The sequence below is a fragment of the Streptomyces sp. NPDC045695 genome (assembly GCF_056432025.1).
In genome coordinates, this window is sequence record NZ_JBWKJU010000008.1 from 156400 (window position 1) to 214070 (window position 57671).

The window sequence follows — 57671 nt, forward strand, 5'->3', positions numbered from 1 at the left end:
GGGTCCTGCCGGTACCGGTAGGCCACGAACTGCTGGAATCCGGTGAACGGGGCGTCGACGAGCGTGATCTCGCGCAGCCATTTGACGTGCGCCATGCCGTACCAGCCGGGGACGACCAGCCGCAGCGGGTACCCGTGCTGCGGCGGCAGGGGCCGGCCGTTCATGGCGTACGCGATCAGCACCTCGGGGTCGTCGCCGGTGGCTGCCGACAGGGGCAGACTGCGCCGGTAGTCCTGCTCGACGCCGCGTTCGACCCCGTGATCGGCGCCGGTGAACACGGCCTCCACGGCGTCCGGCCGCACCCCGGCCTCCGCGAGCACCAGGCGCAGCGGCACGCCGGTCCATTCGGCGGTGCCCACCGCCTCGACCAGCCACGGCTGGCTGACCGGACGGGGGGACAGGCGCGCCCGGCCGTTGCCCGCGCACTCCATGGTGACCCGGTGGGTGACGGCGGGAAATCCGCGCAGGGCGGCGAGGTCCAGGCTCAGCGGGGTGGCGACCCGGCCGCCGACGGCCAGGCTCCAGTGGTCCGCGTCGGCGGCGGGGATGTCGTAGTGGACCAGGACGTAGTGCAGACCCGGCGGCGTGACCTCGTAGCGCAGGGCCTCCAGCGGGAGGCCGTGGTTGCGGGCCGCGAGCGCCAGCTCCTCCTGGCTGATCCCCTCGTCGGGCGCCGCGACGCGTCCCGGGGTGCTGACCTCCTGCAAAGGTGCCTGCTCCATCTCCTCATGGTCGCGCGCACCGCGCCGCGCGGCACGTCGTCGGCCCGTGCGGCCCGGCACTCCCTTCCGGTCGCAGCCCGACGCGCGTCCTAGGCCCGAAAGAGGCGACCTAGCGCGACAGGTACTCGTTGAACCAGCTCCGGGCCAGGTCGGCCACCTCGTCCAGTGCTCCCGGCTCCTCGAAGAGGTGGGTGGCGCCCGGGATGACCTCCAGCCGGTTCTCGCAGCGCAGCTCGCGCTGGGCCTGCCGGTTCAGTTCGAGCACCGTGGTGTCCCGGCCGCCCACGATCAGGAGCGTGGGCGCCCGTACGCCGGCCAGCCGCGGGCCGGCCAGGTCGGGCCGCCCGCCCCGGGACACGACGGCGCCGACGTCCGGCCCGTTCCCGGGGCCGGCGGCAGCGGCGAGGTCCGCGGCCGCCCACAGCGCGGCGGCGGCCCCGGTGCTGGCCCCGAAGTAGCCGATCGGGACGGAGGTGCGCCGGCGCAGCCAGCGGGTGGCGTCCGCGAGCCGCGCGGCCAGGGTCTCGATGTCGAAGACGTTGGCCCGGTCGGCCTCCTCGGCGGGCGTGAGCAGGTCGAAGAGCAGCGTGCCGAGGCCCGCCCGGTTCAGGTCCGCCGCCACCGCACGGTTGCGCGGGCTGTGGCGGCTGCTGCCGGAGCCGTGGGCGAACATCACGACCGCCCCGGCGGTCTCGGGGAGGGTGAGGTCGCCGGCCAGAGCGGTCCCGCCGGCGTCCACCTCGACCGCCGAGGACCCGGACGGACCGGAGGCGGTGGACTTGGAGGACTTGGAGGTCGCGGCCGCCGCCCGTGCCAGCAGGTCGACGACCTCCTCGTCCGGGGTCTGGGAGAAGTCCTCGTACCACTCGCCGACGGCGCGGAAGGCGCGGGGTGTGGACAGGCACACCACCTCGTCGGCCTCGGTGGCCAGCCACGCGATCGCGTCCGGCGGCGCCACCGGGACGGCCAGGACCACCCGCCCCGCGCCCTGCGCCCGTACGACCTCGCACGCGGCGGCTGCCGTGGACCCGGTCGCGATCCCGTCGTCCACCAGGACCACCGTGCGGCCGGCGAGGTCCAGCCGCGGCCGGTCGCCGCGGAACCTGGCCGCCTGCCGTGCGAGCTCGGCCTCCTCGGCGCGCTCGACGGCCGCGAGGTCCTGCTGCCCGACCCCGCTGCTGCGGACGATGTCCTCGCTGATGACCCGTACGCCGCCCTCGCCGATCGCGCCGAACCCCAGCTCACGGTGGTAGGGGACGCCGAGCTTGCGCACCACGATCACATCGAGGGGGGCGTCGAGGGCCCGCGCCACCTGGAAGGCGACCGGGACCCCGCCGCGGGGCAGGCCCAGGACGACGGGACGCTCCGGCGCCAGGTGGCGCAACGCCTCGGCGAGACGCGCACCCGCGTCCGCGCGATCGGTGAACTGCACGAGGGTTCACCCCCAACCCGAGGGAAACGTCAGACCACGCACCCACCTCTACGCCTACTTCGACGCAACCCCATGCCCGGCCTCGCCGCAAGTCCGCGCGGAACCGCCAGCGCGCCGTGTCTGAATTGATAGCGAAGAGTGAATTTGGGTAGCTTTGCGTGAGCTCCGGGCGGCCCGCTCGATCCAGTGGCGGGAGTCCGGACGCTTCGGACAGGAGGTGCGTGCCGGTGCCTGGTCCGAGCGAGCGGGAAACGCGGCCGGAGAAACCGGGGAGAGGGACGCGCAGCGCGGTGGTGCGGGGGGCCGAGGCCCTGGACGCACGGCTCCCGCTGTCGGAAGTGGCCCGGTCGCTGGTCCGCAAGGTCTTCCCCGACCACTGGTCCTTCCTCCTGGGCGAACTGGCGCTCTACAGCTTCGTCGTCCTGCTGCTGACCGGGGTGTTCCTCGCCTTCTTCTTCGACCCGTCCATGCGCGAGAGCGCGTACCAGGGCTCGTACGCGCCGCTGCGCGGCGTGCTCATGTCGCAGGCCTACCTCTCCACCCTGGAGATCAGCTTCGACGTGCGGGGCGGACTGCTGATCCGTCAGCTCCACCACTGGGCGGCGCTGCTCTTCCTGTCCTCCATCGGGGCGCACATGCTGCGGGTGTTCCTCACCGGCGCCTTCCGCCGCCCCCGGGAGGTCAACTGGCTGCTGGGCGTCACGCTCTTCCTGCTGTCCCTGCTGGAGGGCTTCGCGGGCTACTCGCTCCCCGACGACCTGCTGTCGGGCACCGGACTGCGGATCGCCCAGGGGATCATGCTGTCGGTCCCGCTCGTCGGCACGTACCTGAGCTTCTTCGCCTTCGGCGGCGAATACCCCGGGGACGACATCGTGCCCCGGCTCTACCCCGTGCACATCCTGCTGGTCCCCGGACTGCTGCTGGGCCTGATCACCGTGCACGTCCTGCTCGTCTTCGCCCTGAAGCACACCCAGTGGCCGGGACCCGGCAGGACCGGCCGCAACGTCGTCGGCCTGCCCTTCCACCCGCAGTACGTCGCCAAGTCCGGCGGCCTGTTCCTCATGGTGTTCGGGCTGCTCGCCGCCCTCGGAGCGCTGGCGCAGATCAACCCCATCTGGAGCTACGGCCCCTACCGCGCCGACGTGGTCTCCACCGGCGCCCAGCCCGACTGGTACGTCGGATTCCTCGAAGGGGCGCTGCGCCTGATGCCTGGCGTGGAGACACGGCTGTGGGGGCACACCGTCATGTGGAACCCCCTGCTGACCGCCGTGGTGCTGCCCGGCCTGCTCTTCGCCGTCCTGTACGCCTACCCCTTCTTCGAACGCTGGATCACCGGTGCGACGGGGGAACGGCACCTGTGCGACCGCCCGCGTGACCGGCCCGTCCGCACCGCCCTGGGCACGGCGGCCCTGTCCTGCTACGCCGTGCTCCTCCTCGCCGGGGCCCAGGACGTCCTCGCCTTCGTCTTCGACGTGCCCCTGCCGGCGCTGACCTGGACGCTGCGCGCCGCGTTCCTCGCCGTCCCGGTGGCCGTCTTCTGGCTGACCAGGCGGCTGTGCCTGGGCCTCCAGGACCGGGAGCGCCGCCTGTTGACCGACGGCGAGGCGTCCGGCCTGGTGGTCCAGGGAGCCGAGGGCGGCTTTCGGCCACAGCACCGGGCCCTCACGCCCGGCGAGCGGTACGCGGTCCTCGCGCGGGAACGGCCCCGGCCGCTGGCGCCCGACGGGGAGGCGGGCGGGGGCGGGGGACGGCTGGGGCCGCTGCTGAACAAGACGCGGTCGGCCCTCAGCCGCTGGTACTACCGGGACAGCGTCCCCTACCCCACGACCGCCGAGCAGCGCCGGAAGATCGCCGAGACCACGGCCGGACCGGACGGCCGGAGGCCGCCGGGGGAAGCGGACGGCTGACCCACTCCTGGCTGCTCCTCGCTGACTCGCTCGTCATCGCTCATCCTCGCTATTCCTCGTGGCCGAGGTTCTGGAAGGCGAAGCCCAGGACGCCCGGCAGCAGGACACCGAAGCCGATGAGGCACAGCCACAGGCCCTGTACCACCCCCAGGCCGATCAGCGCGGTGCCCACGGCCGCCAGGACGGGAAAGTAGCTGCGGGCGGGGAAGAAGGCCGTACGGCCGCCCGCCTCCCGGACCTCGGCCTCCTCGCGGTCCTCCGGCCGCGCGCCGCCCCGCCGGTACTGGCGCCAGAGGAACGCGGCGACCAGGCTCGCCATGACGAAGGAGACGCAGAGCGCGGCGCTGCCCGCCGGCTCGCGCGAGAACCAGCCGTAGACGGCGGTGGTCGCCCCGAAGAACAGGGCCGTACCGGTGAAGAGCCAGGCCTCACCTTTCACGGGGCACCTCCGGGTGGTGCAGGTCGAAGGCCGGGGATTCCGAGCGGATCCGCGGCAGCGTGTGGAAGTTGTGCCGGGGCGGCGGGCAGCTCGTCGCCCACTCCAGGGAACGCCCCCAGCCCCAGGGGTCGTCGACGGTGACCCGCACGCCGTAGCGATGGGTCTTCCAGACGTTGTAGAGGAAGAACAGCGTGGAAAGGCCCAGCAGGAAGGAGCCGAGGGTGGAGATGGTGTTGAGGAGCGTGAAGCCGTCGCTCGCCAGGTAGTTCGCGTAGCGTCGCGGCATGCCCGCCTGGCCAAGCCAGTGTTGGACCAGGAAGGTGGTCTGGAAGCCGGTGAACAGGGTCCAGAAGTGGAGCGCGCCCAGCCGTTCGTCCAGCATCCGTCCGGTCAGCTTCGGCCACCAGAAGTAGAAGCCGGCGAAGGTGGCGAAGACGATGGTGCCGAAGAGGACGTAGTGCAGGTGCGCGACGACGAAATAGCTGTCCGTCAGGTGGAAGTCCAGCGGCGGGGAGGCCACCAGCACCCCGGTCAGACCTCCCAGGAGGAAGGTGACGAGGAAGCCGATGGACCACAGCATCGGCGTCTCGAAGGAGAGCGATCCCTTCCACATCGTTCCGATCCAGTTGAAGAACTTCACCCCGGTCGGCACGGCGATCAGGAAGGACAGCAGGGAGAAGAAGGGCAGCAGCACGGCCCCCGTCGCGAACATGTGGTGCGCCCACACGGTGGCTGACAGGCCGGTGATGGCGATCGTGGCGCCGATCAGGGCCACGTAGCCGAACATCGGCTTCCGGCTGAAGACGGGGAGGATCTCGGTCACCACGCCGAAGAACGGCAGGGCGACGATGTAGACCTCCGGATGCCCGAAGAACCAGAACAGGTGCTGCCACAGCAGCGCGCCACCGTTGGCCGGGTCGAAGACGTGGGAGCCGAACCTGCGGTCCGCCTCCAGGACCAGCAGCGCGGCCGTGAGCACCGGGAAGGCCAGGAGCGCCAGGATGGAGGTGAACAGGACGTTCCACGTGAAGATCGGCATGCGGAACAAGGTCATGCCGGGCGCGCGCAGGCAGACGATGGTGGTGATGAAGTTGACCGCCCCGAGGATCGTGCTCAGACCGGAGACCGCCAGCCCCATGGCCCACAGGTCGGGGCCCGTACCGGGGGAGTACCGGGCGCCGTTCAGCGGCGCGTAGGCGAACCACCCGAAGGCGGCCGCCCCGTGCGTGGTCAGGAATCCCGAGACGACCAACAGGCCCCCGAAGAGGTACACCCAGTAGGTGAAGGCGTTGAGCCGCGGAAAGGCGACGTCGGGCGCGCCGATCTGCAACGGCATGATCGCGTTGGCGAAACCGGTGAAGGTGGGCGTCGCGAACAGCAGCATCATGATCGTGGCGTGGATGGTGAACATCTCGTTGTACTGCTGGTTCGAGACGATCTGCAGGCCGGGGCGGGCGAGTTCGGCCCGCATCAGCATGGCCAGCACGCCGGCGAAGAGGAAGAAGGCGAAGGCCGTCACCAGGTAGAGATTGCCGATGACCTTGTGATCGGTGGTCGACAGCCACCTCAGGACGGCGGAGCCCTGCCCGGCCCGCCGCTCGCTCCCACGCGCGGCCCTCGGCTGCGCCGACGCCCCGTCGGGCGCCGGGTCATCGGGCGCCGCGTCGTCGGGCGTTGCCCCTTCGGGTGAACGGTCCACCGACGTCATCCGTCCTCCAGAGAGCTTCGCCGCCGAGCCTGCACCCCTTGCCCTACAGCCTGGCCCGAGCGCCGAAGGAACGGCGCGCCGTGAGCATCGGCCATTCGGCGGGTCCGTCAACCAGCGAAAAGCCCTCCGCGAAGGGAGGGCTCACCTGCGGCCAAGCACACCGGGCGCTGCCCGTACCCCGGCTGCTCGGTCCGCATCCGGTATCGCACCGTCACACCGGACGAGGCCGAGCGGCTCGCCACCGCGGCGGTCGACCACGACCGTCACGGCAACGGCCGTCAGGCCGTCTCTTTCGGATCTTGTCGGTCAAGCCCGCGTCGTCCGGTGCCGTGCATCGCAAGGCGGAGGGGCGCCCGTGTACGGGACGTACTCGGGCGCCCCGACAACGCGGCGAGGTGCGGTGCCGGGCGGCGCGGGCCCGGCAAGATCCGGAAGAGACGGCCTAGGCCAGACACTGCACCTCAGTCGGCCAACGGGAAGCCGGCGAAGCCGTCATCGGTCTGGTAGACGAGGTACACGTTCTGCGATGCCAGCAGATCCTTCACGTCCTTGCTCGGCTCACTGGGCAGCAGCACAGCCGCCCGCAGGCCCGTCGGGTTGGGGAGGTGCCGGCGGTAGTCGGCAAGCTGACCGATCGCCATGCGGATGTTGGTGCGGGTCGTCAGTCCCTTGGCCTCGTACAGCACGTGGTCGGTGAGGTCGTACAGGTCGGGCGTGAGAGCCCCCACCTCACCGGCGATGGTGATCTGGAACGACTTGTGCACGTGGCCGGCGGCCTCAAGGTCCTTCTTGAACGCCTCCATCAGCAGGCCCTCACGACGCAGAACCGTACGAGGCCCTCCAGGAACATCAGCGATCGTCTCCGAGGTGATGTGCTGCTCGGACTTCTTGTCCTTCACGCTGGTCTGGGCGGGAATCACCGGGACGGTGTCTACGTCCTCCACGTCGTTGCCGGCCGCCGGCTTGAGCCAGTCTTCGTCCTTCCAGGCCGGCGTCGACCCCGGAGCGGGCCTCAGCCGAAACACGAGGGCGTTGCGCATCTTGTGGTCCTGGCCCGGTCCGCGGCGGATCTCGACGGGGTTGATCGGGTCTACGGCCATCTGCCCGATGTATCGCTGGCGCATGGCACCGCTACCACCCGGCACCTTGCCCTGCGCAACGAACAGGTGCAGCTCACGGCCGTCCTCGACGTGGTACCGCAGGGACTTGTTGCGGCTCTTCATCTCCTGGTCACCGTTCGCGCCATAGCCGGTGTACAGGTACAGCGGGCCGTACTCGTCATCCTCGGCGCGGCCATCGAAGGTGTAGCCGAACTCCTCGCCCGCGGAAGGGTCGGAGTAGATGAATACCTTCTTCGCCTCGTTGGCCGGCTCGATGCCCTGGTACTTCCCACCGCCGAACGCAGCCACGACCTCATCACGCGTCGTGATCATCCCGGGCACGAGCTCAAACGTCTTCGTCATGGTCACGACCATAAGCAGCCCCGCCCGCATCCCGGCACCCCATTTCCGGGACCACGCGAGCGGGCGGGCCCCTCTCGGTAAAGACCGGCCCGCCCTGCCCTCTCCATCCACTCAAGACCTGGAGGCAGTCCAGCATCGATAGCACCTCATGCGTGACGGCGCGCCGGAGGCTGCAAGTCGTCCCGCATCAGCCGTTGCAGCGAATCCAAGTCCCTGAAGAAGGGCTGTATGACCTGCTGATACTCAGGGGTCTCGAAGCTCACCTCATCGGAGGTAAGGATGTCGCGGGCGGTCCGAAGCTGGTAGTAGACCGGCACGGCGGCATCGTAGATGTGGTCGGGCGCCGCTATCGCCAGCTCACGTAGGACGGACTTGGCGTCCGAGTGCTGGGGATCCGTGAGGAACGCGTCGTGAATCGCCTGCGTTCGAGCGGGCCCGACTGCCTCCCGTGCGGCCGCCATCGTCATACGGCTGTGGGCCTGAGCCAGTGAAGTCAAAAACCGCACGTAGGCGACTCGCTTCGTATCTGCCCACTGCTGTTGCTGTGCCCGCCGAGAACGCAGGACGTCGGTGATCAATGTCGTCCCGATCCCGAATAAGGCACCTACCGCCGCAACTGCCAGAGTCCCCCACTCCATGCACGCAGAGTACGAGTCCCCCAACACCGGGTCTAGGTGTCCCGCCCCGTGCCCTCACCTCGGCCGCGTGGGCGGGAGCCCGGAGGCAGGCTCGGGCCGTCGCCTACGGGCCCACGTCGAGAGGGAGTAACTGGCGGGACGCACTCGCATCCGCCGAGGGGGTGAATCCTGAGATCACCCCGCCGCCGGAGCCGCCGCTGAACAGCACAAAGACCCTCCCGCGGGAGGGCCTTCAGAAGAGTGCCCCCGGCAGGACTCGAACCTGCGGCCAAGTGCTTAGAAGGCACCTGCTCTATCCACTGAGCTACGGGGGCCGGAAGGTGGCCGTGGTGGCCTGGAGCCCCTGGTGGGGGTGGGACTGCGGTCCGTGCCGGGTCAAGGATAGGGCTCCGGTTGCCTTGTCCCGGTTGCTTCACTCGCGGGCCACGATGTGGAGGTTCGGTGAAGCGGTCCCGATAATCGCAGGCAGGTGCGATTCTCGCATCGGTTTTGCGCCGCGGCGCCCCCTGGTGTTGTGCACTCGTTATGCCTGCGCCCCACTCGTCCGCCGTGACCAGAATGTCCCACTGGAGTCGCGCTCGGCGCGCAGAGGACTTATAAGCTTCAAAAATGGTCCTAAATTGGGCATTCTTCGCATGTGGTGACCTTGGATGTTCGGCCTCAGCTGCTCGATGCCCTGTCCGCCCTGCGCGACCGGGTCGCGTCCGTGCGTCTGCCGCTGCCCCTGCCCGGCGCTCCGCGCGCCCGTCAAACCAGAGCCGAGCTGCTCGCGCAGCTCGACGACTACCTCGTACCCCGGCTGAAGGCGCCCGAGGCGCCCATGCTCGCCGTCGTCGGCGGGTCCACCGGGGCCGGTAAGTCCACCCTCGTCAACTCCCTCGTCGGACGACAGGTCAGCGAAGCCGGGGTGCTGCGCCCGACCACGCGCACGCCGGTGCTCGTCTGCCATCCGGATGACCACCACTGGTTCGCCGGGATGCGGGTCCTGCCCGACCTGATGCGGGTCTGGGTGCCGCACGCGGAGGAGGGGGCGCCCCCCGCGCCCGCCTCCCGGGCCCGCGAACGCACCCGGGCCGGCGACCGCACCCGGGCCGGCGGCCACGCCACCCGCGAGATGCGGATCGAGACCGTCTCCACCCTGCCGCGCGGGCTCGCCATCCTCGACGCCCCCGACATCGACTCCCTCGTGGTCGAGAACCGGACACTCGCCGCCCAGCTCATCTGCGCCGCCGACGTCTGGGTGATGGTCACCACCGCATCGCGGTACGCCGACGCCGTCCCCTGGCACCTGCTGCGCACCGCCAAGCAGTACAAGGCCACCCTCGTCACCGTCCTCGACCGGGTCCCGCACCAGGTGCTCGCCGAGGTCTCGCGGCAGTACGGGGCCCTGCTCACCAAGGCCGGGCTCGGCGACGTACCGCGCTTCACCGTCCCCGAACTGCCCGAATCGGCCGGCGGGGGCGGGCTGCTGCCGGCCAGCGCCGTCGCCCCGCTGTGCGCCTGGCTCGCCCACCACGCCCAGGATCCCGCCGCCCGCCAGTACGCCGTCGGGCGGACCGCGCTCGGCGCGCTGGACTCCCTCGGGCGCCGGATGCCCGAGCTCGCCTCTGCCGTCGCGGCCCAGCACGCCGCCGCCGTACGGCTGACCTCGGCCGTCGAGGACGCGTACAAACGGGAGGGCAAGCGCGTGCGCGGCCGCCTCGACCACGGCGCCGTCCTGGCCGGGGACGCCCTGACCCGGTGGCGCGGCTACCCGCTCGACACGAGCGCCGACGAACTGCTCGACTCGCTCGCCGAATCCCTGGCCGCGCTCCTGCAGTGCGCCGTCGCCGCCGCCGACGAGCGGATCGCCGAAGCCTGGCGGCGGGAGCCGGCCGCGGGCGCGCTGGCGCTGCCCGCGCCCGACCGGGAGGCCGGGGAACGCATCGGCATGGCCGTACGGCGCTGGCGGCGCGTGCTGGAGGAACTCGCCGAGGAAGAGGTCGCCCGGCTCGACAAGCAGCCCGCACCCGACGCCGACGGCGTCGCGGCCCTGCTCGTCGCCGCCCTCCTCGGCGGCAAGCGGGCCCGGCCCGCCGGGGAGCGGCTCGCCGAACGGATCGGCGCCCAGGCCGCGCTGCGCCTGCGTGACCGCGGCGCCGAACTGGTCGGCGACCACCTCGACCAGGTGCTGCGCGCCGAACGCGACCGCCGGCTCGCCCCGCTGGAAGCACTCGAAGTGACCCCGGAACCGCAGGCCGAGCTGATTGCCGCGCTGTCCCTACTGCAAAAGGAGAGGTGACGCAGTGACCGCCCTGACCGACCGCACCGACGACCGCTGGGACGACGGACTCATCGCACGATCCCGGCCCCGGGTCGCCGGCCGGGAGCCGGGCGACGAGGAGGGCGACGACGGCGACGAGGGCGACGAGGCGCTCGTCCGGGCCGTCTCCGGCGCGGGCAGCGACGGCGGCAAGTCGACCGCGCCGCCGCTCAGCCCCGAGGGCTACGCCCTGCGGCTGCGCCTCGACGCGCTGCGCCAGCTCGTCGGGCTGTCCCGGACCCGGCTCGACGGCAAGACCCTCGCCGAAGCCGGGCGGGTCCTGGACGAGGCGGCCGCACGCCGCGGGCTGTCCCCCCAGCACACGGTCGTCGCCATCGCCGGCGCCACCGGAAGCGGCAAGTCCACGCTCTTCAATTCACTCGCCGGAGTGCAGATCTCCGAGACCGGACTGCGCCGTCCGACCACCGCGGCGCCCATCGCGTGCAGCTGGTCGGACGGAGCCGCCGGACTGCTGGACCGGCTGGAGATCCCCGGGCGGCTGCGGCGCCGCCCCCGGGAGACCGCGGAGGCGGAGACGCTGCGCGGCATGGTCCTCGTCGACCTGCCCGACCTGGACTCGGCGGTCGGCGCGCACCGGGACCACGTGGACCGCGTCCTGGCGCTGGTCGACGCGGTGGTGTGGGTGGTGGACCCGGAGAAGTACGCGGACGCGGTGCTGCACGAGCGGTACCTGCGGCCGCTGGCCGGGCACGCGGAGGTGACCTTCGTGGTGCTGAACCAGGTGGACCGGCTGCCCGGCGAGTCCGCCGACCTCGTACTGGACGACCTGCGGCGGCTCCTCGACGAGGACGGGATCGCGCTCGGCGAGCACGGCGAGCCGGGGGCCACCGTGCTCGGACTGTCCGCTCTTACGGGTGAAGGCGTGGGGGAACTTCGCGAGCTCCTCGCACAGTTCACCCAGGAGAAGGGCGCCGCGACCCGCCGGATCTCCGCCGACGTGGACCGCGCGGCCGTGCGCCTGCGGCCGCTCTACGTCGCCGACGGGCACCGCGGGCCCGAGATCGGGGAGGCGGCGCGCGCCGAGTTCGAGGACCGGCTCGCCGAGGCGGTCGGGGCGTTCGCGGCCGGGCTGGCGGCGGAGCGCGCCTGGCGGCGCAACGCCGGCAAGGCGTGCGGGACGCCGTGGCTGCGGCTGTGGCGGTGGTACGAAAGCCGGCGCGCGCCGCGCACCCTGGCGGGCCTGGCCGCCCTGGCGGCCATCGGCAACCGGGGTGCGCCGGCCCAGCCCGCGCCCGTGGAGGAGGAGGTGACTGCACGTCAGCGCGTGGAACAGGCCGTCCGGGCGGTCGCCGACGAGGCGGTCACCGGCCTGCCCGAACCATGGGCGCAGGCCGTACGGGAGACCGCGGTGCGCGGCGCGGAACGGCTTCCGGAGGCGCTGGACGAGATCGCGGTGACCCTGGGGGCGGCGGTCGCGGTGCCGAGCGTCAAACCGCCGCGGCCCACGTGGTGGCCGGCGGCGGTGCTCGGGCAGGCGGCCATGACGCTGCTCCAGGTCTACGGAGGGCTGTGGCTGGTCGGGCAGATCGCGGGAGTACTGGAGCCGAGGCTGCTTCCGCCCGTGCTCTTGATGGTCGCGGGCATCATCGGCGGGCCGCTCGTGGAATGGGCCTGCTCGATCGCCGCCCGCGGCCCGGCGCGCCGGTACGGGCAGGACGCCGAGCGGAGGCTGCGGCAGGCGGCGGCAGGCTGCGGGCGGGCCCGCGTACTGGAACCGGTGGCGGCGGAGCTGCTGCGCTACCGGGAGGTGCGCGAGCAGTACGCCACGGTCGCCGCAGGGGGGACGAGGTTGTCCACAACCCGCCAGTAATCCACAGGCCGGAGCGGGATCCGGCGGCCTGACCCAGCATGGTTCGTAGCCCGTACGGATGGTCCGCGCGGGCACGGAACACGGGGGAGGGCGAGCCGGATGAACGACACGCAGGTGACGCTGGTGGGTTGTGTGGCCACGCGGATCGACTACAAGGACACGGTGAACGGACCGTCGGCGCGGTTCCGGTTCGCGGTGACACCGAGGTACTTCGACAAGCGCGCGGAGGCCTGGACCGACGGGACCACCAGCTTCTACACGGTGTGGGCGCGCCGGGCGCTCGCGGTGAACCTCGCCGGTTCCGTATCGGTCGGCGAACCGCTGGTGGTCCACGGCAGGCTGCGCGTGCGGGAGGACCCGCCCGACGGCGAGGGCAAGCGCTGGATCTCCGCGGAGATCGACGCGACCGCCATCGGGCACGACCTGAACCGCGGGACGGCCGCGTTCCGGCGCGTGGTGAAGACCGACACACCGCTGATGGCCACTCAGAAGGCGGCGGTGGTCTGAGTGTTCGAGGCGGATAGGATTCCCCGGTACTCACGGGCACCTGGGTCTTTGGCCCGAAGGGGAAGACTGTGTCGATTGCCGTTCCCGCATCCTCCGCTCCTCAATCCGCTCCTGGCTCTGCTCCTGTTCCTGGGGGGCCGGCATCCGCTCCCGCTGCTGCTCCGGCGCCGGCCGCGCTCGAACCACCCGCCGCGGCCCGGGGCTCCGCGCGCCGGCCGCTGGCGGTGGCGCTGCTGGCCGCGGCCCTCACCGCCGCACCGGGAGCGATGGCGGCCGCCGACTCCGACGCGGTGGCGGCCAGGTCCCCGGAGGGCGCGAGCGCCGTGCTGGACGGGCTGAAGACGTACGGGCAGGCGGTCCTCCACGCCGGGGACGGCTCGGTGCGCACCATCCCCGCCGGGCTCTACGAGATGCGGGTCGACGGCGGCGGGATGCTCCAGACGTACGGGGTCGGGGTGGCGGGCAACGCCCAGCCGCAGGCCCGGTACACCGAGAGCGGCTGGAGCGGCAGTCCGCTCGCCGGCAACCGGGAAGCGGGCCGGATCCGCTGGGTCCTGGAGCACTCCTACCCGCAGCTGAACGATCTGGCCGGGCTCGCCAAGGCGGCCGGGGCGGGGGCGCTGACCGCGCAGAGCGCGGCGGCCGGCACCCAGGTGGCGATCTGGAGGCTCGCGGACGGCGTCAAGGTCGAAGCCGCCGACCCGGCGGCGGAGAAGCTGGCCGACTACCTCCAGCGGGAGGCGGGGCAGCTGCCGGAGCCGCCGTCCTCCCTGGGGCTGGACCCCGGCGCCGTGTCGGGGGCGGTCGGCACCCGGCTCGGCCCGGTGACCGTGCGGACCGGGGCGCGGAGCGTCTCGGTGATCCCGGACGCGGCGGCCGTCGCGATGGGGGTGCGGGTGGTGGACGCGGCGGGGCAGCCTCTGGACACCGCCGTCAACGGCACCCGGCTGTACTTCGAGGTGCCGGCCGGAACCCCCGACGGGACGGCCTCGGTCACCGTGCAGGGGGCGACCAAGGTGCCGGTCGGGCGGGTCTTCACCAGCGGGGTGCCCGCCCAGGCGCAGATCGTGGCCGGCTCCAGCGAGTCCGCGGCCGCCGCCACGGCCACGGCGGCCTGGCCACCGGCCCCGGCACCCGAGGCGGCCCCCGCCTCGGGCACGACCTCCGGGTCGGGCACGGTGGCACTGGGCGCGCAGTCCGCGACCGCCTCGCTGACCACCCCGGAGGAGGAGCGCCTGGCGACCAGCGGCAGTTCGGCGGCCACCCCGGTCATCGCCTCCCTGGCGGTGGGCCTGGTGGTCCTGGGCGGCCTGGTGGTCCTGCTGCTCCGCAAGCGCCCGCTGGAGGGTGAGGACGAGGCGTAGGCCGTAGGGCCGGAAGGCCGAGGGGCCCGCTTCGGATCCGCCAGCCGGGGTATGGGCAGAAAATGGCTGATCAAGAACTGACCCTGCCCGGCGTCCTCGCGCGATGGGACCGAGGGCTGTTCGACGCAGTGGCCCGGCGGCACTGGCCCGGGGCCGACCGGGTGCTGCCCCGGCTCGGCCGGGCCGCGAACCACGGCGTGCTGTGGGGCGGGGCCGCCGCGGCGATCACCGTCTTCGGATCGGCCCGGGCCCGCAAGGCCGCCGTGCGCGGGGTGGCCTCGCTGGCGCTGGCCTCCGCCACCATCAACACCGTCGGCAAGTGGTCAGTACGCCGGCCGCGGCCGCTGCTGGACGGCGTGCCCGCGGTGCGGCAGCTGGCCACGCAGCCTCAGACCACCTCGTTTCCGTCAGGGCACTCGGCCTCGGCCTTCGCCTTCGCCGCCGGGCTGGCGCTGGAGTCCCCGGCGCTGGGCGCCGCGCTCGCTCCGGTGGCCGCCTCGGTGGCGTTCTCCCGGGTCTACACCGGGGTCCACTACCCCTCCGACGTGCTCACGGGCGCGGCGCTGGGGGTGGCCGCCGCGTTCGTCGTACGCCGGCTCGCGCGGGACGTGCAGGAAGCCCGGGTCGTGCCGGGCGACGAGCGGGCGGCCCGGGGGGCGCCCGCGCTGCCCGACGGGGCCGGGCTCACGGTCGTGGTCAACACCGGGTCCGGGACGGCCGCGGCCGCGGGGCTCGACGTCCTGCGCGCCCGGCTCCCCAAGGCCGAGGTGATCGAGTGCGAGCCCGCGGAGGTGGCGCCCGCGCTGGCGGAGGCGGCTTCGCGGGCCACCGTGCTCGGGGTCTGCGGCGGCGACGGCACGATCAACGCGGCCGCCACCGCCGCCCTGCGGGCCGGGGTACCGCTGGCCGTGTTCCCCGGCGGCACCCTCAACCACTTCGCCATGGACCTCGGCCTCCTCGGCCCCGAGGACACCTGCCGCGCGGTGGCCGACGGGCACGCCGTCCGCGTCGGCGTGGGCCGCTTCTCCCCGGGCCCCGGGGGAGAACCCGGCTACTTCGTGAACAACTTCAGCATCGGCGCGTACCCGGAGCTGCTGGGCCACCGGCTGCGCTGGGGCCCGCGCATCGGAGGCGGCCCGGCCGCGCTGCTGGCGGCCTGGCGGGTGCTGCGGGCCGAGCGGCCCGTAAGGCTGCGGCTTGCCGGACGGCCCCGCAGCGTGTGGCTGCTCTTCGCGGGCAACGGCACCTACCACGGCACCGGCCCCACCCCCCGCCGCCGTGACGGCCTCGGCGAGGGCCTGCTGGACCTGCGGCTCGTCTACGGCGGCGGCCGGCCCGGGCCCCGCCTGCTGGCCGCAGCCCTCGCCGGCCCCCTCAGCCGCTCCCCGGTCCACACCGCCACCCACCTGCGCAGCCTGCGCCTCGCGGACATCCCGCCGGGCACCCCGCTCGCCTACGACGGGGAGTACGCCGAGGCCCCGCCCGCCCTGGTCCTCGACGAGCTCCCCGACGCCCTCACGGTCTACCGGCCCCGCTGACGCCGGGCTCCTCCGGGCGGCGACCTCTCCGCCCTGGCCGCCCGGTCCGCCCCGTCCACCCCGTCCGCCCCGTCCCCCGTGGCCGTCTCCCGGCGGTCAGGGCGCAGAGGTCGCCGCCGCCGACATGGCCGGCGCGGCCGGACGGTCCTCCACACCGAGATCAGCCCTCATCGCGCCGAGCATCTTCTCCCACTGCTCCCAGATCCGGGCGAAGTCCCCCCGTATCTCGTCGAACGATCCGTCCGGATCGGGATCGCCCTCCTCCAGGCACATGATCCGGCGGTAGGTCTCCGAGAGGGACTTCGTCATGTCGTTCAGCTCGGCCAGCACCGCTCCGGACGCCACCATCTGGGCCTCGGCCAGGACGGAGTGGTGATCGCGCCGGGCCTCCTCGACCGTCTCCCTCGCCTCCGCCGTCACCGCGCCCTTGTGCACGATCCAGAGGAAGTTCAGGAGATGGGTGCGGTAGCGGCGGATGGCCGCGTTGGCATTCGTGTAGCCCTCGCGCCGACGGGTCAGCTCGACCACCCGCTGCTCCCGGAGCCACTGAGTTTCGGCCACCTGCTGCTGGCGGGTGAACTGTTCCGCCTGCACGCGCGCCGTCAGGCGCTGCGACAGGACGGACGCGACGAGCGTGCCGGTGACTCCCACCACTGCCGCCGCCAATCCGATGAGCGCGCTTCCCACTGAACCCCCTGGCCGACCGAAACCGTCATGTCAGCGGCATCCTGCCCCGCGGTGCGCCGCCCGCGTGCGGATTTCGGACCCCTGCGCACCGCTGCGGGACGCGACCAGCGGCGACCAGCGGCGACCAGCGACGACCGGCGGTGACCCGCGCCTGCCGGGAGGCACCGGCCGCGCCCCAGCTCAACGCCTCTGACCTACCCATTCGCCCGCGGGTATGGACGTACGGCAAGATGGGGTGTTACTGGCCATCGGATGACGAAAAACCGCCCCCCACCTGCGATGGAACCCCGAGCCGGGGGGCGTCTCATGCCGCCTGGGCCGTCCGTGGGCCGTCGAGCGCCCCACCGGGCCGCTTCAGCACGCTGTTGACCGCCTTGCGGGTCCGCCCCTCGCCGCTCGGTCCGTCCAGTTACGTTCGCCGCTCTTCGGGAGCCACGTACATACGGAGCCGTGCTCGCCCTGTACCAGGTTGTTCCGTGCCGGCGCGCCCTTGTTCCTCGGAGTCCGCCGTCGCCTCACTCCGTTCGGAGCTGTCAGATCGGGCGGGCGCTGTTCCGGTGCGGGCGATGCCTGAGGCGGTGGTGTCGTCGTAATCGGACTGGGGCGCGCTGGTGTCGACGTTCTCTTTGCCGCTGCGGGCGATGCCTGAGGCGGTCGTGTCGTCGTAGCCGAGCGAGGCCTCTGCAGTGGAGGCGTCGGTGACGGCCCGGGAGTCGGTGTCGGCGCGCCCTTGTTCCTCGGAGTCTGCCGTTGCCTCACTCCGTTCGGAGCTGTCAGATTGGGCGGGCGCTGTTCCGCTGCGGGCGATGCCTGAGGCGGTGGTGTCGTCGTAATCGGACTGGGGCGCGCTGGTGTCGACGTCCTCTTTGCCGCTGCGGGCGATGCCTGAGGCGGTCGTGTCGTCGTAGCCGAGCGAGGCCTCCGCAGTGGAGGCGTCGGTGACGGCCCGGGAGTCGGTGCGGGTCCCTCTGCCCTGGCCGGGCTGGCCGCCCTGCTTCCCGCCGTCCTCCCATTTGATGCCGTAGTGCTTGTACAGGCGGTGTTCCTCGTCAGCCGAGAGGGCGCCCCCGGCGTCGACGTCGGCATTGGGGGCCTCTTTGACCGTGTCCTTGGCGTAGGGAACCTCAAGGTGGTCCTCGACCACGGTGGCCTCACGGAGGGGAACGAAAGATTCCCTGGCGCCGAACAGACCCGTCTTGACACTGACCCACTCGGGCCGGCCGGTGACGGCATCGAGGAAGACGTGTTTGGCATCGCCGATCTTGTTTCCATCGGCGTCATGGACCGAGTGGTCCAACACGGTGGCGATCTGTACCGGAGTGATCATCTCGGTGCCTCCTGCCCACGCGGTCACCGTTTCGCCGAAGCGGGAGGAATCGCGCGGAAGCACGCTTGAAGAACCTTCCTTCCCATATTGGTCGGATTTCCGGAGTCCCGCTACCGCCCCTTGCCGAGGCGGGCGCGGACGTCGTCGTGGTCGCCATGGATGCCGTCGCGGACGCGCTCGCTTCGGCGGGCGTCGTACAGCAGCGGCCGTAGGCCCCACCTGCATGAAGGCGGGTCGTGCGGTCCGAGGCTCGGCCGTCCTTGGGCCGTCAGAGGTGGCCCAGGGACGGCCGTCGACGACCAACGACGACCAGGACCGTGCGCTGTCCCTGGCGCTGGACCCCAGGTCAGGGCCTCCGGACCATACGCGTTTCCCCCGGGCTATGGACGCCTGGCAAGATGGGGTGTATCTGCCCACTCATCGATCTGCCGGACGGTTTCTCTTGGCTGAGTTCATCTACACCATGCGCAAGACGCGCAAGGCGCACGGCGACAAGGTGATTCTTGATGACGTCACCCTGAACTTCCTGCCCGGCGCGAAGATCGGTGTGGTCGGCCCGAACGGCGCCGGTAAGTCCACCGTTCTGAAGATCATGGCGGGCCTGGAGCAGCCGTCCAACGGCGATGCCTTCATCACGCCGGGCTTCACCGTCGGCATCCTCATGCAGGAGCCCAAGCTCGACGAGTCCAAGACCGTCCTGGAGAACGTCCAGGACGGCGCCGCCGAGATCATGGGCAAGCTCAAGCGCTTCAACGAGGTCGCCGAGCTGATGGCGACCGACTACACCGACGCGCTCATGGACGAGATGGGCAAGCTCCAGGAGGACCTGGACCACGCCAACGCCTGGGACCTCGACGCCCAGCTGGAGCAGGCCATGGACGCCCTGGGCTGCCCGCCCGGCGACTGGCCGGTCACCAACCTCTCCGGTGGCGAGAAGCGCCGCGTGGCGCTCTGCAAGCTGCTGATCGAGGCCCCGGACCTGCTCCTCCTCGACGAGCCCACCAACCACCTCGACGCCGAGTCGGTGAACTGGCTGGAGCAGCACCTCTCGCAGTACAAGGGCGCCGTCGTGGCCGTCACCCACGACCGCTACTTCCTGAACAACGTCGCCGAGTGGATCCTCGAGCTCGACCGCGGCCGCGCGCACCCCTACGAGGGCAACTACTCCACCTACCTGGAGAAGAAGGCCACCCGTCTCAAGGTCGAGGGCCGCAAGGACGAGAAGCGCCAGAAGCGCCTCAAGGAAGAGCTGGAGTGGGTGCGGTCCAACGCCAAGGGGCGTCAGACCAAGTCCAAGGCACGTCTGGCCCGCTACGAGGAGATGGCGGCCGAGGCGGACAAGATGCGGAAGCTGGACTTCGAGGAGATCCAGATCCCGCCGGGCCCGCGTCTGGGCTCGATCGTGGTCGAGGTCAACAACCTCTCGAAGGCCTTCGGTGACAAGGTCCTCATCGACGACCTGTCCTTCACCCTGCCCCGCAACGGCATCGTGGGCATCATCGGCCCCAACGGCGCCGGCAAGACCACGCTCTTCAAGATGATCCAGGGTCTGGAGACGCCGGACTCCGGAGCCATCAAGGTCGGCGACACCGTCAAGATCTCGTACGTCGACCAGAGCCGCGCCAACATCGACCCCAAGAAGACCCTCTGGGCGGTCGTGTCGGACGAGCTGGACTACATCAACGTCGGCCAGGTCGAGATGCCGTCGCGCGCGTACGTCAGCGCCTTCGGCTTCAAGGGCCCGGACCAGCAGAAGCCCGCCGGTGTCCTCTCCGGTGGTGAGCGCAACCGCCTCAACCTGGCGCTGACGCTGAAGGAGGGCGGCAACCTGCTGCTCCTCGACGAGCCCACCAACGACCTCGACGTCGAGACCCTGTCCTCGCTCGAGAACGCGCTGCTCGAATTCCCCGGTGCGGCCGTGGTCATCTCCCACGACCGCTGGTTCCTCGACCGGGTCGCCACGCACATCCTGGCGTACGAGGGCGAGTCCAAGTGGTACTGGTTCGAGGGCAACTTCGAGTCGTACGAGAAGAACAAGGTGGAGCGTCTCGGTGCGGACGCCACCCGCCCGCACCGTGCCACCTACAAGAAGCTCACGCGAGGCTGAGGCAGCGGTCATGGCCAGACACCACTACCGGTGCCCCCTGCGCTGGGCGGACATGGATGCCTTCGGGCACGTCAACAACGTCGTCTTCCTCCGTTATCTGGAGGAGGCGCGGATCGACTTCATGTTCCGCCTCGCGCCGGGGGAGGGCAGCGAATCGTTCACGGGCGGCTCCGTCGTGGCCCGTCACGAGATCGACTACAAGCTGCCCCTCGTGCACCGTCACGAGCCGGTCCTCATCGAGTCCTGGGTGACCCGGATCGGCGCCGCCTCGCTGACCATCCGCTACGAGGTCAAGGACGAGGCGACCGCGGACGCGCCCGAGACGGTCTACGTGCGCGCCGAGACCGTGGTCGTGCCCTACGACCTCGCCGCGGGGCGGCCCCGCCGCATCACGGCCGAGGAGAGGCGCTTCCTGGAGGAGTACCTCGACGCGCCCGAGGTCCGGCACGGCTCCGAAGGGCGCCTCGCGGCATGAACGAGCAGCTGCACTTCGCCGACTCCGGGGAGGCGGCGGACCTCGCCGCCTTCCTGGGGCGGCTGGTGCACTACGACCGCGCCGCCGCGGTCCGCCTTCAGGCGGGGGGCGGCGCGGTCGCCGTTTTCGGGAGGCCGCCGTCCTTCGACGTCCTGGCCATCCGCACGGTGCGGCTCGTCGCACCCGTCGCGGCGCCGCTGGACGTGACCGTGTCCGCCGGTGAGCTGCTGGAGTCGGTGGACGAGGCCTCGGCCGCCGTCACCGTGCCCCGGGCGGTCACCGGACCGCCCTGGACCGGGGTGCTCCCGCCCCGCGGGGGCTGGCGGCAGCTCGCGGGGCTGCCCGGCCCCGAGGCCATGGGGCGCGCGGTGGCGGCCGCCATCGCCGAGTTCCGGGCCCGTGACGAGGCTCTGCCCCCGCAGCACCGGACCCGCTCCGAACGCGACCGCATCGGCCGCGAGATCTGGTCCCGCTGCCTGGGCGACACCGAGCTCCCGCTGCGCGCCGTGCACGCGGCGCACTCCTTGGGCTTCCTGCGGCCGGTACGGGCCACCGTGGCCGCCCCCGCGTCCGCCGCGCCCGCGTCCGCCGGGCCCGAGCCCTTGGCGCTGCTCGCCGCCGGGAGCTGGCTGCGGCTGCGCACCCCGTACGGTTCGGTCGCCACCCGTCGCCCCGGCGCCACCGGCGGCCTGGGCGCCTTCCAGGTCCGGCCGGTCTGAACCGGCGGCCCCCGGCCGCCCGATCCGTCGGCCCCCCGGGCCAGTGCGGCGTCTAGGCCGTCTCTTCCGGATCTGGCCGGGCCCGCGCCGCCCGGCACCGCACCTCGCCGCGTTGTCGGGGTGCCCGAGTACGTCCCGTACACGGGCGCCCCTCCGCCTTGCGATGCACGGCACCGGACGACGCGGGCTTGACCGACAAGATCCGGAAGAGACGACCTAGTCCGCCGTGTTGATCATCGACGCGGCGGCGTACGTCAGGTACTTCCACAGCTGCGCTTCGAGCTCCGGCGCCAGGCCCAGCTCGTCCACCGCCACCCGCATGTGCTTCAGCCAGGCGTCGTGGGCCGCCGCGTCCACGCGGAACGGTGCGTGCCGCATCCGCAGGCGCGGGTGCCCGCGGTGCTGGCTGTAGGTGGTGGGACCGCCCCAGTACTGCATCAGGAACAGGGCGAACCGCTCCTCGGCGGGCCCCAGATCCTCCTCCGGGTACATCGGGCGCAGCAGCGGGTCCTGCGCGACCCCCTCGTAGAAACGCCGGACGAGACGGCGGAAGGTGTCCTCGCCGCCCACCAGCTCGTAAAAGGTCTGCTCCTGAAGCGTGCCCCGCGGAATCTCATTCACCCGACCATCGTCTCAGACGCCCGGACGGAGGACCCGAGTCCTAGGACCCCTCCCCTGCCCCGCCCGGGCTCGCATGCGGGAGCCGCCCGCAGGACAGTGGAGGCATGGGCGCACACACCTTTCGCACCACCCCCCGCACCGGGATCAGGGACCTGCGGGAGACCGCGCACGCCGCCCAGGTACGGGAGCTGGCCGCCGCCGGGGTGCTGGAGGACCCGCGCTGGCGGGCGGCCTTCGAAGCCGTGCCCCGGCACGTCTTCGTGCCCTACTTCTGGACCGGCCGCGGCGCCGGTCACGAGCGGCTCTGGGCCGAGGACCCCGACCCGGAGCGGCGGGCCCGCTGGCTGCGCGGCGTCTACGTGGACACCCCCCTCGCCACGCGGCTGCGCGACGGCCGCCTGGTCTCCTCCAGCAGCCAGCCGTCCCTGATGGCGAAGATGCTGGCGGCGCTCGACGTGCGCGACGGCGACGACGTCCTGGAGATCGGCGCGGGCACCGGGTACAACGCGGCGCTGCTCTGCCACCGGCTCGGCGACGAGCACGTCACCACCGTGGACCTGGACGAGGAGATCACCGAGTCGGCGCGGGCGCACCTGGCCCAGCTCGGCTACCACCCGGCCGTGGTCACCGGGGACGGGGCGCGCGGCTGCCCCGCGCGAGCCCCCTTCGACCGGATCCTGGTGACGTGCACGCTGCCGCTGATCCCGCACGCCTGGCTCGCCCAGTGCCGGCCGGGGGCACGGATCCTGGCTCCGCTGTCGACCGGGCTGATCGCGCTCACGGTGCGGGACGCCGACTTCGCCGAGGGCCGCTTCCTCCACACGCCGGCGTACTTCGTCCCGCTGCGCGGGGCCACGGCGCAGCCACCGCCCGATCCGGCCGACCCGGCGCACGGGCTTCCGTACGAGCTGGTGGAGAACGAGCGCTTCCAGTTCATGCTCGTGCTGACCGCGGGCGTACTGCACCCCCGCGAGGCGCTGGACCTGTGGCGCAGCGAGGGCCGGCCGGCCCGCGAGCGCTTCGGGGTGACGGTCGGCCCCGGGGGCCAGTGGGCGTGGCTCGACGACCCCCAGGGGCCCTACGTGTGGCCCCTGGGCGAGGCCTGAATCAGCCGCGGCGGATGGTGATCGTGGTCCAGGCGCCCACGTGGACGCGGTCGCCGTCGGCGAGCGGGACGGGCACGTAGGGCTGGATCGGTTCCTCGCCGCCGTTGATCGTGGTGCCGTTGGTGGAGTTCTGGTCCACCACCGCCCAGCTGAGGTCCGGCTGCTGGACCAGGACCGCGTGCTGGTGGGAGACGCCCGGGTCCTCCGGGGGCACCGACAGGTCGATGTCGGGGGACTCACCCGTGGAGGCGCGGCGGCGGCCGATGGTGATCTGGCCGCCGGACAGCGCGAGGTGCTGCTCCGGGGAGTACGCGGGCAGGTTGAGCCCGGCCGCCTCGGGGCCGCTGCGCTGCATCATCGCCATGAAGTACGAGCGGTCGGGGCCGATCGTCGCGCTCCAGGCACCGGCCTGGGGCGGGAGGGGCTGCCGCTGCGGAGGCTGCTGGTGGGACGGCTGCTGCTGCGGAGGCTGCTGCTGGTACGGGGGCTGCTGCTGGTACTGCTGCTGAGGCGGCGGCTGCTGCTGGTACTGCGGCTGGTTGTACTCGTGCGCCGGCTCGGGTGCGGGCGGCGGCAGCAGCCAGTCGTCCTCGCGCTGGAGCGGCTCGGCCGGGCGGTTGACCCGGGACGGCCGGGAGCCCTGGTACTCGAAGTGGTCCTGCGCGTAGTTCCCGGGAGCGGGCACGGGCGGCGGCGGAGGGGGCGGCGGCGGCCCGCCCGCGCCGGTCCCCTGGGGCGCGTGGTCCGGGACCGGCGGGGCGTAGGAGGTCGGCGTGCGCGTCAGGAAGTTGTACCGGCACTCCTCGCAGAACGGGGCCATGGCCTCGCGCGGGGTCCGGCACTGCGGGCAGAGCTCGGCCTGGGCGGTCGGCTCACCGGCGGCCGGGGGGTAGCCGTAGCCGTAGGAGGGCGCCGCGGGCGCGCCCGCCGGGGCGGCCATGCGGTGGCCGCAGACATCGCACCAGTCGTCGGAGGCGGACTGGTGCCCGTTCGGGCAGGTCGGCATGGCGGCGCTTCCCCCTTCTTCTCCCTGCGTCATCGCGTCAGGTCTTCTCAGGTCTTCTTCACTCGGACGGTCTGTGTCGAACGCGTTTCAAGAGTCATCTCGTCGGCATCGGCGACCTTCGCTTTCAGCCGCACAGTACCCGCAGCCGCGTCCACGACATCCACCACCTTCGCGAGGAGTTTCGCGGTGTCGGCGTTTCCGGAGGCGCTCGCCAGCTGAACGGCGCGGCCGAGCCTGGCCGTGGCCCCGTCCACATCGCCCAGTTTGCGGGCTTCGAGTCCCAGCTGGATGGCCTGCGCCAGCTCCGCCTGCCCGGTGTAGTGCGCGACCTGCGGGTTGATGGCGGTGGAGGCGGCCAGATCGTTCGTCCACACCGCACGCACCAGGCCCTGGGCGAGGACCGTCGCGGGCTCGCCCGCCGCGCCCGGCAGCACGAGCGAGGCGCGGGCGGCGAGCATCTCCTGGCCCACGGTCGCGCTCGGGACCCGTACGCACACGTGGTACTCGCGGAACTCGTCGCCCCACGACCCGGTCGGGTAGTCACCGGCCCGCGGGCCCGCCTGCGTGCGGCGCTCCGTCAGGTCCTGGACGGCCGGTGCGACCTGCTTGACGTACTGGATCTCCACGCCGACCGGGGTCCACAGGCGCAGCGCGACGTCCGCGACCTCCTTGCCCATGACGTTCTCCATCATGCGCGTGAAGTCCTCGGTGAGGTGGGCCGGGTCGGCCACGATGTCGGCGGAGCCGAGGAGCGCGCTCGCGATCCCGGTGACCTCCTTCACCTCCCAGTCGGTGCCCACGCCGCGTGCGTCGCAGGTGAAGCGGCTCGCGCAGGCGTCGAGGGTGGCCCGCAGGGCCTCCGGCTCCTCGTGCTCGTTGCGGCCGTCGGTGAGCAGGATGCCGTGACGGATGACGGCGGGGGCCCGGCGCAGCAGGCCGTCGGCGAGGCGCAGCCACGTACCGATGGCGGTGCCGCCACCGGCGCTGAGCCCACGCAGGGCCTCCTTTGCCTGGGCGCGGGTGGCCGGGTCGGCCACGGCGAGGCGGCCCTGGCCCGGGTAGACCTCCTTGGCCACGTGCGTACCGGCGATCACGGCGAAGGAGGTGCCGTCGCGCAGGGTGTCGATGGCGGCGGCCGTGGCCTCGCGCGCGCCGCGCATCTTGTCCGGCGGGTACTCCATGGACCCCGAGCAGTCGACCATGATGACGACGGCTGCGGAGCCGTCGACGGGCGTGGCACGGGTGGCGGTGGCGCCGCCGGTGGAGGTGACCGTGACGATGGCGTGGACGTCCCGCCCGCCCTCGGGGAGGAACTCGTTCTGGTACACCTCCACGCTGAAGCGCGGGGCGCTCGGCTTGGCGAAGTTCGCCATCGGTGGGACTCCTAGGGGGTGTCTGGTGGGTCAGACCTGCGGGCGCGCTTCCGGTTCCGGTTGTGCTGCCGGGCGCGGCTCCGCTTCCGGTCCCGGTTCCTGCTCGGGGTGCGCGGCGAACGGCACGATCGCCACGGTGACGTTGTCGTGTCCGCCGCCGTCGAGGGCGTGCCCCACCAGTACCTGCGCACTGTGCAGCGGGCGGGTGGCGGCGTCCACGGGCAGCACCTGGGCCATCTCCCGCGCGGACTCGGCATAGTTCCACAGGCCGTCGGTGCAGACCACGATCACGCCGGGGTGGTCCGGCTTGAAGGTCGCCGTGTGCGGTTCGAGGTCGTACGCGTCCGCCCCCAACCAGCCGGTGATCGCGTGCGCGCGGACGTCCGCGTAGGCCTCGGCCTCGCCCATCAGACCGGCGGCGACCATCTGGGCGGCCCACGAGTCGTCCTCGGTGAGGCGGCGGGGCAGGGCGGCGCGGTCGTCGGGCACCCAGTACGCACGGCTGTCGCCCACCCAGCCGATGGTCAGCAGGCCGCCGCTGACGACGGCGCCGACCAGGGTGCAGGCGGGGGCGTTCTGCGCGCCGGGGACCTGCGGGGCCAGGGCGTTGACCGCGGCGGCCGCGGCCAGGATCGCCTCGTGCATGGCCTCCTGCGGGTGCGCCCCGCGCGGAAGCGCGTCGAGCAGCGCCTCGTTGGCGGCGCCGGCCGCGGCGGCCGACGCCTCGTCGGGGCGGCTCGCGGAGGAGACGCCGTCGCAGACGATCGCCACGGTGGCGGCGGAGCCGTCGGGCAGGGCGGTGGCCGACACGGCGAACGAGTCCTCGTTGCGGTGGTGGCGCAGCCCCCGGTCGCTGACGGCCGCGACGCTCCCGAGCTCCTCCTCCAGGTGGTCGCGCTCCCGGGGCTGCGCGTGCCCGCAGTGCTCGCAGTACCCGTCGGTGTCCACGTGGCCGGCCCGGCAGGCGACGCAGGTCTTACCGCCGCCGCCCTGCGGTGCCTCGGCCGGAGCGCTGGGCCCGCCGGGAGTGACGGCGTGCCCGCCGGATGCGCTCTCGCTGCTCTCGTACAGGCCTTCGGTGGCGCCCCAGGGAGCCCCGCCCGAAGGAGCGCCCGGAGGAGTCCCGTCCGGGGGAGTCCGCCCGCCGCCGGGCAGGTCGTACCGGGCCTGCGGGCCGTCGGGAGCCGTGCCGTACGGGTGCTGCGCGGCGCCCCACGGAGTTCCTTCCGGAGGCGTTCCGGGGCCGTACGGATTCTCGTGGCCGACGGCCGCCCACGGGGCCTGGGCGACCGGGACCGGCTCCGGCTCCGCCTTCGGCGCGGGCGCAGGCGCGGGCGCGGGCGCAGGCGCGGGCGTCGGCTCCGCCTCCGGCCCGGGCTCCGGCGGGGTGGCGGCCCAGCCGCCCGGTTCGCCGACCAGCGTCGGCGCGGCCGCCGCGACGCTGCCCCAGCCGGGGGCGGGTTCGGCGCCGGCGCGGGAACCGCCCGCGGCCGGGGCCCCGTAACCGCCCGCGGCGACCGGCGACGCCGGCGGGGACGGGGGAGCCGGCGGAGCCGTCGGGAGGGGGACGGTCGGGTGGTCCCCCGACGCGGCCGGGGGAGGAGTGGTCACGGCGTAGCCGCAGACGCCGCAGAAACGGTCACCCTCCTCCAGGGGTTCCGCGCAGCTGGGGCAGCCCGACAGCCGATGCATCGACATCAATCACACCCACGTCCGGGGACGGAAACGGTTTGCCCGCTCCACCAGTTCGATCCTCTCCTCGCCACGCCGGGCCAGCCGTGCGAGCACGCGGTACGAGCGCTCCAGTCCGAAGCGCAGGCCCCGCTCGTCCAGTTGACTGCCGAGCAGCGAGGTCCGGCCGGGGTCGGAACCCCGGCTACCCGACAGTACCCAGTCCAGGGCCACGCCCAGAACCTCCGTGGCGAGACGCTCCTGGCGTTCGGGGTCCAGCCCGAACCGGCGCAGGGCCTCCACCTGGTCGGCGGCGGCCGCCAGGTCGGCCAGCAGCGGCTCCTCGGGGGACCGGTCGCGCAGACGTGCGCGTACGGCGGCCACCCGCGCGGCGGTGTAGTGGATGGACGCCTCGGGCACGGACTCCAGCGTGCGCACGGCCGCGTCCCGGTCACCGGCGGCCAGCTGGACCCGGGCCAGCCCGAAGGCCGCGCTCACGAACCCCGGGTCGGTGATCCACACCAGGCGGTAGTACTCGGCGGCGTTGTCCAGCTGGCCCAGGACCTCCGCGCACACCCCGAGGGCCAGCTTCGGCGCGGGCTCGCCCGGGAAGGCGTCGTAGATCGCGTCGAAGGACAGGGCGGCCACCTCGTCGTCCCCGGTGGCCAGCGAGGCGATGCCGCGGGCCCACACCACCCGCCAGTCGTCGGGATGGCGGGCCTCCAGCTCCGTCAGGGTCCGGGAGGCCTCGGCCAGTTCGCCCAGCTCCAGGCGGGCCCGAAGCTCCCGCAGCCGCAGCTCCGCCGAATCGGCCGGCGCCGCGCCCAGAGCGCCCAGCAGCTCGCCCGGCACTGAGGCCAGCAGGCCGGTCAGGAAACCGGCGTTCGGGTCGCCCGCGTCCACCAGCGGTACGGGCAGGGCCAGCGCGGTGTCGCGGGCGGTCGCCCCCGCGAGGGCCAGCGGAGACACGGTTGACGGTCCGTCGCCAAGGGCGGAGCCCGCTCCGGTGCCCGTGCCCGTGCCCGCACCCCTGCCCGTGGCCGGAGCCGACGGCGGCAGCGGGCCCGCGGGCGCGGCCCGCGGACCGGGCACCGGCGCGCCCGCCACGTGCGTGGCCGCGCTCCCAAGCGCGGGCAGCGGCGCCCCGGCGGGATTCCCGGGCGGGACCGGCGTCGCGGGCGCCCCGGGGACGGGCGCGCCGCCGGGTGTCCAGGGGGCGGCGGCCGCTGGCGGCAGGGCCGCGCCGCCCGGGTCCGCGGGCAGGGCCGTCCCGGCGGGCGCGGACGCCCCGGTCGCTGTCCGGCCGCGGCCCAGCGCCCCGAGGAGCCCGCCACCGCGCCGGGGGGCGGGCGCGCGGTAGCCCAGGCGGGACACGGCCGTTCCCGCCGCGTCGGCGAACAGCCGGGTGTCCGGGACGCGCAGTTCCGGACCGAACAGGGTCGACAGCTGCGGCCGCGGCCGGCCCGTCTGGAGGGCCACGACCTCCCGCAGCACGCCCGTCAGCTGGTCCGCCATCTCCTGCGCGGAGGCGAACCGCCGCCCCGGGTCCGGGTCGGTCGCCCGCACCAGCAGCCGGTAGAAGGACTCGTACCGTCTGAAGACCTCGATGTGCTCGGGGTCCGGCAGCGAATCCACGAAGACGTTGGTGTAGCCCTGGAAATCGAAGGTCAGCACGGCCAGCGTCCGCGCCACGGTGTAGAGGTCGGAGGCGACCGACGGGCCCAGCTCCGCGACCTCCGGGGCCTGGTAGCCCACCGTGCCGTAGATGGCCGACTCCACGTCGTCCATCCGCCGCACCGCGCCCATGTCGATCAGCTTGAGCTGGTCCTGCTGCTGGATCGCGTTGTCGACCTTGAAGTCGCAGTACAGAAGGTTTCTGCTGTGCAGGTGGCCGAGCGCCTCCAGCGCCTCGATGCCGTAGGCGCACGCCTGCTCCACCGGCAGCGGGTCACGCCGCCCGTCCGGCCGGCGCCGCTCGTTCGCGATCTCCTTCAGCGACTTGCCGCCGACGTACTCCATGACGATGTAGCCGTCCAGCGAACCGGTCCGCTGGTCCAGGTGCTCCACGAAGTTGTAGATCCGCACGATGTTGGAGTGCTCGATCTCCGCGAGGAAGCGCCGCTCCGAGATCGCGGCCTCCATCGCGTCCTGGTCCCCGGTGTCCAGCAGGCCCTTGAGCACCACCCACCGGTTGGCGACCGCCCGGTCCACCGCCAGGTACACCCAGCCCAGCCCGCCGTGCGCCAGACAGCCCGCCACCTCGTACTGACCACGCACCACGTCGCCGGCGTTCAGCTTGGGCACGAAGGAGTACGGGTGCCCGCACTTGGTGCAGAACCCTTCCGTCCGGCCCGGCCGGTCGCCCCGGGCCCGCCCCACCGGGGCCCCGCAGTCCGAGCGCGAGCAGAACCGCTTGCGCTCCGGCACCTCCGGGTTGTCCAGGACCGCCGTCGAGGGGTTCGGCCGCGGCACCTCCGGCATGTTGACCAGCCCGGCCCCCAGCCGGCTGCGCCCCGAGGACGAAGCCGAGCCCGAACTGCGCACCGACACCGACCGGGTGGACGCGGTCCCCGACAGGGCCCGGGACAGCCGCCCCGACACCGAGCGGCGGGAGGTGGAGGACCGCGAGGAGCGCGCCGAGGCCGAGGAGCGCGCCGAACCGTGTGACCCCTGCGACCCCCTGGACCCCCGGGACCCGCCGGAACCCAGTGAGCCACGGGCCGCGCTCGTCATCCCGGTCGGCGGCGACACCAGTTCCTCCGCGCCCGCCGAGACCGCGCCGACCGGCGCCAGGCCGCACGTGTCGCAGTACAGCTCGCCGCCGCCCATGTCCTCGTACGCCCCCGGGCAGCCGGGACGAACGCACGTGGTCGCGATCAGGCTCATGCGTCCTCCTTCCCCGGCCCCTCGGGCCGCTGTTCCTCGTAGTGCGGCCGCTGGTCCTGCGGTCGCGGCTGCTGCGGCGCCAGGGACTCCGCCGCCGCCTGCTGGTAGCGCAGGACCGCCTGCTCGGCGGCCCGCAGGTCGCAGGGCGCGCTCCACAGCATCCGCCGGGCGGCGTCGTACCGCTCGATCAGCACCGGGTCCTCCGCCAGGCCGTGCCGGGCCACCTTCGCCTTGTACGCGTCCAGGCGCCCGCGCAGCTCGGCCCGCACCGCCAGCGGAGCCGTCACGGCGGTCAACGATTCACGGGCCCGGCGCAGTTCCTCCTCGGCCCGCTCCTCCAGGGACTCCAGCAGCGGCGAGAGCCGGTGCCAGCGGGAGTGGCGCCGGTGCTCGGCCGCCGCCGCGAGCTGCTCCTGGAGGACCGTCGGCGGTCCGCTCACCGCGGGCACCTCCGACGCGGCGATCTTCGCCAGCACCTCGCCGCGTGCCGTCCGCGCCTCCGCCAGGGTCCGGTCGGCCCGCGAGAGCACGTCCCGCAGGCTGATCAGCCGCTGCTCGGAGTCCTGCCGGACGTCCAGCACCGCCTCGACCTCGCGGCGTACGTCCTCCAGCGCGAGCGCGGCCCGGTCGTAGCGCCCGGTGTCCGGACGGCCGCCGCCGGGCGCCGAACTGCCCGTCGCCGGAAGCCAGAACGCCAGCGGATCGGCGATCACCTGCTCCCGCAGCAGCGTCAGCTCGGCGGTGATGTCCTCCAGGTCGTCGCCGGAGGGGTGTTCGCCCGGGCGCACGCCCACCGAGTGGGCCAGCGAGCGGGTGCGGTGCAGTTCGGCGGCGAGCAGGTCGATCCGGGCGGGCAGCGTCGACCACACCGCGTCGGCGGCGACCACCACGTCCAGGGAGCTCGCGTACAGCGCGTTCATCCGGGCCACCAGCTCGGCCAGGGAGAGCCGCTCCGCGAGCGCGACGCCCTCCGCCGCGGCCCCGGCGATCAGCACCCCGGGCCCGCGCAGCCGTTCGGTCAGTTCGATCAGGTCGTCGCGGTTCGGCCAGCGGCGCCGCTCGCGGACCTCCCGGGCGGCGGTCAGCGCCCCGCTGTAGGCGTCGAAGTACGTCCACAGCCGGGTGATGTCCGCGTCGGCGGCCGACCACCGTTCCTTGGTCACCCCGGTCAGCGCGGCGCCTTCCAGCAGCCTGCGCCCCGCGTGGTCCTGGAGGGCGAGCAGCGAGGTCTCCACGGCCTCGTGCTCCGCGCCCAGCCGGACCAGGGCGCGGTCGACTTCGTCCCGGTCCATCCATGCCGACCCCGGCTCCACCGACTGTGCCTCCGCTTCCGCTGTCGCCTCCGTGTCCCGCCTCGCGCCCGGTCCTGCGCCCCGTCCCGTGCCCGAAACCGCCACCGGCCTCAGCCGTCCCGGTACTTGGGCGCCGGCGGCGCCGCCACACCGGGCAGCACGAGCTCGAGGTGCTTGCGGTAGGAGTTCATCCACGGGCTGCCGCTGCCGCCCGCCCGGTAGTTCTCCAGCACCTTGTTGACCCGGCGGACCAGATCGGAGGCGTCCTTGTTCATCGCCACACCGTAGAACTCTCGCGTGAAGGGCGAGCCCACCAGCCGCACCGACGGGTCCTGAGCCGCCTGGCCGGCCGCGAGGGCGTTGTCCGTGATGATGCCGTCGACCTCGCCCAGCTGGAGCCGGACCAGACAGTCCAGCTGGTTGGCCACGGTGACCGGCACCGACCCGTACGGCTGGGACGTCAGCGCCGCCTGCGCCGTCGAACCGGCCGCGAAGCAGATCCGCTTGTCCTTCAGCGAGGAGTCGTAGCCGGTGATCGGCGAGCCCTTGGGGACCAACACCTGCTGCCCGGCCTCGAAATAGGCCGTCGAGAAGGCGACGTCCTCCAGCCGCTTGCAGTTGATGGTCATGGTGCGCACGACGATGTCGACGCGGCCCTCCTGGAGGGCCGGGACCCGCTGGCTGGTGGGGATGGCCCGGTAGATGACCGCGTTCTCGTCGCCGAGGATGTCCTTGGCGATGGCCTTGACCAGGTCGATGTCGAAGCCGTCGAGGCCGCCTTCGGCCGTCTGGTTGCGGTAGCCCCAGCGGAAGCTGTTCTGGTCCACGCCCGCGACGAGCTTGCCCGCAGCCTTGATCCGCGCGATCGCCGCCCCGTCCACGCCCGACGGGCGCAGGCTGGCCTCGGGGTCCGCACAGGTGTCGGAGAGCACCCACGGCGTGGCGGGGGCCGCGGCCAGCGACGCGGGCTCGCGGACCGCCGCCGGCCGGCCGGTGTCCGGCGCGGCGTGGGCCAGCGGCAGCAGCGCCAGCGCGGCCGTCATGGCGCAGGCCGCGGCCATCGCGCTCACCCCGCCCCAGCCGCGCAACCGGCCCGCGGCCCGGCGCAGCCCGGGCGCCGCGCCCCCGGCCGCCCCGTGCGCCTCACGGCCCTCACGGCCCTCGTACCCCGCGTGGCCCGCGGCCCGCCCCGCCCGTATCCGCATCGCTCTCACCTGTACTCCGAAAGCCGGCGCCCGATACCGAGCAGAGCCGCTGCCGCACCGAGGACCACCAGGGCCGCCGATCCCGCCACCAGACCGCCCAGCGCGTCGAGGCCGTCCCGGGCCGACCGGGTGAACTCGCGCTGTTCGTGGGCCACCGCCTGTTCCAGGGAGGCGTCCACCGTGTCGAAGGCGGCCCCGCTGCTCTCCTTGTGCGTCTCGTCCCCGACGACCTGGGGCAGCGCGGCCTCGTAGTCGCCCTTCAAGTCCGCCTCCCGGGCCGCCGCGTGCCGCTGCTTCCACTGCTCGACGCCGCCGACGGCCTGGCTCACGGGCTCCCGGCCGGCCTTGTCGTCGGCCAGCCGCAGCGCGACCGCCAGGCCGGCGTCCAGCTGCTTCATGTTGTTCGTGAAGTCCACGTCGTACTTGTCGGACTTCTTGTCCTCGGCCAGTACGGCGCCCCGCGCGATCAGCGTGAGGTTCTCACCGGCACGCGCCTGGAGGGAGGCGATCCGGGCGTCGTTGAGCACCTTCATCGACTCCTGCCCGTCCGCCCGGGCCTCGCTCAGCGAGGACCGCGCCACCGTGTGCCCCACGGCCAGCCACAGCAGCACCACCACCGAGGCGGCCGTCGCGGCCACCAGCCCGTGGTTGAAGACCCGGTTGGTGTGCCGGTAGTTGCGCCGCTGCACCCACACCAGGGCGCCGATCGCCAGCAGGCCCGTACCGAGCGAGGCCAGGGGCCAGGACCGGGCGTCGTCGTGGTCCGTGTAGAGCCGGGCGGTCTCCGCCTCGTACAGCCGCTGTGCGGCGGGCAGCAGCTGGGTCGTCATCTGCTCGTTGGCGTAGCGGAGATAGGCGCCGCCCAGCGGCAGGCCCTGCCGGTTGGTGGCCCGGGCCTGCTCGATCAGGCCCGTGTAGCGCGGCAGCTGCTCGCTGAGCAGCGTGATCTGCTCGCGGGAGTCCGCGTTGCCGCCGGCGTTGGCGGCCGCGCTCACCAGCAGCCTGGAGGCGTTGGCGATGTCCTTCTCGTAGCGCTGGCGGACCTCGCGCGGCTCCTGGGCGCCCAGGAGGAACCCGCTGGAGGAGGTCGTGTCGGCGTCCGCGAGGGAGCGGTAGATGCTCGCCGCGTCCGCGCTCAGCGGCTGGCTGCGGCCCACCACGTCGTCGGCCGCCGAGGCCCGGTCGGAGATCTGCACCACGCTCACCGCGCCGAACAGCACGATCAGGGCGGCCAGGGCGGCGCCGATGATCCGCAGCCGGCCGGGCTCGGTGGTCGCGGCCTCGCGCAGCCGCTCCACGCCCTCGGCCCAGGCGGTGCTCCGCCCGGGCGGTGCGACGGGCGGCGGCGCCGGCGCCGCGGCGGGCGGCACGGAAACACCGCCCCCGGGCGCGGGCGCACGTGATGTGATCGCCACCGTGACCTCCCCCTCGGTCCTGTCGTCCCCCCGGACAACCGCCGGAAGGTACCCCCTGCGCAGCAGTATGGCCGTAGTGCCGAGCGGCCACAGCACCTGGTACCGGTTCGCGGGCGATCCGCTCCCGCGGAGACCCGGCCGGCACCACTGGGCCTTCTAGCCCTGAATACGTCTGCGCGAGCGCCACGGTTCCAGACCCGGCGGCTGTGGGGGCAGGTTCATCCGAAATGGGCACGGAGTTTTCCGTGGGCCTCGGGCGGGGACCCGAGCGCGTCCAGGCCGAGCAGCCCCGCCCCCAGCACCGGCGGGGCCGTCACCACGCGGACGAGGGCGCGCGGGGCCCGCTCGGCGAGGGCCGCCCGGATCCGGTCGTTCAGCTGCGGGTGCCGGGCCGCCAGCACACTGCCGCCCAGTACCACGGGCACCTCCTCGCCCAGCAGCCCCAGGCGGCCCAGCGCGACCGCGGCCATGGCCACGACCTCGTCCGCCTGCCGGTGCACCAGCGACAGCGCCACCGCGTCCCCGGCCGCCGCCACCGCGAACAGCACCGGGGTGAGCTCATGACGCCGCGCGGCCGGGATCCCGCCCAGGTGCAGCGCCTCGATCAGCGCGGCCATCGAGTCCCGGCCGAAGTACGCGGGCAGCGCCCGGGCCAGCTCCGTCGCCTCGCCCCGGCCGTCCTCGGCCCGGGCCGCGTGCCACAGGGCCTCCGCGGCCAAACCGCCTCCGCCGCCCCAGTCGCCGGAGATCCGGCCGATCGCGGGAAAGCGCGCCGTCCGCCCGTCGGGGGTCATCCCGACGCAGTTGATGCCCGCCCCGCACACCACCGCGACCCCCCGCGGCTCGTCCACGCCGGCCCGCAGGACCGCGAAGGTGTCATTGCGCACCGCGGTGGCCGCGCCCCAGCCGCGCGCGCCGATGGCCTCCGCGAGCCGACGCTCCTCCACCGGCAGGTCGGCGTTGGCCAGGCACGCCGACACCTGGGCGGCATACGGGGTTCCGGGCACCGGCGCCGGCAGCCCGGCGGCCGCCGCGGCCTCGGCGACGGCCTGCCCGAGGACGTCCACCGCCGCCTCGACGCCGTGGCGCGGAGGCTGGAAGCCCCCGGACCGGCCGGTGCCCAGCACCGTGCCGTCGGCGGCGACCAGCGCCACGTCCGTCTTGCTGTTGCCCGCGTCGACCGCGAGCACGGCGGGCCGGCTCACGCCCACGGCAGGTACTCCTTGTTGTGCGCCAGGAGCCGGTCCGTCAGCCCTTCGGCCACGTCGAACCGGCCGACCAGCGGGTGCGCGAGCAGCGCCTTGGCGACCCGCTCGCGCCCGCCGCGCAGCGCCGCGTCCAGCGCGAGGTCCTCGTACGCGCTCACGTGCGAGACCAGCCCGGCGTACAGGGGGTCCAGCCGGGGCACCGGCAGCGGGACCGGGCCGGAGCCGTCGACGCGTGCCTGGACCTCGATCACCGCGTCGTCGGGGAGGAACGGCAGGGTGCCGTCGTTCAGCGTGTTGACCACCTGGACCGCCGGCCCGCCGTCGCCCAGCAGCGCGGCCGCCAGGTCCACGGCCGCCTCCGAGTAGAAGGCCCCGCCCCGCTTCGCCAGCAGCGCCGGCTTCTCGTCCAGCGCGGGGTCCCCGTACAGGGCGAGCAGTTCCCGCTCCATCGCCGCGACCTCGGCGGCCCGCGAGGGCTTGGCGCCCATTTCCCGTACGACCTGGTCGTGGGCGTAGAAGTAGCGCAGGTAGTACGACGGGACGACGCCGAGCCGGTCCAGGACCGCGCGCGGCAGGCGCAGGTCCGCGGCGATGGCCTCGCCGTGCGCGGCGAGCAGGTCCGCAAGCAGGTCCTCGCCGTCCGGGCCGCCCCGGCGCACGCCCAGCTCCCAGGTGAGGTGGTTGAGCCCCACGTGGTCCAGGTGGATGTCGGCCGGAGCCAGGTCGAGCAGGGCCGCGAACTTGCGCTGGAGTCCGATGGCGACGTTGCACAGCCCGACGGCCTTGTGGCCGGCCTGGAGCAGGGCCCGGGTGACGATCCCGACGGGGTTGGTGAAGTCGATGATCCAGGCGTCCGGGCTGGCCCGCCGGACCCGCTCGGCGATGTCGAGGACGACGGGGACGGTGCGCAGCGCCTTGGCGAGGCCGCCGGCGCCCGTGGTCTCCTGGCCGACGCAGCCGCACTCCAGCGGCCACGTCTCGTCCTGCAGCCGGGCCGCCTGGCCGCCGATGCGCAGCTGGAGCAGGACCGCGTCGGCCCCGGCGACCCCCGCGTCCAGGTCGCATGTGGTGCTGACGCGCGCGGGGTGTCCCTGCCGGGCGAGGATCCGCCGGGCCAGGCCGCCGATCAGCTCCAGCCGTTCGGCGGCGGGGTCGATCAGCACGAGCTCGCTGACCGGCAGGGTGTCGCGCAGCCGTGCGAAGCCGTCGATCAGCTCGGGGGTGTAGGTGGAACCGCCGCCCACCACTGCGAGTTTCATCCGTTGTCAGCCTTTCACGCCGGTCAGGGTGACTCCCTCGACGAACGCCTTCTGGGCGAAGAAGAAGAGGACGATCACCGGGGCCATGACCAGCACGGTCGCGGCCATGGTCAGGTTCCAGTTGGTGTGGTGCGCCCCCTTGAAGGACTCCAGCCCGTAGCTGAGGGTCCAGGCGGCCGGGTTGTCGGAGGCGTAGATCTGCGGACCGAAGTAGTCGTTCCACGCGGCGAAGAACTGGAACAGCGCGACGGCGGCGATCCCCGGCCGGGCCATCGGCAGGACGACGCGCAGCAGGGTGCGCACCTCCCCGCAGCCGTCGACGCGCGCCGCGTCCAGGTACTCGTCGGGGATGGTCAGGAGGAACTGGCGGAGCAGGAAGACGGAGAAGGCGTCGCCGAAGGCCATCGGGATGATCAGCGGCCACAGGGTGCCCGACAGGTCGAGCTGCTTGGCCCAGAAGAGGTACATCGGTATGACCACCACCTGGGGCGGCAGCATCATCATGGCGATCACGAGCAGCAGCGAGAGCCGCCGCCCGCGGAAGCGGAACTTGGCGAGGGCGTACGCGACGGGCACGGAGGAGACCACGGTCAACAGGGTGCCCAGTCCGGCGTACAACAGGGTGTTGCGCCACCAGGTCAGGAAGCCCGGGGTGTGCCACACCGTGGCGTAGTTGCCCCACTCCCAGGTGTCCGGCCACAGGTCGCGCGTCAGCGCCTGCCGGTCCCCCATCAGCGAGGTGAGGAAGAGGAAGACGAAGGGCAGGACGAAGAATAGGGCGGCGGCCACGCCGAGCGAGTGCACCCCGATCCAGTGCAGGACCGCCCTGCGGCCCTTGCTGCGCGTACTCATTCACTTGCTCCGATCAGTCCGCCGCGGCGCCGCATCAGGAACGCGGTGAAAGCCATGGAGAGGGCGAACAGGACGAGCGCGACGACACACGCGGTGCCGTAGTCGAAGCGCTGGAAACCGAGGTTGTAGACGAGCTGGGGAAGGGTCAGGGTGGACTTGTCCGGGTAGCCGGGCTCGAACTGCTGGCCCGAGCCGCCGATCACGCCGGCCGCCACCTTCCCCGCCACCAGCGGCTGGGCGTAGTACTGCATGGCCTGGATGATCCCGGTGACCACCGCGAAGAGGATGATCGGCGTGATGTTCGGCAGGGTGATGTGCCGCAGCCGCGCCCAGGCCCCGGCCCCGTCCAGCTCGGCGGCCTCGTACTGCTCCTTCGGTACGTCGAGCAGCGCGGCCATGAAGATGACCATGAGGTCGCCCACTCCCCACAGCGCGAGGGCGGTCAGGGCGGGCTTGGACCAGTCGGCGTCGGTGAACCAGCCGGGGGTGGGCAGCCCCACCGAGTCCAGCAGGGTGTTGACGGGGCCGGTGCCGGGGTTGAGCAGGAAGACGAACGCCAGGGTCGCGGCGACCGGGGGCGCCAGGTAGGGCAGGTAGAACAGGGTCCGGAAGATCCCGGTGCCCGTCTTGATCTTCGTGACGAGCAGACCGACGCCGAAGCCGAAGAGGACCCGGCAGCCGACCATCACCACGACCAGCCACAGGGTGTTGCGCAGGGCGGGCCAGAACAGCGGATAGTCGGTGAAGACGTAGGCCCAGTTGTCCAGGCCGTTGAAGGCGGGCTGGCGGAAGCCGTCGTACTTGGTGAAGGAGAAGTACACGGTGGACAGGAGCGGGTAGGCGAAGAAGACGCAGAACCCGAGCAGCCAGGGCGACATGAAGGCCGCGGTCCGCAGGGCGGAGCGGCGGCGCTTGGTCCGCAGGGTGGGGGAGGTCATCGGGGCTACTTCGCCTTCGCGATGTCCGTGTCGATCTGCTGGTCCGTCCTGGCGAGGCCGGCCGGGACGTCGGCCACCTCGCCCTTCTCGACCGCGTACGCGAAGTCGGTGAAGGTCAGCTGGTAGGTGCCGCCGTCGGCCTGGGCGGGGGTGGTGCTGGACTTCGGATGCCGCGCGATGTCGAGGAAGGTCTTGAACTCCGGGCTCACCTGGAGCTGCGGGGACTCCAGGGCCGCCAGCGTGGAGGGCACGTTGTGGATGGCGTTGGCGAAGGCCACGACCGCCTCGGTGTCGGTGGTCATGTACTTGACCAGCTCCCAGGCGGCGTTCTGCTTCTTGCTGCCCGCCGCGATGCCCATGATCGTGCCGGAGAGGTAGCCCTTGCCGTAGTCGGCGGCCTGTTCGTCGGGGACGGGCAGCGGCGCGGTGCCGATCTCGAAGGTGACACCGGCCTCCTTGGCCATCGACGCCCTCCACTCGCCGTCGATCTGCATGGCCACCTGGCCGGTGTGGAAGGGGTGTTCGGCGCTCCACTCGTCTCCGAAGGTGCTCCGGAAGCGCTCCAGCTTCTCGTAGCCGCCGAGCCGGGCGACCAGGTCGCGCTGCGCGGTCAGCATCTTCGCGAAGGCCGGGTCCTCGGCCAGGTTGGACGAGCCGTCGGCGCCGAAGTAGGTGGGGCTCCACTGCGCGGCGAGCCGCATGGGGGTGGTCTCGTAGCCGTGGAAGGTGGGCATCAACCCGACCTGCTCGTACGAGTCGCCCTTGGGCTTCGTCAGCTTCTGCGCGGCCTCGGCGAACTGGCTCCAGGTCCTGGGGGGTTCGGTGATGCCGGCGGCGGCGAAGGCGGTCTTGTTGTAGACGAGGCCGTAGGCGTCGTTGAGCAGCGGCAGCGTGCACTGGTTGCCGTCGAACTGGGTGTATTCGAGCAGGGTCTTGGGGAAGACCTTGGCCTTGTCGACCCCGGACTTGCGCAGGAAGGGGTTCAGGTCCGTGAAGGCGCGGGAGTTGCAGAACTTGCCGACGCTGTCGGTGGTGAAGGAGGAGACCACGTCGGGGGCCTTGTCGCCGCCGGCCCGCAGCGCCTGGTTGATCTTGTCGTCGGTCATGTTGCCCGTGACCTGGACCTTGATGTTCGGGTGCGCCTTCGTGAAGCGGGCGATGTTCTCCTCGATCGCCTCGACCTCGCCGGGAGCGGACCAGCCGTGCCAGAAATTGAGGGTCACGTCCGCCTTCGGGTCGTCGGCGGCGGTGTCGGAGCTCTGCCCCGTACAGGCGGTGGCGAGCGCGGATATCACGGCGAGGACGGCGGCCGTGGTGGTCAGGCGTCCGGATCTGGGCATGGCGGGGCTCACTCTCTGCTGGAGGAACGTTCCGTGGGGGGTGCCGGGGGTGCCGAATGGGGGGACGTGCGGGGATGCGGGTCGTGGGGGACCGGGTCAGCGGGAGGTGTCGAACACCTCGTCGCGGGTGGCGGCGAGCGCGCTTTCCAGCGCGCCGTGCAGGACCGGCCGCTCCAGGACCTCGCCCGGGACCAGGCGCGGCCGGGAGGGGGCCAGTTCGGCCAGTTCGGCCTCCAGCAGGGCGCGCAGCGGCTCGCCGCCCGCGCCGATGGCGGCCCCGGCCAGCACCACGATCTCCGGGTCCAGCACGGCGACGAGCGAGGCGAGACCGGTGGCGAGCGCGGTGGCGTACGCCTCCAGGAAGCGCAGGTGCGGTCCCTCGGGCGTGGCGGCGGCCCGGGTGAGCAGCGCGACGGCCGCGGCGACCTCCGGGCTGTGCGGGCTCTCCGGCCGGCTGCCCTGCCCCGTGCCCGGGGCCCCGGTGACCGGCCCGGGCGCGGGCTCGACGCCCAGGTCCGCGGCGAGCCCGGGCAGGACCTCCACGCCGGCCAGTTCCTGGTAGCCGCCGGAATTGGCCCGGGTGACCTGCCGGACCAGCGGGCGGCCGGGTACGGGCAGGAAGCCCACCTCGCCCGCGCCGCCCGTCCAGCCGCGGTGCAGCCGGCCGCCGAGCACCAGCGCGGCGCCGAGGCCCTCCTCGTTCCACAGCAGCACGAAGTCCTCGTGGCCGCGTGCGGCGCCGAGGCGCTGTTCGGCGACGGCGGCGAGGTTGACGTCGTTCTCGTACCCGACGGGCATCGGCAGGGCCGCCGCCAGGTCTTCGAGCAGGGTGGGGGAGTGCCAGCCGGGGAGGTGGCTGGCGTAGCGCAGCCGGCCGGTCTGCGGGTCGAAGGCGCCGGGCGTGGCGATGACCACCCGGCGCAGGTCGCCCCGGTGCAGCCCGGCCGCCGCGGCGGCCCCGTCGAGGGCCGCGGTCACCTGCTCGACGGCCTGCGCGCCCTCGGCGTACGGGACCTCGTGGGTGGCGATCACCGTGCCGGTGAGGTCGGCGACGGCCGCCAGCACGCGTCCGGGGGTCACGTCGAGGCCGCCGACGTAGGCCGCCCGCGGGTTGATCGCGTACAGCTGGGCGCTGGGGCCGGGACGGCCGCCGTCGGTGCCGGTGGCGACGACGAGCCCGGCGCTCTCCAGGCGCGCCAGGAGCTGGGAGGCGGTGGGCTTGGACAGTCCGGTCAGGTGCCCGATGCGGGTACGGGACAGCGGGCCGTGCGTCAGCAGGAGTTCGAGTGCGGCCCGGTCGTTCATGGCGCGCAACAGGCTGGGCGTTCCGGGCGTGGCGGCGGGCATGGAGCGGTCTCTCCCTCACCGAGGCGATCTGTTAGGTAAGTTTCCTATTGCGTGCTGAGCTGTGTCAATGCCGCTGCCCCGCAGGAATGACCTGCGGGGCGTGCGGGGTCTCGTGTGGCGCGTCGCGGGGGCGGCGCCGCTACTTGGTTATGCGCGGACCGCCCGACTGCGGGATCGGGACGGTGGCCAGCGACTGCGGGGAGGTCGGGTTCGCCAGCGCGGACGGCGGGGCGACGGAGGCCGACGGGTCCGCCGGGGCCTCCTCCTCGTCCGCGGCCGGCAGCCCGCCGATGATGCCGATGCCCGCCGCGTCGAAGGCCTCCTTGATGCGCCAGCGCAGCTCCCGCTCCACCGCGAACTGCTGGCCCGGCATCGTCTTCGCGGACACCTTCACGGTCATCGAGGCGAGCAGCACCTCGTCCAGGCCCAGCAGCTCCACCGGACCCCACAGGCGCTCGTCCCACGGGGATTCCTTCGCCAGGCCGTCGGCGACGCCCTGGATCACCTCGCGGATCCGGGACATGCTCTCCGTGGGTTTGACCTGGATGGCCACGCCCGCCGTTGCCCAGCCCTGGCTGAGGTTGCCGATCCGCTTGATCTCGCCGTTGCGCACGTACCAGATCTCGCCGTTGTCCCCGCGGAGCTTGGTCACCCGCAGCCCGACCTCGACGACCTCGCCCGAGGCCACACCGGCGTCGATCTTGTCGCCGACGCCGTACTGGTCCTCCATGATCATGAAGACGCCTGACAGGAAGTCGGTCACCAGGTTGCGGGCGCCGAAACCGATGGCCACACCGGCCACACCGGCACTCGCCAGGAGCGGGGCCAGATCGATCTTCAGCGCCGCCAGGACCATCAGCGCGGCCGTGCCGAGGATCACGAAGGAAGCCACCGAACGCAGGACCGAGCCGATCGCCTCCGAACGCTGGCGCCGCCGCTCGGCATTGACCAGCAGCCCGCCGAGCGCGGTGCCCTCGACCGCCTCCGCGCTGGTGTTCATCCGGTTGATCAGCTTGGTCAGGGCCTTGCGGACCGCCGAGCGCAGCGCGGCCGCGATCACGACGATCAGCAGGATCCGCAGGCCGATGCTCAGCCAGGTGGCCCAGTTCTGCTCGATGAAGCTGGCGGCCTCGGTGACGCTCGTCTGCGCCTCCTTGACCGAGGCGGGCGCGTCCGGGACTTCGGCTGCCAGCGGCAGCGTGGCGGCGGGCCAGGGCACGACGGAAACCTCCAGGTATAGCGGTCTGCCCGCGGAACCGTGGGCGGGGCAGACCAACCACACTAACGGGGCAATCCCTTCACCATGTTTGCCGAGGGGGTCCGTGTTCGAGGGAGAGACGAGGCTCACCTGGGGATGACTGGACTGTGGTTGAAAACACCTCGGACCCGTTACGGGCGAGTGGTGGCGCTTCGACCAGCCGTAAGGAGAGACTGGAAGGCAGATCGTCCCGGCGCGAGCCACGCGCCGCCGGCGTACAAGGAGGCAGCCCGTGCCGCACGTCCTGGTCCTCAACGCGTCGTACGAACCCCTCGGCGTCGTACCGCTCCGCCGCGCGCTCGTCCTCGTCCTGGAGAACAAGGCTGTCTCCCTGGAGGAATCCGGCGCCTACCTGCACAGCGCGACCAGGGTCGTCCCCGCTCCCAGCGTGGTACGGCTCAAGCGCTTCGTGCGGGTCCCCTACCGGGGGCCCGTTCCACTCACCCGGCGCGCCCTGTTCGCGCGGGACGGTGGCCGCTGCATGTACTGCGGCGCGGTCGCCACCAGCGTCGACCACGTCATTCCGCGCAGCCGGGGCGGTCAGCACGCCTGGGACAACGTCGTCGCCGCGTGCCGGCGCTGCAACCACGTCAAGGCCGACCGGCACCTGCTGGAACTGGGCTGGCGCCTGCGCCACCAGCCGGCCCCTCCCTCGGGCCTGGCCTGGCGGATCATCGGCACGGGGCACCGCGATCCCCGCTGGATGCCGTACCTCCAGCCGTACGGTGCGCAGGACGCGCTGGAGCGGATCGGCGTCGCGGCGTCCTGACCGCGGGGCCTAGGGGATGACCGCGTACGCCTCCGCCGACCAGAGCGAGCAGCCGTACCGCGTCGCGCGGCGCTCGCACGTCACGCGGAGGAAGCGGGTGTCCGGGGCGTCCAGCCGCAGGGACTCGTGCCCGCCCCGGGAGGCCGGCACGGTGACCGCCGGGCGCCAGGTCACCCCGTCCGCGGAGGTCTCCACCCGGTACGCCGACGGGTACGCCTCCTGCCAGTGCAGCTCGAGGCGGCCGATCCGGGCCGGAGCGGGCAGCTGCGCCTGCCACCAGGTGCCGTCCACCGGCGGTGAGGACCAGCGGGTGGAGGCGGCGCCGTCCACGGCCGCCGAGGCCGGGAAACGGGGGGTCTCGTCCGCGGAGGAGGACGCCCGCGCGGTGCGCAGCAGGTCCGGGCCGCCGGTACGGAGCACCGCGCGCACCGTCAGCGTGCGGGTCTCCCCGTCGAAGGTCACCGGCACCTGGTAGCTGCCCGGCGGGGTCGTCGGCGCCACGACGACCTCCAGCGGGATCGCGACCTGGCCGCCGCGCGGGGCCACCACGGCCTGCGGGAGGCGGACTTCGACGCCCGCGGGCGGCCGCGCCGACAACGGCCCGCGGACCTCGCCGGGGCCCAGGGCGGACAGCTGCGCCGTGACCCGCTGCGGGGCGCCGCCGATCTCGGCGTCGGCCGCGTCCGCCAGCTCGAAGCGGGCCCGCGGGCCGTCGCCGAACCACGGCACCACCCGGTGCACGGCCGGCGCGGCCCCGGCGCGGGCCCAGGACAGCCGTACAGCGTCGGCGCGCAGCCCCGCCGTGTCCACCTGGGTCCAGCCCGACGCCGCAGCATCGGCGACCTTGCGCCAGCCCTCGCCCGGCACGTGGGCCTCCACCGCCGCGCCCCGCGTCCCCGCCGGGAGCGGGTCGGTCATCACCGTCACCGCCGACACCGGGCGCGGCGCGTCCAGCCGTACCGTCCAGGCCCCCTCCTCCTTCGTCACCGTGCCCGTCGTGCGGGCGACCCCGGTCCAGCCGTCCGCCTCCGCCGCCGCCTTCGTCAAGAAGGGCTCCAGGACGGCCTTGTCCACCCGGGCCGTCCCCGGCTCCGCCAGCGCCTCGCGGGCTTCGGCCAGGGCGCGGGCGGACTGCCAGGCGGCCGTTCCGTCCCCGCGGGCCTGTGCCTGGAGGACGTCCACCGCCAGTTCGCCCGCCGTTCCGTAGCGCGCCAGCCGCTCCAGCCAGGGCCCCGCCTCCTGCGACAGGCCCGGCAGCCGGGCCGGGGCCTCGCGCATCACCGTGAACGCCTTGCGCAGTGCGGTCCCGGCCGCCGGGTCGCCCGCGGCCCGTGCCCGCCAGAACTGCTCCACCAGCGGCTTCAGGTACGCCGACTCCTCCAGCTTCAGCCCCGAGGACGTGGTGTTCCCGGCCAGCGCCGCCACCGCCTCGCGGGTGCGCGGGTCGGGGCCCGCCAGCTCGCGCACCGCCGCCGCCCAGGACTCCCCGGCCCGGTAACCGCGCGGGTTCCACGCGAAGTCCGCCGCCGTGAAGAGCGGGATCCGGGACAGGGTGCCCTGCGGCATCGCGTTGGCCAGCAGCGCCGCCGAGCCGCCCGCCACCGCCGGCTCGCGGCCCGCGTACGGGCCGAGGAAGATCCGGCCCGGGTCCCAGTCGTTGACCGGGTAGTTGTCCATGGTGACCAGCCGGTGCCCCAGGGCGGAGCGCGCCCCGGACAGTTCCCTGCCCGTGATGGTGCGCGGCACCACGCCCACGCCCGTCCAGGCCACCTCCACCCGCGGGTCCAACGCGCCCGCCAGGGCCGTCCGGTAGGCGGTGGCGCCCTCCTGGTAGAACTCCGTCGGCAGCAGCGACAGCGCGGGCGCCCCGGGATACCGGGCCGCCAGGTGCGCGGCCAGCGCGCCCGCGACCTCCGCGTGCGCCTTCGCGGCCGCCGCCGGGCCCTTCCCGTACCGCTCCCGGTCGGCCCGGCAGCCCCACTCGGTGTAGCTGACGTCCTGGAACTGCACCTGGAAGGCGCGCAGTCCGAGGTCCCACATCGCGTCCAGCTTGCGCGCGAGCGCCGCCCGGTCGGCCTCCGAGGACAGGCACATCGACTGCCCGGGGGCCACCGCCCAGGCCAGGACGACCCGGTTGGCGCGGGCCCGTTCGGCCAGCGCGCGGAACTCCTCCTGCCGCTCCTTCGGGTAGTCCTGCCGCCAGGCCGTCGTGCGGTACGGGTCGTCGCCGGGCGCGAGCAGCAGCCGGTTCTGCTTGGTGCGGCCCATGAAGTCGAGCTGCGCGAGGCGCTGTTCCCGCGTCCAGGGCTCCCCGTAGAAGCCCTCGGTGATGCCGCGGACCGGCGCGGCCGGCCAGTCCCGCACCATGACCCCGGGGACCTTCCCGCCGCCCGCCGCGAGCAGCTGGCGCAGCGTCTGGGCCGCGTGGAACAGCCCCGCCTCCCCCACCCCGGACAGGGCGACCGTGTCCCGGCCGCCGGGCCGCCCCACGGCCAGCCGGTAGCCCCCGTCGGGCAGGTCACCGGCCGGCGCCGCGCCGAGCGCCCGCAACGCCTCCTGCGCGCCCGCGTCCTGGAGCCGTACGACGGTGCCCCGCGCGGGCAACGGCGCCTCGGGGGCGGGCTCGTGGAGGGTGCGTACGCCCGCCGCGCGCAGGGCGTCGCGTACGACCTGGACCGCGTACGGGTCGGCGTCGGCCGGCGCCAGCAGCACGGCCTCCTCGCCCAGCGGCACCTCGCGCGCCGCGTCGGCGGCCACCGACTGGGGCCGCGGCCACACGGCGGGCCCCTCGGCGGCCGTGCGCGGGGTCTCGGCGCCGGGGTCCAGCGCGGGCAACAAGACGTCCCCGGAGGCCGGTTCGCGGGACGGTTCGAGCGGTGCGGAGGGCGTCGCGAGGGCCCCGGGCGGCGCCGAGGCCACCGCACCGCCCAGCAAGCTCCCGATCACGGCGACGGCGGCCGCCGTGGTCCGCTTCCTGCCCCTGAGCTGCACGGATTCTCCTCGTCCCGAGACGTCACCCACTCGTACGAATGAGCCCGACCCCACCACCCGTGCGGCTGGAGTGTCAATGCGCGTGGGTGATCTCACCCGGAAACGCCAGGAATGCGATGCCCTGGACTGGGTAGGGCTGCGGTGTTCCCCGGCCGTGTCCCAGGGTGCTCGCCCGGTGTTGACCGGACGCTGACCCACCCTCATGCACAAAGGAGTGCGTCCATGGACGACCTGGCCCGGCTCGCGAACCTGCACGGCGTCGCCACCGCCTACCAGCCCGCCGCGGACGTCACCGTCGAAGTGCCGCGCGCCACGGTCGCCACCGTGCTCGGGACGCTCGGCGCGGTGACCGACACCCCCGAGGACATCCGGGTGTGCCTCGCGGAGGCCGAAGGGCAGGCGCGGGGACGGCTGTTGCCGAACGTGCTGGTGTGGTGGGCCGGTTCGCCACCGCCGGACGAGCTGGCCGCGCTGCCGGCCGGGACCCGGATCCGCGTCGAGCTGGAGGAGGCGGCGGACGGGGAGGGAACAGGGGGAACGCAGAGGCCGGAGGGAGCCGAGGTCGTCGAGGGGGTCAGCGGCCCCCACGGGCCGCTGCCCGAGGGCCTGCCGCTGGGCGTCCACCGGATCGCCGTCACCACGCCGGACGGGCGGACCGCCGAGGCCACGGTGATCCTGGCCCCGGACCGGGCCCCGGCCGCACCCGAGCGGGCCCACGGGCTGCTCGTCCAGCTCTACTCCCTGCTCTCCGAACGCTCCTGGGGCATGGGCGACCTCGGCGACCTCGCGGAGCTCGCCCGCTGGGCCGGCCGGACCCACGGCGCCGGTTTCATCCAGGTCAACCCGCTGCACGCGGCCGTGCCCGGCACCCCCACCGACCCCTCCCCGTACCGGCCCTCCTCGCGCCGCTTCCCCGACCCGGTGCACCTGCGGATCGAGGACGTCCCGGAGTACGCGCACTGCCCCGACCGCGCGGCCCTGGCCGCACTGGCCGCGCGGGGCGCGGAGCTGCGCCGCGAGGTGCTGGAGAAGGGCGCGCTGATCGACCGCGACGCCGTCTGGGCGCTGAAGAGGGCCGCCCTGGAGCTGCTGTACGCGGTCCCGCGCACGCCCGAGCGCGAGGCCGCCTACGGGGCGTTCCGCGCCGCGCAGGGCCCGTCACTGGACCGGCACGCCGCCTGGTGCGCGGCCGCGGCGGGGGAGGACCCCGGCGAGCGGGCCGATTTCCACCGCTGGCTGGTCTGGCTGACGGACGCCCAGCTGGCCGCCGCCCAGCGGGCCGCCCGGGAGGCCGGCATGACCGTCGGCATCGTGCACGACCTCGCGGTGGGGGTGCATCCCGACGGGTCGGACGCCCGGACCGGCTGCTTGCACGCCCGGGGCATCTCCGTCGGGGCGCCGCCGGACGCCTTCAACGCGCGCGGCCAGGACTGGGGGCTGCCTCCCTGGCGCCCGGACGTGCTGGCCGCCACCGCTTACGCACCCTTCCGGTCCCTGCTGCGCGGGGTGTTCCGCTACGCCGGCGCGCTGCGGATCGACCACGTGATGGGCCTGTTCCGGCTCTGGTGGATCCCGGAGGGCACCCCGCCCGCCGACGGGACGTACGTGGGCTACGACGGCGAGGCCATGCTGGCGGTCCTGGTCCTGGAGGCCCACCGGGCCGGCGCGCTGGTCATCGGCGAGGACCTCGGCACGGTGGAGCCGCGGGTGCGTCAGGAGCTGGCCCGCCGCGGGGTGCTCGGCACGTCGGTGCTGTGGTTCGAGCGGGACTGGGAGGGCGACGGCAGTCCGCTCGCGGCGGCCGCCTGGCGGGCCGACTGCCTGGCCACCGCCACCACCCACGACCTGCCGCCCACGGCGGCCAAGCTCACCGGGGGCCATGTGGAACTGCGCGACCGGCTCGGGCTGCTCACCCGTCCGGCCGAGGAGGAACGGGTGCAGGACGCGGCCGACACCGCCGAATGGCTGGAGCTGCTGGACCGGCTGGGCCTGGAGACCAAGGGCGAGGAGGCCGCCGTACAGGCGCTGTACGCCTTCCTGCTGCGCACCCCCGCGCGGCTGGTCGGCGTGTGGCTGCCGGACGCGGTGGGCGACCGGCGGCCGCAGAACCTGCCGGGCACCTGGGACCAGTACCCCAATTGGCGGCTGCCGCTCGCCGATGCCGGGGGGCGGCCGCTGACCCTGGAGGAACTGGCCGCCTCGCCCCGCGCGAACGCGCTGCTGGAGGCGGTACGGGAGGGCGGGCGGCCCCGTACGGCACCCCCGGGCGCGCGCCCCGTTTAGGTGTTCGCTACGTTTGCACCGTGGACAAGAAGAACGCTCTGCGCGCCGGCGCCGTCACGGCCGGAACGACGCTGATGATGCTGCTGATGACGTCTCCCGCCCTCGCGGTGACCCGCGACGACGGTGACGACCCGGGCCCGGGCCTGAGCATTGGCGAGACGCTCGGCCTGTACGTGGCCGCGCCGATCGTGCTGTTCCTGATCATCGCGGGTCTCGTGATGGTCGGCGACAAGTCGCGCAAGCAGCAGTAACGCCGGCTGACGTACGTCAGCCGACACGGGCCGGCCCCGCCGGTCCCGTAAGACTTCCGGGCGCCGGGGGTCCGCACGCCGATCGTGTTCCGGCCGTGCGGCGACCCCCGGCGCCTTGTCATGTCCTCTGGTCGGGTCCTCCGGTCGTGACCCACCGGGTGCCCTCTAGATGCCGGCCATCAGCTTGCGGAGCAGGCCCGTGAGGACCTCGACCTCCTCCTCGCTCAGGCCGGTGAGCGCGGCGCGCTGCACCTCCAGGCCGGCGGCCACGGCTTCGTCGATGAGGGCCAGGCCGCGGTCGGTGATCGTCACCTGGAGCCCCCGCCGGTCGTGCGGATCGGGCTTGCGGCACAGCAGCCCGGCCTTCTCCAGCTTGTCCAGACGCCCCGTCATGCCGCCCGTTGTCAGCATGAGCGTGGCCGACAGCTGGCGCGGCGAGAGCGTGTACGGGGGGCCGGAGCGCCGCAGGGTGGCGATGACGTCGAACTCCCCGCGCGAGATGCCGAAGCGGGCGTAGGCCCGTTCCATCTCGTCCCCCATGGCCCGGGCGATCCGGTAGATGCGGCCGAAGACGGCCATGGGCTCGGTGTTCAGGTCGGGGCGCACCACGTGCCACTGGGCGGTGATGGCGTCGACGGCGTCCTTGTTGGCCTCGGTCATGTCCGCAGTATCCAGCCTTCCCCAAGTCGTTCGCAAGAAAGTTGCTTGACGGAAAGTAGCTTAGGAGTAAGCTACTTTCCATCGACCTACTTCGGGGGGAAGTCACATGGAAACGAGAGCCGCGGGAGAGCGGGCCCTGCTCACCGGCATCGGCATCAGCGCGGTCGGGATCGGGATGTACGTCCCCTTCTCGCTGGTCTTCTTCCACCACGTTACCGGCCTCTCCTTCGCCCTCGTCGGCCTGGTCATGACCGTCACCGGGGTGGCCGGACTGACCGTCATGCCGCTGGCCGGCTCGGCCGTCGACCGGTTCGGCGCCAAGCGGGTCAACCTGGTGCTGTACGGGATACGGGCGCTCGGCTTCGCCCTCTACCCCTTCGCCGGGTCCCTGCCCGCCTTCGCCGCCGTCGCCCTGGTCACCGCGCTGGCCGACCGGTCCTTCTCCGTCGTCCAGCAGTCCCTCATCGGCGAGGTGGCGCGCGGCGCCGCCCGCGACCGGCTCCAGGCGTCCACCCGGGCGCTGCAGAACGCCGGGATGGGCGCGGGCGCCCTGCTCGTCTCCGGAGTGCTGGCCCTGTGGGGCACGGGCGGGTTCACCTACACCGCCTGGGGCAACGCGCTGGCCTTCGCCCTGGCCGGACTGCTCGTCAGCCGGGTCCGCCCGGTCCGCCCGGTCCGCGACACCGCGACGGGCTCCGCCGGGCGGGCGCCCGCCGGGTACCGGATGGTCCTGCGCGACCGGCCCTTCCTCGGGCTCACCGCCGCCAACTTCCTCACCGCGCTCGGCTACTCCGCCCTGTCCGTCCTCTTCCCGCTCTACCTCTCCACCTGGCTGGCGGCCCCCGACTCCCTCACCGGAGCCGCCTTCACCGTCAACACCGTCCTGTGCGCCGGGGTCGGCGTACTGATCGCCGGCCGGGTGCGCCGCTCCGGCGCCCGCCGCACCCGCTCGGCCGCCCTGGGCGCCCTGCTCTTCGCCGCCGCCTTCGTCGGGCAGATCGTGCTCGGCACGCTGCGCCCCGGCCAGAGCGTCACCCTGGTCGCCCTGCTGGTCATCGTCGTCGTCTACACCCTCGGCGAGCTGGTGCACAGCCCCTCCGGCGGCGCCCTGTCGGTCTCCGCCGCCCCCGAGCCGGTCCGGGGCCGCTACCTGGCCACCTACCAGTTGTCCTACTCGCTGGCCAGCGCCCTCGCCCCCTCCCTCTTCACCGCCCTGCTCGCCGTCGACGGCCGCCTGCCCTGGGCCGTGCTCACCGTCGCCGCGCTCGGCGCCGCCCTGGCCCTGGTCCGGCTGGAGCCGCACCTGCCGGCCGAGGCCGTGCACGCCGAGCCGCCGGTCACCACCGCCCCGCGCACGCCGGTGCCCGCCGCCGCCTGAGCCGGCGGCCTGAGGCGACCAGCCGGCCGCCCGAGCCCGCCGCCCGGGTCCCGTACGTCCCGCGTTCCCACCCGCCCGAGGAGTTCCCCGCCATGAAGCGCTTCGCCACTGTCGCCCTGACCGCCCTCGCCCCCGTCTCCTGGGGCTCGACCTACTTCGTCGCCAGCGAACTGCTGCCCCCCGACCGGCCGCTGTTCACCGGGGTCATGCGCGCCCTGCCCGCCGGACTGCTGCTGACCTCCCTGGCCCGGACCCTTCCCAAGGGCCAGTGGTGGTGGAAGTCCGCCGTCCTCGGCACGCTCAACATCGGCGCCTTCTTCCCGCTGCTGTTCCTCTCCGCCTACCGGCTGCCCGGGGGAGTCGCCGCCGTACTGGGCTCCGCCGGCCCGTTGTTCGTCGTAGGGCTCGCCGCCCTGCTCCTCGGGGAGCGCGCGCGGCTGCGCACCGTCCTGTCGGCCATCGTGGCGGCGCTGGGAGTGAGCATGGTCGTGCTCACCGCCGAGGCGGAGCTGGAAGCCCTCGGGATCGTCGCCGGCCTGGTCTCCTCCGCCTCCATGGGCGCGGGCACCGTCATGACCAAGCGCTGGGGCCGCCCCGAAGGCGTGGGGCCCCTCGCGATGACGGGCTGGCAGCTCACGGCGGGCGGGCTGGTCATCATCCCGGTCGCCGTCCTCGTCGAGGGCGCGCCGCCCGCGCTCGACGGCAACGCCCTCCTCGGTTACGGCTACATGATGCTGATCAACACGGGGATCGCCTACTGGCTCTGGTTCCGCGGCATCGGACAGCTCAGCGCCACCTCGGTCACCCTGCTCGGCCCGCTCTCCCCGCTCACCGCCGCGGTCATCGGCTGGGCCGCCCTCGGGCAGGCGCTGTCGCCCGTCCAGCTCACCGGGATGGCCCTCGCCTTCGGTGCCACCGTCGCCGGACAGCTGGCCGCCGCCCACGCCGCCCGAACGTTCACTTCTGCTGAACGATCTGATCAGAACATTTCGATAGACCTGACGGATGAGCGGGTGCGACGGTAGTCCGGCACACATCAGACCGACCCCGAGGGGGAGACGCACAGTGGCCGTCAGGGACCGCGTCCGTACCGTTTCGCACGCCGCACCCGGCAGCACGGGGAAGAAGGGCGCCGTCGGGCTCGGCGTGCTCCTCGCCCTGCTCGCGACGGTCGTCTGGTCCGGCAGCTTCGTCGCCACCCGGGGCATGGCCGAGACCGTCCCGCCCGTGCAGGCGGTCTTCTGGCGCTGGATCATCGCCCTGGTCGCCGTCGCCCCGTTCGCCGCCCGCCAGGCCTGGCGGCAGCGGCCCCTGATCCGGCGGCACCTCGGCTACATCGCCCTCGCCTCGCTGTTCGGCGTCGCCCTCTACAACACCCTGGTGCACCAGGCGGGACTGACGACCTCCGCCTCCAACATGGGCATGATCATGGCCGCCTCGCCCGTCGTCATGGCGCTCTACGCCCGCCTCGGCGGCGAACGGCTCGGAGCCCGGCGGACCTTCGGCCTGCTGCTCGCGGCCTTCGGGGTGCTGATGCTCGTCGGGGACGGCTCCCTGGGCTTCGACTTCGGCGCCGGCGACCTGTGGATGTTCGCCGCCGCCCTGTCCTTCGCCACGTACAGCGCCCTGCTGCGGCGCAAGCCCGCCGAACTGGGTCAACTGGCCTTCCTGATCACCACGTTCCTGCTCGGCGCCCTGATGCTGGCACCCGCGTACGCCGTCTCCGTCACCGTCCAGGGCGGCTTCGAGGTCACCGCCGGGACCGCCGGACCGCTGCTGTACGTCGGGGTGTTCTCCTCCGCCGTCGCCTTCTTCGCCTGGAACAAGGCCATCGCGATCATCGGCGCGGCCCGCGCCGGAGTCGTCTACTACCTCCAGCCGGTGTGCGTGGCCGCCCTGGGCTTCCTGCTGCTGGGCGAGGAGACCGGCCCGGCGCAGCTGCTGTGCATGGCGCTGATCCTCGGCGGCGTCGGGCTGGGGAGCGCCCGGCGGTAGGTTCGCCCCCATGACCGAGTGGGACATCAAGAAGCTGCGGATCCTGCGGACCCTCGCCGAACGGGGCACCGTGACCGCGACGGCCGAGGCGCTGCACATGACGCCCTCGGCCGTCTCGCAGCAACTGACCAACCTCGCCCGGGGGCTGGGCGTCGTACTGCTGGAGGCGCAGGGCCGTCGGGTCCGGCTCACCGACGCGGCCCACCTCGTACTGCGGCACGCGGAGGTCGTGTTCGCGCAGCTGGAGCGGGCCGACGCGGAGCTGGCCGGGTACCTCGCCGGGGACGCGGGCGACGTACGGGTCGGCGCCTTCTCCACCGCCGTACCGGCGCTCGTGGTCCCCGCGGTGGCGGTGCTGCGCCGGACCCACCCGGGGGTGGAGGTCCGGGTCAGGGAGACGGAGGCCGCGGAGTCGTACGAGCTCCTGTCGGCTGGGGGCGTGGACCTCGCGCTGTCCCTGGCGGCGCACGCGCCGACCGCGCGCGACCCCCGGTTCAGCCGGGTCACGCTGCTGGAGGACCCGCTGGACGTGGCCCTGCCCCCGGACCATCCGCTGGCGGACGCGGCGGACCTGCGGCTGGCCGATCTCTCCGGGGACCCGTGGATCTACGGGGGCAGCGGGCCGTGGTCGGAGATCGCGGTCGGCGCGTGCGAGGCGGCGGGCTTCGTCCCGGAGCAGGCGCACTCGGCCTCCGGCTGGACGGCCATCCTGGCCATGGTCGAGGCGGGGATGGGCGTGGCGCTGGTCCCGCGGATGGTGTCGAGCCGCGCGTCCGGAGTGGCGGTGCGGGTCCTGTCCCGCGACCGCCCCACCCGTCATGTGATCGCGGCGGTCCGCCGTGGCGCCGAGTCCGCCCCCGCGGTGGCCCACGTCCTGGACGCCCTCCGGGCCGTCGCCGGGGGCGGGCGGTAGCGCGCCGTTGCCGGGTGCGGGTGTGCCGCTGCGCGGAGCCTTCTCCCCGCCCCGCCCTTTCTCCGTGTCCCGGGCTCTGCCCGGACCCGCTCCTCAAACGCCGGAGGGGCTGAAACATCCAGCCTCGCCGGCGATTGAGGCGCGGGGTCTGGGGCGGAGCCCCAGCAGCGGCGCGAGCCGTCAGGCCTGTGCGGTAGCCGCGTCCGCGGCCTGGGCCTTCAGCGCACGCTCGACGCCCGCGCGGGACTCCGAGACCAGGCGGCGAAGGGCCGCGTTCGGCTCGGCCGAGGCCAGCCACGCGTCCGTCGCGGCCAAGGTGGCCTCGGACACCTGGAGGGACGGGTACAGACCCACCGCGATCTGCTGCGCGATCTCGTGGCTGCGGGTGTCCCAGACCTCCTTCACCGCCGCGAAGTACTTCTCGGTGTACGGGGCGAGCAGCTCGCGCTGGTCGGTCTGGACGAAGCCGCCGATCACCGCTTCCTGCACCGCGTTCGGCAGGTCGGAGGACTCCACCACCGACGCCCAGGCCGCGGCCTTGGCCTCCGCCGTCGGGCGCGCCGCCCGCGCGGTCGCCGCGTGGCGCTCACCGGCCGCCGTGGCGTCCCGCTTCAGCTCCGCCGCGATGGCCGGCTCGTCGGCGACGCCCGTCGCGGCGAGCCGCTCCAGGAACGTCCACCGCAGCTCGGTGTCGACGACCAGGCCCTCGATCTCGGCCGCGCCGTCCAGCAGCGCCGACAGGTAGGTCAGCTGTCCCTCGGTGCGGGCCGTCGCCGCGAAGGCACGCGCCCACGCCAGCTGGTGGTCGCTGCCCGGCTCGGCCGCCCGCAGGTGCTCCAGCGTGGCCTCGGTCCAGGCCGCCAGGCCCTGCTCGCGCCACGCCGGGTCGGCGTACAGGTCGATGGCCAGCTTCACCTGCCGGTGCAGCGACTGGACGACGCCGATGTCGGACTCCTTGCCGATGCCCGAGAGGACCAGCTCGAGGTAGTCGCGGGTGGCGAGCTCGCCGTCACGCGTCATGTCCCAGGCCGAGGCCCAGCACAGGGCGCGCGGCAGGGACTGCGTGAAGTCGCCGATGTGCGCCGTGACGGTGGCCAGGGACTCCTCGTCCAGGCGGACCTTCGCGTACGACAGGTCGTCGTCGTTCAGCAGCACGACCGCCGGGCGGGTGCGGCCGACGAGCTCGGGCACCGCCGTCAGCGCGCCGTCGATGTCCAGCTCGATCCGGTCGGTGCGCACGAGGGCGCCGTCCTGGAGCTCGTACAGGCCGATCGCGATCCGGTGCGGCCGCAGCGTGGACTCGCCCTTGGCGCCGGCGGGCAGCGCGGGCGCCTCCTGGCGGACGCCGAAGGCGGTGATCACACCGTCCGGGCCGGTGGTGATCTCCGGGCGCAGGACGTTGATCCCGGCCGTCTCCAGCCACGCCTTCGACCAGGCGGTCAGGTCGCGGCCGGAGGTCTCCTCCAGGGCGCCCAGCAGGTCGGACAGGCGCGTGTTCCCGAACGCGTGCGCCTTGAAGTAGGCCTGCACGCCCTTGAAGAAGGCGTCCATGCCGACGTAGGCGACGAGCTGCTTGAGCACCGAGGCGCCCTTGGCGTACGTGATCCCGTCGAAGTTGACCATGACGTCGTCGAGGTCACGGATGTCCGCCATGATCGGGTGCGTCGAGGGCAGCTGGTCCTGCCGGTACGCCCAGGTCTTCATCGAGTTGGCGAACGTGGTCCACGCGTGCGGCCACTTCGAGCCCTCCGCGTACGCCTGGCAGGCGATCGAGGTGTAGGTCGCGAAGGACTCGTTCAGCCACAGGTCGTTCCACCACTCCATGGTGACCAGGTCGCCGAACCACATGTGCGCGAGCTCGTGGAGGATCGTCTCGGCACGCACCTCGTACGACGCGTCCGTCACCTTCGAGCGGAAGACGTACTGGTCGCGGATGGTGACCGCGCCCGCGTTCTCCATCGCGCCCGCGTTGAACTCCGGGACGAAGAGCTGGTCGTACTTGGCGAAGGGGTAGTCGTAGGCGAACTTCTCCTGGAACCAGTCGAAGCCCTGCCGCGTGACGTCGAAGATCGCCTCCGCGTCGAGGAACTCGGCGAGCGAGGGACGGCAGTAGATGCCGAGCGGCACGCTCTGCCCGCCCGGGCCCTCGTAGGAGCTGTGCACCGCGTGGTACGGACCGACGATCAGCGCGGTGATGTAGGTGGAGATGCGCGGGGTCGGCTCGAAGCGCCAGACGTTGTCCTTGACGTCCGCGGGCCGGGGCGTCGGCGAGTTCGAGACGACCGTCCAGCCCTCGGGGGCCGTCACGGTGAACTGGAACGTCGCCTTCAGGTCGGGCTGCTCGAAGCTGGCGAAGACCCGCCGCGCGTCCGGCACCTCGAACTGGGTGTACAGGTAGGCCTGCTGGTCGACCGGGTCGACGAAGCGGTGCAGGCCCTCGCCGGTGTTGGTGTACGCGCAGTCCGCGACGACCCGGAGCTCGTTGGCACCGGCCGCGAGACCGGCCAGGGCGATCCGGGAGTCCCGGAAGACCTCCGCGACGTCCAGCGACTTGCCGTTCAGGACGACCTCGTGGACCGCCGGGGCGACCAGGTCGATGAAGGTCTCGGCCCCGGCCTCGGCCGACTGGAAGCGCACGGTGGTCACGGAAGGGTAGCTCCCGCCCTCCTGCGCCCCGCTGAGATCGAGTTCGATCTCGTAGGAGTCGACGGTGAGCAGCTTGGCCCGCTGCTGGGCCTCTTCACGGGTGAGGTTCGTGCCGGGCACGCGGTCATCTCCTTTGATGGTGACGTTGCCCCGCCATCCTTCCATGGGGGGCGCGTCACCGCGGCGGAGTAATCCACGGGCGAACGCGAGGTCGCAAACCCGCCGGACTTCGGCGGGCCGCGGCGGCACGCTGACGGCCATGGACATCAGGTACCGGGCGAGGCCCATCGAGGAGACGGCGCTCAAGGAGCTCCGGGTACGGGACGACGCGGGACGGCCGTGCGCCGCCTACCGGGACGAGGAGGGCGGGGCGCCGCTGAGGTGCTGCCTGCGGCCCAGCACGGCCGGCGAGCGGATCGCGCTCGTCTCGTACGCGCCGCTGCGCCGCTGGGCGGCGCACACGGGGGCCGATCCCGGCGCCTACGACGAGCAGGGGCCCGTCTTCGTCCACGCCGAGGCGTGCGCGGGGCCCGCGGAGGGCGCCGGACACCCCTTCGCCCACGCCGGGGCGCGGCGCACCGCCCGGCGCTACGACGCGCGCGGGCACATCCTCGGGGGGCGGGTCCTGGACCTCGGCGAGGATCCCGGCGGGGTGATCGAGCGGGCCCTGGACGAGGCGTTCGCCGACCCGGAGGTCGCCCTCGTACACCTGCGGGCCGCCGAGTTCGGCTGCTTCCTGTTCGAGGTCCGCAGGACCGACTCCGGCCCGGCCGGCGACTGAGGCGGGGGGCCGAGGCAAGGGTCTGGTGCAGTGCGAGGGGGGCGGGTGCCGTGTGGCGCCCGCCCCCCTGCCGTCGTGCCGCCCGCAGGGTCAGCCGCGCAGCTCCTCGGCCACGAGCTCGGCGATCTGGACCGCGTTCAGGGCCGCGCCCTTGCGCAGGTTGTCGTTCGAGAGGAACAGCGCGAGGCCGTTCTCGACCGTCTCGTCCACGCGGATGCGGCCCACGTACGAAGCGTCCTTGCCGGCGGCCTGGAGGGGGGTGGGGATCTCCGCGAGCTCGACGCCGGGGGCGTCCTTGAGGAGCTCGTAGGCGCGCTCGACGCTGATCGGACGCTCGAAGCGGGCGTTGACCTGGAGCGAGTGGCCCGCGAAGACCGGCACGCGCACGCAGGTGCCCGAGACCTTGAGCTCAGGGATCTCCAGGATCTTGCGGGACTCGTTGCGGAGCTTCTGCTCCTCGTCGGTCTCGAAGGAGCCGTCCTCGACGATCGAGCCCGCGAGCGGGATCACGTTGTAGGCGATCGGGCGCTTGTAGACGGCCGGCTCCGGGAAGTCCACCGCGTCGCCGTCGAAGGTCAGCTGGTCGGCGGCCTCGGACACCGCGCAGGCCTGGCCCTTGAGCTCGGCGACGCCCGCCAGGCCCGAGCCGGAGACGGCCTGGTAGGTGGTGGCGATCAGCGCGGACAGGCCGGCCTCCTCGTGCAGCGGGCGCAGCACGGGCATCGCGGCCATGGTGGTGCAGTTCGGGTTCGCGATGATGCCCTTGGGGCGGTTCTTGATCGCGTGCGGGTTGACCTCGGAGACGACGAGGGGGACGTCGGGGTCCTTGCGCCAGGCGGAGGAGTTGTCGATCACGACGGCGCCCTGCGAGGCGACCTTCTCGGCCAGGGCCTTGGAGGTGGCGCCGCCCGCGGAGAAGAGCACGATGTCCAGGCCCGAGTAGTCGGCCGTGGAGGCGTCCTCGATGGTGATCTCCCGGCCCTCCCATACGAGGGTGGAGCCCGCGGAACGGGCCGAGGCGAACAGCCGCAGCTCGTCCACCGGGAACTTCCGCTCGGCGA

Annotated in this window: 45 protein-coding genes and 1 tRNA gene (2 of these 46 only partly in view); 18 read left to right on the top strand and 28 right to left on the bottom strand. The window is 73.3% G+C overall.

The window, feature by feature from the left end; all coding sequences use genetic code 11:
- A protein-coding gene (locus AC07DU_RS16790; RefSeq protein WP_479112033.1) for a sulfite oxidase crosses the window boundary here: on the bottom strand, positions 1-722 show its 5' portion. Its footprint begins 391 nt before the window's first position; the window shows 722 of its 1113 coding nt (coding positions 1-722); the start codon lies at positions 720-722; its stop codon lies off the left edge, out of view.
- A gap of 109 nt (positions 723-831) precedes the next feature.
- Positions 832-2154 carry a phosphoribosyltransferase family protein gene (locus AC07DU_RS16795; protein ID WP_479112035.1) on the bottom strand — a complete coding sequence of 441 codons (1323 nt, stop codon included), beginning with the start codon at positions 2152-2154 and terminating at the stop codon, positions 832-834.
- Positions 2155-2444: 290 nt separating this feature from the next.
- Here AC07DU_RS16795 and qcrB point away from each other — a divergent pair, with 290 nt between their 5' ends.
- Positions 2445-4061: a cytochrome bc1 complex cytochrome b subunit gene (gene qcrB / locus AC07DU_RS16800; protein WP_479112037.1), complete on the top strand. Its 1617-nt coding sequence runs from the start codon at positions 2445-2447 to the stop codon at positions 4059-4061.
- Positions 4062-4110: 49 nt separating this feature from the next.
- Here the strand turns inward: qcrB and ctaF are convergent, their stop codons facing one another.
- The 5 genes from ctaF to AC07DU_RS16825 all read right to left on the bottom strand — a co-directional run bounded on the left by ctaF (position 4111) and on the right by AC07DU_RS16825 (position 8623).
- Complete coding sequence (ctaF, locus tag AC07DU_RS16805; RefSeq protein WP_479035171.1) at positions 4111-4500, bottom strand: aa3-type cytochrome oxidase subunit IV; 390 nt, start codon at positions 4498-4500, stop codon at positions 4111-4113.
- Positions 4490-6199, bottom strand: a complete 1710-nt coding sequence (gene ctaD / locus AC07DU_RS16810) for an aa3-type cytochrome oxidase subunit I (protein ID WP_479112039.1) — start codon at positions 6197-6199, stop codon at positions 4490-4492. The genes ctaF and ctaD overlap by 11 nt, the downstream gene beginning before the upstream one ends.
- 470 nt (positions 6200-6669) lie before the next feature.
- The gene (locus AC07DU_RS16815) at positions 6670-7683 is read right to left on the bottom strand and encodes an SRA domain-containing endonuclease (protein WP_479112041.1); all 1014 of its coding nucleotides are present in this window, start codon (positions 7681-7683) and stop codon (positions 6670-6672) included.
- Between the two features lie 134 nt (positions 7684-7817).
- On the bottom strand, positions 7818-8309 hold the full coding sequence (locus AC07DU_RS16820; protein ID WP_479035174.1) for a hypothetical protein: 492 nt from the start codon (positions 8307-8309) through the stop codon (positions 7818-7820).
- 241 nt (positions 8310-8550) lie between these two features.
- Positions 8551-8623 (bottom strand) — tRNA-Arg (locus tag AC07DU_RS16825).
- A gap of 332 nt (positions 8624-8955) precedes the next feature.
- On the opposite strand from AC07DU_RS16825, the gene AC07DU_RS16830 reads away from it, so the two are divergent.
- The 5 genes from AC07DU_RS16830 (at position 8956) to AC07DU_RS16850 (ending at position 15851) form a co-directional block, all read left to right on the top strand.
- Entirely contained in the window at positions 8956-10590 is a 1635-nt protein-coding gene (locus AC07DU_RS16830) for a dynamin family protein (RefSeq protein WP_479035177.1), read from the top strand.
- A 4-nt stretch (positions 10591-10594) separates the two neighbouring features.
- Complete coding sequence (locus AC07DU_RS16835) at positions 10595-12442, top strand: GTPase (RefSeq protein WP_479035181.1); 1848 nt, start codon at positions 10595-10597, stop codon at positions 12440-12442.
- A 99-nt stretch (positions 12443-12541) separates the two neighbouring features.
- Positions 12542-12949, top strand: a complete 408-nt coding sequence (locus tag AC07DU_RS16840) for a single-stranded DNA-binding protein (protein ID WP_360892698.1) — start codon at positions 12542-12544, stop codon at positions 12947-12949.
- A gap of 224 nt (positions 12950-13173) precedes the next feature.
- On the top strand, positions 13174-14313 hold the full coding sequence (locus AC07DU_RS16845) for a thioester domain-containing protein (RefSeq protein WP_479112044.1): 1140 nt from the start codon (positions 13174-13176) through the stop codon (positions 14311-14313).
- 62 nt (positions 14314-14375) lie between these two features.
- On the top strand, positions 14376-15851 hold the full coding sequence (locus AC07DU_RS16850; protein ID WP_453371408.1) for a bifunctional phosphatase PAP2/diacylglycerol kinase family protein: 1476 nt from the start codon (positions 14376-14378) through the stop codon (positions 15849-15851).
- A 96-nt stretch (positions 15852-15947) separates the two neighbouring features.
- Here AC07DU_RS16850 and AC07DU_RS16855 read toward each other — a convergent pair whose 3' ends face one another.
- Both AC07DU_RS16855 and AC07DU_RS16860 read right to left on the bottom strand, forming a co-directional pair.
- Positions 15948-16538, bottom strand: a complete 591-nt coding sequence (locus tag AC07DU_RS16855; RefSeq protein ID WP_479112046.1) for a hypothetical protein — start codon at positions 16536-16538, stop codon at positions 15948-15950.
- Positions 16539-16947: 409 nt separating this feature from the next.
- Complete coding sequence (locus AC07DU_RS16860) at positions 16948-17928, bottom strand: PRC-barrel domain-containing protein (RefSeq protein ID WP_479112049.1); 981 nt, start codon at positions 17926-17928, stop codon at positions 16948-16950.
- A gap of 379 nt (positions 17929-18307) precedes the next feature.
- Here AC07DU_RS16860 and ettA point away from each other — a divergent pair, with 379 nt between their 5' ends.
- Genes ettA through AC07DU_RS16875 form a run of 3 tightly spaced genes read left to right on the top strand, consistent with a single transcriptional unit; the run spans position 18308 to position 21166 of the window.
- On the top strand, positions 18308-19972 hold the full coding sequence (gene ettA, locus AC07DU_RS16865) for an energy-dependent translational throttle protein EttA (RefSeq protein WP_479112051.1): 1665 nt from the start codon (positions 18308-18310) through the stop codon (positions 19970-19972).
- Positions 19973-19982: 10 nt separating this feature from the next.
- Entirely contained in the window at positions 19983-20447 is a 465-nt protein-coding gene (locus AC07DU_RS16870) for an acyl-CoA thioesterase (RefSeq protein ID WP_453371411.1), read from the top strand.
- Positions 20444-21166 carry a DUF8010 domain-containing protein gene (locus tag AC07DU_RS16875; RefSeq protein WP_453371412.1) on the top strand — a complete coding sequence of 241 codons (723 nt, stop codon included), beginning with the start codon at positions 20444-20446 and terminating at the stop codon, positions 21164-21166. The genes AC07DU_RS16870 and AC07DU_RS16875 overlap by 4 nt, the downstream gene beginning before the upstream one ends.
- Before the next feature lie 216 nt (positions 21167-21382).
- Here the strand turns inward: AC07DU_RS16875 and AC07DU_RS16880 are convergent, their stop codons facing one another.
- Entirely contained in the window at positions 21383-21787 is a 405-nt protein-coding gene (locus AC07DU_RS16880; protein ID WP_360892718.1) for a globin, read from the bottom strand.
- A 104-nt stretch (positions 21788-21891) separates the two neighbouring features.
- Here AC07DU_RS16880 and AC07DU_RS16885 point away from each other — a divergent pair, with 104 nt between their 5' ends.
- On the top strand, positions 21892-22893 hold the full coding sequence (locus tag AC07DU_RS16885; protein WP_453371413.1) for a methyltransferase domain-containing protein: 1002 nt from the start codon (positions 21892-21894) through the stop codon (positions 22891-22893).
- Between the two features lies 1 nt (position 22894).
- Here AC07DU_RS16885 and AC07DU_RS16890 read toward each other — a convergent pair whose 3' ends face one another.
- The 14 genes from AC07DU_RS16890 to AC07DU_RS16955 all read right to left on the bottom strand — a co-directional run bounded on the left by AC07DU_RS16890 (position 22895) and on the right by AC07DU_RS16955 (position 41904).
- Positions 22895-23932 carry an FHA domain-containing protein gene (locus tag AC07DU_RS16890; protein WP_479035202.1) on the bottom strand — a complete coding sequence of 346 codons (1038 nt, stop codon included), beginning with the start codon at positions 23930-23932 and terminating at the stop codon, positions 22895-22897.
- A 14-nt stretch (positions 23933-23946) separates the two neighbouring features.
- Positions 23947-25272: a vWA domain-containing protein gene (locus AC07DU_RS16895; RefSeq protein ID WP_479112054.1), complete on the bottom strand. Its 1326-nt coding sequence runs from the start codon at positions 25270-25272 to the stop codon at positions 23947-23949.
- A 30-nt stretch (positions 25273-25302) separates the two neighbouring features.
- Positions 25303-26970 carry a PP2C family protein-serine/threonine phosphatase gene (locus AC07DU_RS16900; protein ID WP_479112056.1) on the bottom strand — a complete coding sequence of 556 codons (1668 nt, stop codon included), beginning with the start codon at positions 26968-26970 and terminating at the stop codon, positions 25303-25305.
- Between the two features lie 3 nt (positions 26971-26973).
- Positions 26974-29829, bottom strand: coding sequence for a serine/threonine-protein kinase (locus AC07DU_RS16905; RefSeq protein WP_479112058.1), 2856 nt, complete (start codon positions 29827-29829; stop codon positions 26974-26976).
- Entirely contained in the window at positions 29826-31121 is a 1296-nt protein-coding gene (locus AC07DU_RS16910) for a hypothetical protein (RefSeq protein ID WP_479035213.1), read from the bottom strand. Before AC07DU_RS16910 ends, AC07DU_RS16905 begins: the two co-directional genes overlap by 4 nt.
- 110 nt (positions 31122-31231) lie before the next feature.
- The gene (locus AC07DU_RS16915) at positions 31232-32326 is read right to left on the bottom strand and encodes a glutamate ABC transporter substrate-binding protein (RefSeq protein WP_479112060.1); all 1095 of its coding nucleotides are present in this window, start codon (positions 32324-32326) and stop codon (positions 31232-31234) included.
- Between the two features lie 5 nt (positions 32327-32331).
- On the bottom strand, positions 32332-33741 hold the full coding sequence (locus tag AC07DU_RS16920; protein ID WP_479112062.1) for a hypothetical protein: 1410 nt from the start codon (positions 33739-33741) through the stop codon (positions 32332-32334).
- A gap of 218 nt (positions 33742-33959) precedes the next feature.
- Positions 33960-34952, bottom strand: coding sequence for an N-acetylglucosamine kinase (locus AC07DU_RS16925; protein WP_479112064.1), 993 nt, complete (start codon positions 34950-34952; stop codon positions 33960-33962).
- A complete protein-coding gene (locus tag AC07DU_RS16930; RefSeq protein WP_479112066.1) occupies positions 34943-36208 on the bottom strand; it encodes a 6-phospho-beta-glucosidase in 1266 nt (421 codons plus the stop codon). The genes AC07DU_RS16925 and AC07DU_RS16930 overlap by 10 nt, the downstream gene beginning before the upstream one ends.
- A gap of 6 nt (positions 36209-36214) precedes the next feature.
- Positions 36215-37060, bottom strand: a complete 846-nt coding sequence (locus tag AC07DU_RS16935; protein WP_479035225.1) for a carbohydrate ABC transporter permease — start codon at positions 37058-37060, stop codon at positions 36215-36217.
- Complete coding sequence (locus AC07DU_RS16940) at positions 37057-37998, bottom strand: carbohydrate ABC transporter permease (protein WP_479112068.1); 942 nt, start codon at positions 37996-37998, stop codon at positions 37057-37059. Before AC07DU_RS16940 ends, AC07DU_RS16935 begins: the two co-directional genes overlap by 4 nt.
- A gap of 5 nt (positions 37999-38003) precedes the next feature.
- Positions 38004-39338, bottom strand: a complete 1335-nt coding sequence (locus AC07DU_RS16945) for an ABC transporter substrate-binding protein (RefSeq protein WP_479112070.1) — start codon at positions 39336-39338, stop codon at positions 38004-38006.
- A gap of 96 nt (positions 39339-39434) precedes the next feature.
- Positions 39435-40685 (bottom strand): ROK family transcriptional regulator, encoded by a 1251-nt coding sequence (locus AC07DU_RS16950; RefSeq protein WP_479035234.1) that lies wholly within the window; start codon positions 40683-40685, stop codon positions 39435-39437.
- Positions 40686-40824: 139 nt separating this feature from the next.
- A complete protein-coding gene (locus AC07DU_RS16955; protein WP_360892753.1) occupies positions 40825-41904 on the bottom strand; it encodes a mechanosensitive ion channel family protein in 1080 nt (359 codons plus the stop codon).
- Between the two features lie 271 nt (positions 41905-42175).
- Here AC07DU_RS16955 and AC07DU_RS16960 point away from each other — a divergent pair, with 271 nt between their 5' ends.
- Positions 42176-42712, top strand: coding sequence for an HNH endonuclease (locus tag AC07DU_RS16960; RefSeq protein ID WP_360892756.1), 537 nt, complete (start codon positions 42176-42178; stop codon positions 42710-42712).
- Positions 42713-42721: 9 nt separating this feature from the next.
- On the opposite strand, the gene AC07DU_RS16965 is transcribed toward AC07DU_RS16960, so the two are convergent.
- Complete coding sequence (locus AC07DU_RS16965; RefSeq protein WP_479112072.1) at positions 42722-45703, bottom strand: beta-N-acetylglucosaminidase domain-containing protein; 2982 nt, start codon at positions 45701-45703, stop codon at positions 42722-42724.
- Positions 45704-45925: 222 nt separating this feature from the next.
- Between AC07DU_RS16965 and AC07DU_RS16970 the strand changes: the two genes are divergently transcribed.
- Both AC07DU_RS16970 and AC07DU_RS16975 read left to right on the top strand, forming a co-directional pair.
- On the top strand, positions 45926-47986 hold the full coding sequence (locus AC07DU_RS16970; protein ID WP_479112074.1) for a 4-alpha-glucanotransferase: 2061 nt from the start codon (positions 45926-45928) through the stop codon (positions 47984-47986).
- Between the two features lie 20 nt (positions 47987-48006).
- On the top strand, positions 48007-48237 hold the full coding sequence (locus AC07DU_RS16975) for a hypothetical protein (RefSeq protein WP_360892764.1): 231 nt from the start codon (positions 48007-48009) through the stop codon (positions 48235-48237).
- Between the two features lie 165 nt (positions 48238-48402).
- Here the strand turns inward: AC07DU_RS16975 and AC07DU_RS16980 are convergent, their stop codons facing one another.
- Positions 48403-48897 (bottom strand): MarR family winged helix-turn-helix transcriptional regulator, encoded by a 495-nt coding sequence (locus tag AC07DU_RS16980; protein WP_360892767.1) that lies wholly within the window; start codon positions 48895-48897, stop codon positions 48403-48405.
- Between the two features lie 106 nt (positions 48898-49003).
- On the opposite strand from AC07DU_RS16980, the gene AC07DU_RS16985 reads away from it, so the two are divergent.
- The 4 genes from AC07DU_RS16985 (at position 49004) to AC07DU_RS17000 (ending at position 53183) form a co-directional block, all read left to right on the top strand.
- Positions 49004-50275 carry an MFS transporter gene (locus AC07DU_RS16985; protein WP_479112077.1) on the top strand — a complete coding sequence of 424 codons (1272 nt, stop codon included), beginning with the start codon at positions 49004-49006 and terminating at the stop codon, positions 50273-50275.
- A 92-nt stretch (positions 50276-50367) separates the two neighbouring features.
- Positions 50368-51300: an EamA family transporter gene (locus AC07DU_RS16990; protein ID WP_479112079.1), complete on the top strand. Its 933-nt coding sequence runs from the start codon at positions 50368-50370 to the stop codon at positions 51298-51300.
- Between the two features lie 40 nt (positions 51301-51340).
- Positions 51341-52270: a DMT family transporter gene (locus AC07DU_RS16995; protein ID WP_479112081.1), complete on the top strand. Its 930-nt coding sequence runs from the start codon at positions 51341-51343 to the stop codon at positions 52268-52270.
- 10 nt (positions 52271-52280) lie between these two features.
- Complete coding sequence (locus tag AC07DU_RS17000; RefSeq protein ID WP_479112083.1) at positions 52281-53183, top strand: LysR family transcriptional regulator; 903 nt, start codon at positions 52281-52283, stop codon at positions 53181-53183.
- Positions 53184-53363: 180 nt separating this feature from the next.
- Here the strand turns inward: AC07DU_RS17000 and pepN are convergent, their stop codons facing one another.
- Entirely contained in the window at positions 53364-55949 is a 2586-nt protein-coding gene (gene pepN / locus AC07DU_RS17005) for an aminopeptidase N (protein ID WP_479112085.1), read from the bottom strand.
- A 139-nt stretch (positions 55950-56088) separates the two neighbouring features.
- Between pepN and AC07DU_RS17010 the strand changes: the two genes are divergently transcribed.
- The gene (locus AC07DU_RS17010) at positions 56089-56610 is read left to right on the top strand and encodes a DUF1203 domain-containing protein (protein WP_479035265.1); all 522 of its coding nucleotides are present in this window, start codon (positions 56089-56091) and stop codon (positions 56608-56610) included.
- 90 nt (positions 56611-56700) lie between these two features.
- Here AC07DU_RS17010 and AC07DU_RS17015 read toward each other — a convergent pair whose 3' ends face one another.
- Positions 56701-57671 carry the 3' portion of an aspartate-semialdehyde dehydrogenase gene (locus AC07DU_RS17015; protein WP_479112087.1) on the bottom strand. It continues 58 nt past the right edge of the window, so 971 of the gene's 1029 nt are visible here — the last part of the coding sequence; its start codon lies off the right edge, out of view — the gene reads right to left on this strand; the stop codon is at positions 56701-56703.

Bases quoted from the DNA above. Each gene is read 5' to 3' on its own strand.
- AC07DU_RS16815 (WP_479112041.1), bottom strand. From the start codon at position 7,683: ATGGTCGTGACCATGACGAAGACGTTTGAGCTCGTGCCCGGGATGATC.
- AC07DU_RS16820 (WP_479035174.1), bottom strand. From the start codon at position 8,309: ATGGAGTGGGGGACTCTGGCAGTTGCGGCGGTAGGTGCCTTATTCGGG.
- AC07DU_RS16840 (WP_360892698.1), top strand. From the start codon at position 12,542: ATGAACGACACGCAGGTGACGCTGGTGGGTTGTGTGGCCACGCGGATC.
- AC07DU_RS16850 (WP_453371408.1), top strand. From the start codon at position 14,376: ATGGCTGATCAAGAACTGACCCTGCCCGGCGTCCTCGCGCGATGGGAC.
- AC07DU_RS16870 (WP_453371411.1), top strand. From the start codon at position 19,983: ATGGCCAGACACCACTACCGGTGCCCCCTGCGCTGGGCGGACATGGAT.
- AC07DU_RS16875 (WP_453371412.1), top strand. From the start codon at position 20,444: ATGAACGAGCAGCTGCACTTCGCCGACTCCGGGGAGGCGGCGGACCTC.
- AC07DU_RS16885 (WP_453371413.1), top strand. From the start codon at position 21,892: ATGGGCGCACACACCTTTCGCACCACCCCCCGCACCGGGATCAGGGAC.
- AC07DU_RS16890 (WP_479035202.1), bottom strand. From the start codon at position 23,932: ATGACGCAGGGAGAAGAAGGGGGAAGCGCCGCCATGCCGACCTGCCCG.
- AC07DU_RS16895 (WP_479112054.1), bottom strand. From the start codon at position 25,272: ATGGCGAACTTCGCCAAGCCGAGCGCCCCGCGCTTCAGCGTGGAGGTG.
- AC07DU_RS16900 (WP_479112056.1), bottom strand. From the start codon at position 26,970: ATGTCGATGCATCGGCTGTCGGGCTGCCCCAGCTGCGCGGAACCCCTG.
- AC07DU_RS16905 (WP_479112058.1), bottom strand. From the start codon at position 29,829: ATGAGCCTGATCGCGACCACGTGCGTTCGTCCCGGCTGCCCGGGGGCG.
- AC07DU_RS16910 (WP_479035213.1), bottom strand. From the start codon at position 31,121: ATGGACCGGGACGAAGTCGACCGCGCCCTGGTCCGGCTGGGCGCGGAG.
- AC07DU_RS16915 (WP_479112060.1), bottom strand. From the start codon at position 32,326: ATGCGGATACGGGCGGGGCGGGCCGCGGGCCACGCGGGGTACGAGGGC.
- AC07DU_RS16930 (WP_479112066.1), bottom strand. From the start codon at position 36,208: ATGAAACTCGCAGTGGTGGGCGGCGGTTCCACCTACACCCCCGAGCTG.
- AC07DU_RS16935 (WP_479035225.1), bottom strand. From the start codon at position 37,060: ATGAGTACGCGCAGCAAGGGCCGCAGGGCGGTCCTGCACTGGATCGGG.
- AC07DU_RS16940 (WP_479112068.1), bottom strand. From the start codon at position 37,998: ATGACCTCCCCCACCCTGCGGACCAAGCGCCGCCGCTCCGCCCTGCGG.
- AC07DU_RS16945 (WP_479112070.1), bottom strand. From the start codon at position 39,338: ATGCCCAGATCCGGACGCCTGACCACCACGGCCGCCGTCCTCGCCGTG.
- AC07DU_RS16950 (WP_479035234.1), bottom strand. From the start codon at position 40,685: ATGCCCGCCGCCACGCCCGGAACGCCCAGCCTGTTGCGCGCCATGAAC.
- AC07DU_RS16970 (WP_479112074.1), top strand. From the start codon at position 45,926: ATGGACGACCTGGCCCGGCTCGCGAACCTGCACGGCGTCGCCACCGCC.
- AC07DU_RS16980 (WP_360892767.1), bottom strand. From the start codon at position 48,897: ATGACCGAGGCCAACAAGGACGCCGTCGACGCCATCACCGCCCAGTGG.
- AC07DU_RS16985 (WP_479112077.1), top strand. From the start codon at position 49,004: ATGGAAACGAGAGCCGCGGGAGAGCGGGCCCTGCTCACCGGCATCGGC.
- AC07DU_RS16990 (WP_479112079.1), top strand. From the start codon at position 50,368: ATGAAGCGCTTCGCCACTGTCGCCCTGACCGCCCTCGCCCCCGTCTCC.
- AC07DU_RS17000 (WP_479112083.1), top strand. From the start codon at position 52,281: ATGACCGAGTGGGACATCAAGAAGCTGCGGATCCTGCGGACCCTCGCC.
- AC07DU_RS17010 (WP_479035265.1), top strand. From the start codon at position 56,089: ATGGACATCAGGTACCGGGCGAGGCCCATCGAGGAGACGGCGCTCAAG.